Origin of the sequence: Rhodococcus sp. IEGM 1302 (genome assembly GCF_030056935.1) — a bacterium.
In the GTDB taxonomy this organism is placed as follows: domain Bacteria; phylum Actinomycetota; class Actinomycetes; order Mycobacteriales; family Mycobacteriaceae; genus Rhodococcus_F; species Rhodococcus_F qingshengii.
The window spans coordinates 114,274-171,065 of sequence record NZ_JASHKY010000008.1; the positions used below are offsets into that span (position 1 = coordinate 114,274).

Sequence of the window (56,792 nt, forward strand, 5' to 3'; positions counted from 1 at the left end):
CTACCGAGAACTCGGTCGCGCGATTCGTCGACCCCGGGCGAAGGAAGTGGGTGTGGACGGAACTGATCGCTTTGCCGTCGGTAACCGTGTGCCCGGCTGCGAGAATCGACTGGGCTACCAGTTGGCCGCCGAACAGCTGAGGCAGCCGAACACCGTCGTTCGACCCTTGCCACCGGTCCGGGCCGGTCGATTCCAGATCGAAGACGTCGGCGAGACCACTCGTGGGGGCGCTCACGACGCGTGGTTTCGTGCCGGACGGGGTGGACGAGGTAAGAATCCGCTGGTCCGGGCGACGTAGTCGTCGTAGGCCTGCCCCTTGCTCTTGCGCATGCCGCGTTCGAGAAGGGCCTTACCGCTGTAGCTCACCAGCAGTTTGATCATGACGATCGGAGAGACGATCGTGATCAGCGCCAATGGATCACCAAGCGCGAGGATGAACAGTCCGACCCAGACGCATGCATCACCGAAGTAGTTGGGATGGCGGGTCCAGGCCCAGAGCCCACGGTCCATCACCTTCCCGGCATTGGCCGGATCAGCTTTGAAGCGGGAAAGTTGGTAGTCTCCAACCGATTCGAAGACGAAGCCGACGGTCCAGACCGCGATGCCGATCGCGCCGAGGACTCCGAGGGCGCGAAACTCGTACATCGCGAACTGGACGGGCAGCGACACCACGAGAATGAGAACGCCCTGGAGGCCGTAGATTTTGCGAATCAGGAACGGAACCAGCGGTCCCTGTTGATGTTTGAGCAGGGCAGTGTAGCGCTTGTCCTGCCCGTGCCCACGGTTTCGGAAGCCGATGTAGAGGCCGAGTCGCATTCCCCACACCACGGTCAGAGCCAGCACGACGAGGCGACGCAGATCGTTGCCGTCCGACCCGATGGACGTCAGGTACGAGACGACGGCGACGACGGCAAAGCCAGGCCCCCAGCAGATGTCGATGATCGAGTGATTGTTCATCCGGATGGCGACGGCCATCACGACTGCGATGAAGACGAGGACGGCGAGTGCGCTCACACCGAAGTTCAGTGCAAGGTCGCCCAGTGGGATGTCGGTCATGCGCGCGCTTTCCGATTGTGGTGGTCGAGCAGTTCGGAAGCGAAGTCCGCGAAGGCTTCCTGTGCGCTCGGATAGGTGTGAGGAGCGCCGAGTCGGCTGGTCACGAGTAGCGCGTCGAGCGCTTTGGCATCGAGTTCTGTGGTGGTGGGCAAGAACTCGGTCGAGCCCTCGACGGCGTCGGCCGAACGCACCCCGTTACCTGCCGTGACGATCACCTGCCCGTTGGTCGTGGACTCGGGATCGACGAGGGCGGTGACCACCGGGGCTACCAGGTCGGCACCCATGATGTCGATGAATCGTGGATCCATTCCGGACTCGGTCATCTGCGTAGTGGCATAGGGCAGTACGACATTGGTGAAGACGTTGCGACTCGCACCTTCGCCGGCTGCGGTACGTCCCAATGCGATGACTGCTCCCTTGCTGGCGGCGTAGGCGGACACGGTGGGTTCTCCGTGCAGTCCTGCGGTCGAGGAAATCATCACGATGCGCCCGAATCCGGCTTCGCGCATCACTCGGGAGGCTTCGGCGGCGACCAGTGCGGTTCCGACGACGTTTGTCGTGATGACGGTGCTGAGGTTCTCGGCGGTGGTGCGATGAAGCATCTGCGGTGCGCTGACCGCGGCGCTGGTGATGCAGAAATCGAGTCGTCCGAACCGAGTGAGAGCGTCGTCCACCAACTTTCGGCCGACGTCGGGGTCGGTGACGTCGTCGTGGTTGGCGACGGCCTGTCCACCGGTTTCGAGGATTTCGTCGACAACCTGATCTGCAGGGCCCCGGCCGCTCGCGTCGACGGTGCGATTTCGATTGTTGACGATCACCGTGACCCCTCGGCTCGCGAGATGCAATGCGACGGCACGGCCGAGGCCCTTACCCCCTCCCGTGACGACGGCAACGCGGCCCGAGAGTGAACTGACGGTCATGAGGCGACCCGTTCGACGAGCACCGCGACTCCGACACCGGCGGCGCCGCTGACCGCGGCCACACCGTAGCGTCCGTCGCTCCGTACCAGTTCGTCGACACATGCGCCGACGAGAATTGCTCCGGTGGCGCCGAATGCATGGCCCATCGCCATCGTGCCTCCGTTGGGGTTCATGCGGTCCGGCCCGGCGTCAAGATCGCGGCGGAACCGTAGGCAGAGTGCGGAGAACGCCTCTGCGAACTCGAACACGTCGATGTCCTGTGGACGAAGCCCGGCTCGCGCGATGACTGCCTCCACGGCGCTCTGGCCCGCAGTGAGCATGAGGACCGGATTCACCGAAGTCGAGGCGGATCCGATGATCCGTGCGCGAGGGGTCAAGCCGGCGCTCGCCGCGGCTTTCTCGGATCCGAGGAGTAGGAGCGCTGCGCCGTCGGCCATGGCGGGAGAGGATCCGACGGTGTGCAGGTGTTCGATCTTGCCGACCTCAGGGTAGGCGGCGAGCGCGAGTGCATCCTGACCGGCGGCGCCGAGCCCTTCGAAGGCCGGAGGCAGCGCTGCGAGTCCCTCTGCCGTCGTCTCTGCCCTGACCAGTTCGTCGTGCGCGATTCCGGCTTCACCATTTCTGCCGGGGACAGGCACAACGGACCGCTCGAATGCGCCGTTGCGCCAGGCCTCGGCAGCCTTGTGCTGGGTTTCGACGCCGTACGCATCCAACTCGTCGCGGGAGTACCCCTCGATCGTGGCATTCAAGTCGGCGGCAACACCCATATGGATGGAACCGATCTGCGCGATAGTTGCCGGATCGGTCCACAGCGGTCCTCGATCACTGAACATCGGAGTCCGGGAGACGCTTTCGACGCCACCGGCCACGACGAGGGACACGTCGTCGCCGCGAATGCGGGCCGCGCTCTGGCCGACTGCGTCGACGCCGGATGCGCAGAATCGGTTGAGGGTTGCGCCGGGGACGGAGTCGCCCCAACCGGCAAGGAGTGCGGCAGTTCTCGCGATGTTCGCGCCCTGCTCGTCCACCTGCGATGCGCAACCGAGAACGACGTCGTCGATCTGTTCTGCGGCGAGGTTCGTTCGACCCTGCAAAGCCTTGGCCAGGTGGACGACAAGATCGACTGGGCTGTGTTCGTGGAGGGCGCCTCGCGCCGATGCTCGACCGCGCGGCGTTCGCACGTAGTCGAGGACAAAAGCATCAGTCATTTTCAACCCTTCAATTAGTAGAGTTACTCTGCTAGTTGTAGTACGGTTGCGGTGAAATTACAACCGCCGTTGCGCGGGTATCTCGGTGACGTCACCGAGGCCGGATCGGCAAGGGGAGAGGTCATGACTGTTTCGAACATTTGGATTCTCGGCGGGTACCAATCCGACTTCGCACGGAACTTCACCCGTGAGGAACTCGATTTCGCGAACCTTGCCGAAGAGGTGGTGAACCACACCCTGGACGCGGCGAAGGTTCCTGCCACCGACATAGAGGTGATCCACGTCGGTAATGCCTTCGGGCAATTGTTTGCCGGCCAAGGTCAGCTGGGCGCGATGCCCGCCACCGTGCATCCAGACCTGTGGGGTGTGCCCTCGTCTCGGCACGAGGCGGCGTGCGCATCGGGCAGTATCGCTGTACTTGCAGCGATGGCAGACCTGCGCGCCGGCAACTACGACGTGGCTCTGGTGATGGGTATCGAACTGGAGAAGACGGTTCCGGGTGATGACGCGGCTGGCCATCTGGGCGCTGCAGCCTGGGTCGGACACGAAGGTCAGGAAGCAAAATTCATGTGGCCGTACATGTTCGACCGTGTGTCGAAGGAGTACGGGCGGCGTTACGGGATCGACGAATCTCACCTTCGCGCGATCTCGCAGATCAACTTCGCAAACGCGAAGAACAACCCCAACGCGCAGACACGCGGTTGGGCGGTGCCCGATCTACTCGGAAATGCGGGTGGTGACGACACCACCAATCCCGTTGTGGAAGGTGGTGTTCGACGATTCGATTGCAGTCAGGTGACCGACGGTGGCGCCGGGGTTGTGCTGGTGACGGACAAGTACCTCCGAGAGCATCCTGATGCCGCGGCGACTCCGCTGGCCCAGATCGCGGGCTGGGGTCACCGGACAGTTGGTTTAGGTCTCGAGCAGAAGCTGGCCCGCGACGCCGATAATCCCTACGTGATGCCACACGTTCGGGATGCGGTGATGGGTGCCTTCTCCCGGGCCGGAGTCGACCTGGCCGGGATAGACGGGATCGAAACACATGATTGTTTCACGGCGAGTGAGTATCTCGCGATCGACCACATCGGTCTGACCGCGCCCGGCGAGTCGTGGAAAGCCATCGAGAGTGGTGACATCGCCATGGGCGGCAAGCTACCGATCAACCCCAGCGGCGGTCTGATCGGCGGTGGTCATCCGGTGGGTGCCAGTGGTGTTCGAATGCTTCTCGACGCGGCCCATCAGGTGACGGGAACGGCCGGCGGTTTCCAAGTCGAGGGTGCGAGCCGCTTTGCGACGCTCAACTTCGGTGGAAGTACGGCCACCACCGTCAGTTTTGTTGTCGACGCAGTTTCCTGAAAGTGCAGCCCAACCCAGCCTTTCCCCATCAGTCGAAAAGAGAATTCCATGGACGTCGAAATCGTAGGCAAGTTGTTGTCCACCCTTCCCGCCGATGACGATCACCCGTATCGCACCGGCCCGTGGCAACCCCAGACCACCGAGTTCAAAGCGGACAACCTCGAAGTCGTATTCGGTGAGGTTCCGAAAGACCTCGACGGTGTCTACCTGCGTAACACCGAGAATCCGCTCCATCCCTCGATGAAGGCGTATCACCCCTTCGACGGTGACGGCATGATTCACATCGTGGGCTTTCGCGACGGAGAGTCGTTCTACCGCAACCGATTCGTACGTACCGACGGCTTGGCGGCCGAGCAGGATGCCGGCGCTGCGTTGTGGGCCGGGCTTGCCGAGTCTCCCAAACTCAGTCGCCCCGAGGGCGGCAAGGGTGCGCGCACCCGGATGAAGGACGCGTCCAGCACCGACGTCGTCGTTCACCGGGGGACTGCTCTCACCAGCTTCTACCAGTGCGGAGATCTGTATCGTCTCGATCCGATGTCGGCGGAGACACTCGGCAAGGAAAGCTGGAACGGCAAGTTCCCCTTCGAATGGGGTGTGTCCGCGCATCCGAAGGTGGACGACAAGACCGGAGAAATGCTGTTCTTCAACTACAGCAAGGAAGCGCCGTACATGCACTACGGCGTGGTGGACTCGGCCAACGAGTTGGTCCACTACGTCGACGTCCCACTTCCCGGTCCGCGCTTGCCGCACGACATGGCCTTCACGGAGAACTACGCGATCCTCAACGACTGCCCCTTGTTCTGGGATCCGGTTCTGCTGGAGAAGGGCGCGCACGTCGCGAATTTCCATCCCGATATCCCGCTGCGTCTCGGAGTCATCCCACGCCGCGGAAATACCTCTGACATCAAGTGGTTCGAAGCCGATTCGACCTATGTCCTGCACTTCGTGAACGCCTACGAAGAGGGGGACGAGATTGTTCTGGACGGTTTCTACCAGGGTGATCCGGAGCCGTCGGACAACGGTATGGGCAATCAGTGGGAGCGCGCCTTCCGTTTCCTCGCTCTCGATCGCATGCAGACCCGGCTTCACCGCTGGCGTTTGAACCTGGTCACCGGAGCCACGCGTGAAGAGCAACTCAGTGACTCGATCACCGAATTCGGCATGATGAACGGCAATTTCGCGGGTGAGAAGTACCGATACGCCTATGCGGCTTCTGGTAAGCCGTCGTGGTTCCTGTTCGACGGCTTGGTCAAACACGACCTGCTTACGGGGAACGAGGAACGATTCTCCTTCGGTGACGGCGTGTATGGAAGCGAGACCTCGATGGCACCACGCGTGGGTGGTACCGCCGAAGACGACGGCTATCTCATCACGTTGACCACCGACATGAACGAGGACGCGTCCTTCTGCCTGATCTTCGACGCTGCCCGCGTCGGAGACGGACCATTGTGCAAACTTCGCCTTCCCGAACGGATTTCGAGTGGCACCCACTCGACGTGGGCGCCGGGTGCCGAGCTCCGACGCTGGCAGAGTGCCGACACGGCAGCCGAAGCGGTCGGACTGTGACGGGCACGCACGACGCGGGCACGTGGGAGATCCTGCGGCAGGTGGTGATCGGTGCACGAGACCTGGACAAGACCGGTCAACAACTACGTGAAGCGTTGAATCTGGCACCAGGATTCACAGATCCACTGCTCGAAGACATCGGTTTGGCCGACGAGACCTTGGCCGTCGGGCCGCAGGCATTTCTCGAGATCGTCGCACCGCTCGACGAGACGGTCTCGCTGGCGAGATGGATCCGCAAGGGCGGAGGGGAGGGCGGCTATGCACTCTCGATCCAGGTTTCGAACATCGAGCCCTATCTGGAACGTGCAGCTGCGGCCGATGTTCGGACGGTGGCAGATCTCGAGGCCTACGGTCACCGGATCGTCCAACTTCATCCCGGTGATCTCGGACTGCTCGTGGAACTCGACGAGATTCCCGACGCCGACGAGTGGTTCTGGGATGAGACGGAGAAGGAAGTTTCCCTCGATCCCTGGGTCGACGACATCCTCGGCGTCGACGTGTCCTCGCCCGATCCGGCCAGGACGGCGACGCTGTGGGCCGAAGTGTTCGGAAAGGAACCGGTCTCGGCGCAACCACTCTCGATCAGGCTGGGATCACGCGTCGTGTCGTTCGTTCCGGGGGAGCGGTCGATGCTCACTGCAATCGATCTGGCGGCGTCGAGCGGCGCGTCTGCCGTCGAGCCCGGGCTGAGTGTCGGCGGCGTGGAGTTCCGGATTCACCCACGCTGAGCGTGCTTCACATCGAACGACAGAATTCGGGGCCGATCGCTCGAAGCGACCGGCCCCGAATTCGTGTCATGGACTCAAGCGAAGTCCTGTCGCAAACGAGTCTTGAGCAGCTTCCCGCTAGCGTTGCGTGGCAGCTCCTCGATGAACCGAACTGCACTGGGGCACTTGAAGTGAGCCAGTCGCTCGCGTGACCACTCGATGATCTCCGCTTCGGTTGCATCCGAATCAGCAGCTCGAACGACCACGGCAAGGGGAGTCTCACCCCACCGATCGGAGTGAACGCCGACTACCGCGACCTCGCGGATGCCGGGGTGCCCGGAGAGAACACTCTCCACCTCGGCCGGATAGACGTTCTCACCGCCGGAGACGATCATGTCCTTGAGGCGGTCGTGGAGGTAGAGATAGCCGTCCTCGTCGAACGATCCGCCGTCTCCGGTGCGAAGCCAGTCACCGTCCAACATGGTGGCCGCAGTGGCTGCTTCGTTACGCCAGTAACGCTTCATGACGTGAGCGCCGCCGATGACGACCTCGCCGCGGTTACCGACCGGGACGTCTTCGAGCGTCACGGGATCGACTATGCGGATGGGCACTCCGAACATCGGCTGCCCGACGGACTTCAACCGATGCGCGGTCGACTCGTCGGTCGCCCGATGATCTTCCGGGGTCAGCATGGTGACGCCGCCGGTCGACTCGGTGAGTCCGTATGCCTGCAGGAAACTACACCCGAAGACCTCGGTCGCGTCTTGCAACAGGGGCAGTGGCATCGGCGCGGCTCCGTAGACCAGGAACTGCAGGGCACTCCAATCTGCCTCGCGCACAGCCGGAAGGGAGGTCAGGACGCTGATCACCGCGGGAACGGCGACCGCATGCGTGACTTTGTACTCCTGCATCAGCGCGACGAGTTCGAGAGGTCCGGCGATGGTCTCGAGCAGTAGAGCGCCACCGCCGAGCGTCGTGACCAGGGCGAGACCCAGTCCGGCCACATGGAAGAACGGAACCGGGCACATAGCCACGGAGTCGGTGTCGAGATCGAGCAGGTGATACATGGTGGCGAGGGCGCGGCCGAGGTTGGCGCCGGTGAGTTCGATTCCCTTGGGGTGACCGGTGGTTCCCGACGAGTAGAAGATCAGCGCTGTGTCGTCGGGGCGGCGCGACGACCCCGGATCGTCGTCGCCGACACCGGAAAGCCAGTCGTTCCACGAGATCGAGTTTCCGGAACCGTCCACCGTGACGACGGTACGGACGCTACCGACCGCCGCGGCGACGTCGGAGAGGCCCTCATCGCCTGCTCCGAGTACGACGACGGTCGGCTCGCTGTTGCTCAGGATGTAGTCGACCTCGCCCGGTGCCAGCCGATTGTTGACGGCCGTCAGAATCGAGCCCATCTTCGAAGATCCGTACAGGACGGAGAGGAAAGACGGTGCATTGGCCCCGATGTACGCCACCCGGTCGCCGGGTCGAACACCATCGCGCAGAAGTGCATTCGCGACACGATTTGTTTCGATGTCGAGTTCGCGGAAACTGGTACGCCCGTCATCGGAGATGACGGCGGTGCTCTCCGGACTGGCAATCGCCCGGCTGCGCAGCAAGTCTTCCAGATTCTGCACGGGGCGACCGTCGGGCAGGAGCGCGTTCACGGAAGGTTCACGGACGGCAGGTTCACGGGTGGCAGGTTCACGGGCGGCAGTCGAACCTACGGCCGTCGGCTGAGTTGTCATGCTGAATGCTCCAATCTGAAGGGGGCAAAGACAGGGGGTTCGAAAATGCCGGCGGGAGCAGCGAGTACATGCTCGACGGCGCGTAGTGCCGGGCCTGCAGTGATGAACTGACCGGCTGTCGTGCGACTGTTCGGATCTTGTGGTTCGACCAGGTTGACGGTCATCACGATCTCGGGTTTGCCGAAGAGGTGGACTTCCCATTGGTCCCGTCCCGCGTATTCGTCGCGATCAGGTTCCATGGTCCAGATGATGGCGAGGGTGAGGAACTGCTTTCCGTCGACCATTGCGTGCCAGCGCCATTCGGTGGTTCCGACGGTTCCCGCGGCGATGCGTCCGGCGGCGACGTCGAGATCCGTACGTGCCGGAACGACCCTGTGATCGGACACGACCTCGTCGTAGGTGACGCCCAGGCGCTCGCACATGAACGCGATGGTCTCGAGGTACAGCGACGCGTACAGCGAGGGCAACGGCCCGGTTCCGTCCAGTTCCTCCGGGGGCGAACCCATTCCCATGACGGTGAACGCGAAGTCGGGGTCAGGCATGCCGCGAGCGTCGAGCACCTCGTCGATCGTAATTCGGTCGAGTTCGATCGATGTTCCCGTCAGCGCCAACGCCAATCGCTCGCCGATGACACCTGGGCTCACGCCGACCCCGAAGAGCGTCGAATCGCCTTCCTTGCATGCTTGGGCGAACATGTGCTCGCGTTCGGTGCCGTGTGCGCGGGGGAAGTGCTGCCCGGCCGTCGTGATCACGTTGATCCCGGCGCGAAGCAGACGGCACAGATCGTCGTCGTGGCGTTCGTACGGAATCTGCAACCGCGGACTGTGGATGAGAACCTGTGGGCGCGAGCGGATGATCTCGTCCACGTCGCGTGTAGCGATCACCCCCGTCGGTGCTCGTCTGGCGATGTCACCGGCGTCTCGACCCGCCTTGGCGTCGCTGTACACGTACAGGCCGACCAACTCCAGGTCGGGACGATCGATGATTCCGCGTAGCGCTGTCTTGCCGATGGCACCGGTCGCCCACTGGGCAACACGAATCGGATCGCTCATGATCGAGTGGTCAGTTCGCCGGCGAAGAGGAGCTTGCCCAGACCGCGTTCGTACCGAATCGGGTCGCGTGCCAGACGCGCACGGGCATCGATTGCCATGAAATCTGTGTCGCACGTCCACTCACCGCGTTGCGTGGCGGCGAGTCCGGTCGCGGCGATGTCCAGAGGATTTTCCTTGTGGCCCTGAACATGTGACGCCATGCGGGTATCGACGCTGCCGACGATCAACGACGTGACGGTGATGCCGTGCGGTTCGAGTTCGGCGCGAGCGATGCCGCCGAGCGACAGAGCAGCCGCCTTGGCCGGTGAATAGCCACCCATGAAGGCGGTCGGAGCGATTGCGGCCACCGACAGGACGTTGACTATCGATCCTCCGCCGCGGGCGGCGAGTACCGGCGCGAAGGCGCGGATCATCGTCAGAGGCCCGAAGTAGTTGACCTCCATCTCGGCTCGCGCAGCCGCTTGGTCGTCGGCCTCGATCAACCGATTCCCGGTGAACAGTCCGGCATTGTTGACGACCACTGTGGTGTCACCGCACGCCCTGGCCGCTGCATCGACGAGTCCTGGATCGGTCACGTCGAGTTCGACGATGTGTGCTCCGGTGGATCGCAGCTCGGCGGGCGCCTCGTCGGGATTTCTCACCCCTGCATAAATTTTGGCGGCACCCATCGACTTCGCCTGTTGGACGAAGGCCAAGCCGAGCCCTCGATTGGCGCCGGTGACGAGGACAGTCGCGCCCTCTATCGGCGTTCCGCGAAACCTTGTCATGAGTGCTCCTGTGTCTGCCGTGTGTAGATGAGGTCGTCGGGAAATTTCTTGCTCTTCTTCAAAGACGTTTCAGGCGCGAGCATCCCGAAGATCCAGCCTTCGGCTGTGGCCATGTCGTGGTTCCAGTCCCACCGCAGTGCGCGGTGGCGGATTCCCCACCTGCCGTCCTCGTAGCCGAAGCGGTCGATCAGGCGCGCCGCGGTGAGTGTGTCGGCTATGCCGTCCGAGTGCTTGATTCGCGCGAAGGCAAGCACGTAGGACTCGACGTGTGCTGTGGCCCCGTCGAGTTCGATCAGGACGTTGGTCATTGCGTGGGTCGTCAGTGACCGTGGGTGAGTGATGGCCCCGGCGATGTGGTCGATGTAGTCGTCGGCGGTGCCGGTGAAGACACCCCCGTGGTCTTCGGTTGCGCCGGGTAGATAACACCACCTGGCGTCCTCGACGTCTCCGCGATCGGCAGCTCGGAGGAAACGAGCCAGAACCTCGTAGATTTCCTGCTTGGCGACGAGAGCGTCGACCCGGCTGTAGTCCCTGACGTCTGGGCCCCCGCCGCTGTCGACTGCGTGAATGTTGTTGGACCTCACGATGATGTCCCTTCTCGGCTCCGGATCGGGGGCCGCACGTTGACGGAGTGCCTCTGTTTACTGTAGTAATCTCTATCACACTGTTAATTGAAGTGTCACGAGGAGGTGAAACCAATGCTTGGAAACACACCACCCGCACAACCTGCGAATGGCCCGGTCGTACTCACGCTCTCCGATGTATCGATCGAATTCGGCGGAGTCACGGCTCTCGACGACGTCGGCTTCGACGTCCACGCCGGCCAGATCTGCGGACTCATCGGGCCGAACGGCGCTGGTAAGACCACGCTGTTCAACTGCATCACAAGGATTTACGAACCGAGTCGCGGTGTCATCACCTGGCAAGGAACCGACCTCTTGGGATTGCGGCCCTATGCATTGGCATCTGCAGGGATCGCTCGGACCTTCCAGAATCTCGCACTGTTCAGCGGCATGAGCGTCTTCGACAACACCATGGTCGGCGGATCGTCTCGGGGCCGCTTCGGACTGGCGAGCGGGCTTCTCGGCTGGCCTCCAGCGCGCGCCCGAGTCCGAGAACTGCGAGAGAAGGCCTGGTACCTGCTCGAACGCCTCGAACTCGTCGACGTCGCGAACGCGCCGGCAGCAGGCCTTCCGTTCGGAACACTCAAGCGCGTCGAACTGGCACGAGCATTGATGTCCGAGCCTTCGCTGCTTCTGCTCGACGAGCCCGCCGGCGGGCTCACACACAGCGAAGTCAAGGAGTTGGGAGAACTGATCGTCTCGCTCCGCGACGACTTCGGCTTCGGAGCGCTTCTGGTCGAACACCACATGGGATTGGTGCTGGGTATCTCCGATCACGTTGTCGCACTGAACTTCGGCCACAAGATCGCTGAAGGTACTCCGGCGGAGATCCAGCAGAACGACGCCGTGATCAATGCCTATCTGGGGCGAGCGGCATGAGCCTGCTGAGCGTCGACGATCTGCATGCCGGTTACGGGCGAGGCAATGTACTGCACGGGGTGTCGCTCGACGTGGAACCCGGCGGGGTCGCTGTTGTTCTCGGCGCGAACGGTGCCGGCAAGACCACCATGATGCGCGCGCTTGCCGGATTGATTCCGCACCAGGGAACGATCACCTTCAACGGTTCGCCGCTCGGATCCAAACCTGAACGCGCCGTGGCCGCCGGCGTCAGCCTTGTCCCACAGGGCCGTGGAACTCTCGGTCAACTGTCGGTACGTGACAACCTGCTCGTCGGCGCTGCGCTTCGCAACGACAAGGCGGAGATCGAGGCCGACATCGAGCGGTGGTGTGAGACATTTCCGGTGCTCGCGAGGAGGTCCACACAGTTGGCAGGTTCGCTGTCAGGCGGTGAACAGCAGATGCTCGCGGTCGCGCGGGCATTGATGAGCCGTCCCACCCTTCTTTTGTGCGACGAACCGAGCCTGGGTCTGGCGCCCATCGTCATCGCCGAATTGTTCGACACGCTCGGTGCGATCAACCGGAGCGACGGAACTGCACTGCTGATCGTGGAACAGAATGCCGATCTCGCGATGAAACTCGCGTCGAAGGTCTTCCTGCTCGACGTAGGCACCATCGTCGCTGCCGGCACGCCCGAGGAATTTCGTTCCGACGACGTCGTGCGCAGCGCCTATCTCGGGTACCAGGAGTAAACGGTGACACTCTTTCTCGAACGACTCATCTCCGGATTGACCAACGGATCGATCTACGCAATTCTCGCGCTGGCACTCGTGGTGGTGTTCCGTGCCACCGGCACGATCAACTTCGCTCAGGGCGAGTTGGCCCTGTTCACAACCTTCGTGGCGTGGTGGCTCACAACGATGTCCTGGCCGATCTGGGCCGCGATCGGAGCGGCTCTCGCTCTCGGCTTCCTGCTCGGGGCGTTGATGGAGCGTCTGCTCATCCGGCCGGTTCAACGTAGAAGTGACATGGCAGTGCTGATAGTGGCACTGGGATTGTTCACCGGGCTCAACTCGTTGGCCGGAATGTTGTGGGGGAGCGAAACGAAGATCATGCCGAGCCCGTTTCCCAACGGTCCCACCGACTACATCTCGGTGGGCGGCGCGCGCGTGTACGGCGACGCACTGGGCGTACTGGTTGCGCTCGTTGTCCTACTTGTGTTGATGTCCTTGCTCTTTCGCAAGACGAGAGTCGGTCTGCACATGCGTGCCGTCGCGGACAATGCCGAATCTGCCACTCTCGCCGGAGTTCCGACCAGCCGGATACTCGCAATCGGCTGGGGTGTTGCGGCAGCGATCGGCGCACTGGCCGGTGTCCTGGTCACTCCGCTCTCGCCGCAACAACTCGGCCTCACGACCATGTTCCCGATCTTCATCGCAGCATCTGCGGCAGCGCTGTTCGGCGGTCTGGACAGTCTTGTCGGCGCAGTTGTGGGTGGGTTGACGATCGGTGTTCTGGAATCGATGCTCAGCGGCTACATTTCGGTCATCGGCGGTTCGCTGCAGCAGACATCCGCGCTACTGATCATCGTGGTGATCCTCTTCGTCAGACCCAATGGACTGTTCGGTACCAAGAAACTGGAGCGGGTATGACGACGCTTGCCGAGAGAAATGAACCCGCGGTCGCCGAAAAGGCAGTCAGGCAGCCGCGCGTGGTGGTTGCCGGATCGACGTCGTACCGGATACTCCAACTGGTTCTGCTGGTGGCTGCCGTCTGTGCCCTGCTCCTCGTGTCGCAGAGCGCGCCGTTTCGCGTAGGGCAGTTCACGAGTGTCTTCATCATCGCGATTGCCATCGCCGGACTGAATATCGTCAGCGGGTACACCGGACTTCTGTCGATCGGCCATTCTGCCTTCTTCGGCCTCGGCGCGTACACGACCGGCGTTCTGATCGTCGATCGCGGATACTCGCCGTTGACCACAATCCCGATGGCAGTTGTATTGTGTTTCGTACTAGGACTTCTCGTCGGGCTTCCCTCCTTGCGGATCAAAGGGCTGTATCTGGCCCTCGTTACCCTCGCCGTCGCTGTGGCGTTTCCCGAAGTGATCCGCAAGACCGGGGATCTCACCGGTGGCGCGGCCGGCATGGTCGTTCGTGCGAATCTTCTGGTCCCGCCGAAATGGACGGGTTTGACCCGCGCGGACACCTATCTCTGGATCTTCTGGGTTTCGGTAGTGACGCTGGCAGTGGTCATGCTCCTGATCCGCAATCTCGTCAAGAGTCGATTCGGTCTGGCAATGGTTGCGGTGCGCGACAACGAGATTGCGGCGAGTGCAAACGGCATCAACGTCGCGCGGGTCAAGATTCTCGCTTTCGGACTTTCCGGCGCGATCACCGGTCTGGCAGGTTCGCTGTTCACGATGTACATCGGCGCGCTCTCACCCGAGTCCTTTTCGTTGATGAAGTCGATCGAGTTCATCACCGGACTGGTGTTGGGCGGAATCGCAACGCAATTCGGCCCGATCGTCGGGGCTACGGCAGTGGTGTTCCTGCCGTACTACACCGGAAGCGTCACCGACGGCCCCGTGTCGGGAGTGGTGTTCGGCGCGGTGCTGATCGCGATCGTGTTCTTGATGCCGGACGGAATCGTCGGCCGGATCAACAGCGTTCTCCGACGGTTTGTCCTCGTGGTTCCCGCAGATCATCCCAAGTATCGCGAAGGTGAACCCCGCACCTGAGCGCCGTCTCCCTCGCCCACTCTCGTTTCTCTCAACTCACAGCAAGGAACTGGACGATATGAAAAGGCAGACCACGATTCCCGCAGTCATCGCCGCTGCGGCACTACTCCTTTCGGCCTGCGGAGGTAACTCCGACGCAGAGAGCAACACGTCGACCTCGGCCGGAGCAGTATCGGTCGACGACTGCAGCGATCCCAGTGGTGCCGCGGCGCCGATCACCGACAAACTCACGGTGGGGTGGAGTGGGCCGACGTCCGGCCCGCTCGCCGACGCGGTCGGCAACGTGATCGAAGGAATGCGAGCACGGTTCGAGGTCGAGAACGCGGCCGGCGGCGTCGGCGGCGTCAAGCTCGACGTCGTGGTCAAGGACGATGCCTTCTCCCCGGAGCGCGCCAAAGCCAATGTCGGAGAGTTCATTCAGAAGGACAAGGTCGACGTTCTGGGCACGTTCGGAGCAGGCCAGTTGAACGCCATCGCGGACGACCAGACCACTGCCTGTGTTCCACTGCTCTTCGCGCAGGCAGGCATGCCCGAGTTCCGGGTGATCGAAGACTTTCCGTGGACCACGGAGTATCTACCGGATCCGGGCGTCGAGATGGAGGTAGTGGTCGAAAGCCTGAAGAAGAAGTATCCGAGCGGCGCCAAGGTTGCCTTGGCCACGAACCAGACCGAGTCCGGACAAGGGATCGCCAACGGCTTCAAGTCCGCGATCGAAGGAACGAACTTCGAGATCGCAGCCGAAGAGGCGCTGACCGACCCCAAGACGGCGGCATCGACCCTCAAAGCCAGTGGCGCCGAGGTATTGGTGGTGGCCGGTGTCACCACCGATTGCCTCGCGATCACCCAGGCGATCGGACGTGTCGGATGGAAGCCCGACACCGTGATTCAACCGTCGAACTGCGTCGACGGTGCGACGCTGTATGCGCCCGCAGGTGATGCTGCCGACGGGCAGCAGGTGATGGTGTGGCTCAAGGATCCCAACAACGCCCTCTACAAGGATGACGCGGCGGTACGTGACTACCTGGCCGGTGCGGCTGCTCACGGTGCCGATTCCCCGACCAACAGCTACACCGTGAACGGCTGGGCCATCGGTGACCTGTTGGTGGACAACTTCACTCGGGCCTCTGAGTCATCCGACGGACTCTCACGCGCCAGCATCATGAGTGCCGCACGAACGCAGGACTACCACCCGCCGATGTTCATCGACGGAATCAAATTCACGATGACCGCGGACCATGCATTGGGAATCCTGGCATTCCAGCCGTTCGAGTGGAACGCCGCTACCCAGGCGTTCGAGAAGCAAGGCGACGTGATCGACATTTCCGGCCGTTACGAGAACTGAAACGAGTACGCGAATGAACAAGGCACACAGGGGATTGCATCCTCGCGTCAAGGTGGACGAATACACCTCGAAAGGGTGGTGGTCCGACGAGACGATCGATCAGGTGTTCCGGGCGCAGGTGCGGGTACGCGGTGACGAACTTGCCGTGGTTGATCCGGCGAACCGGAGCGAGTTGTCCGGCGGAGATCCGCGACGCCTCAGTTGGAACCAACTGGAGAGCGAAGTCATCGCGCTCGCTGCCGGCTTCTCCGAGGTGGGTTTGGGCCGGGGAGATGTTCTGGGCGTGCAGATGCCCAATACCGTCGAATTGGTCGAGGTCTACCTTGCAGCGTGGTCTCTGGGGATCGTGGTCTCGCCATTGCCCATGCAGTACCGCGAACGTGAAGTGGAAGGAATGGCAAACCAGGCGGCGTTTGCAGCATTTGTCACCGTACCCAGTTTTGGTGACAGACTCCCTGCTACGGAGATCGCTGCAATCAGATCCCGGATTGCCTCTCTGAGATCGGTGTTCGCCTACGCTCCCGCATCCGAGCTTCCGGCCCAGTTGCCGGCCGGTGTCGTGGGGCTGAGTCCTCGGGCGGCCACCGAAACACAGCGCAGTGAATTGGATGTCCGAATCACCGAAGATCCCAACGACCCCAACGATGCGATGACGATCTGTTGGACCTCCGGGACCGAAAGCGAACCGAAGGGGGTCCCACGTTCGCACTACGAGTGGCTGGCCATCTGCTGGGCCACGATCGACGCTCCCGACATCGGCGTCGGCGACGTCTTGCTGAACCCGTTCCCGATGGTCAACATGGCCGGAATCAACGGAATGTTCCTGCCGTGGCTCCGCACGGGATGTGTACTGGTACAGCACCACCCGTTCGATCTTCGAGTTTTCCTCGGGCAGATCGAGGCCGAGCGCGTGACGTACACGGTAGCGCCGCCTGCGCTGTTGTGGATGCTGCTCGCCGACGAGTCGATGCTCGCGGCGGTCGACCTGTCGAGCTTGACTCGGATCGGTTCGGGTTCGGTGCCACTGCAACCTCCGATGGTCCGGGGATGGCAGGAGCGATACGGAATCGGAGTCATCAACTTCTTCGGATCCAACGAAGGCATCAGTCTGCTCTCCTCGCCTGCGGACATGCCGGATCCGGACGACCGCGCACGGTACTTCCCCCGCTTCGGTGTCGAGAACTTTCGCTGGAGCACCAGAATCTCCGACTGGATGGACGTGCGCTTGGTCGACGTGGTCACCGGTGAGGACATCACCGAAGTCGGGCACCCGGGTGAGTTGCGAATCAGCGGACCGACGGTCTTTGCCGGCTATCTCGGCGATCGGCCGTCTCCGTTCGACGAACGCGGATTCCTCTGCACCGGAGACATCTTCGAGATTGCCGGTGATCACGGGCAGTTTCTCCGCTACCTGGACCGGGGGAAGGACCTCGTGATCCGCGGCGGAATGAACATCGCCCCAGCCGAACTGGAGGGATTGATCGCCGAGCATCCGGCCGTTGCGGATGTGGCCGTCATCGGCGACCCCGACGAAGTACTCGGTGAGCGCGTCGCAGCAGTGGTCACGCTGCGGCCCGAGACGGAACTCGAGCTGGACGCTCTGGTCGCGTTCCTGAAGGACAAGCGCATTGCGTCGTACAAACTTCCCGAGCGGCTGGAGATTCGGAAAGAACTGCCGCGCAATTCGACCGGAAAGATCCTCAAGCGTGAGCTTCGACAGAAGAGTGTGGCATGAGTGTGATGAACGACAGTGACAAGCTTGCGTTGGCGCGTGAGATGTTCCAGGCGTGGGACGTCATGGACTGGACACGCGTCGTCGACTTGTTCGCCGAGGACGGTGTGCTCCACAGCGTCATGCAGGAACCTCTTGTCGGCAAGGAGGCCGTTGCGGGCCGAATTGCGTTACTGGCAAGCAAGTGTGAACGGATCACCCTGAAGATCGAGTCTCTCGGCGTGATCGACGGAAGGGTATTTGTACAGCGAGTGGACGACTTCCACTTCGACGGTACCCATGGCGTCGTTCCTGTTGTCGGAATCCTCAGCATGGCAGACGGACGGATCACCGAGTGGCTCGAGTACTACGACCGTCCGACACTGTTGGAGGGAATGGGTCTTGTCTCCGACTTCGAGTAGAGGTTTGCCGACCATCGACATCTCCCTGGGGTTGTGGCAGGACCGTCCGCCGCGGGAGGTGACCACTACCGCGCGCCTCGCCGACAAACTGGGGTTCGGCCGAGTGTGGGTGGGGGAGATGGCGACGTACGACGCCTTTGCGCTGGCGACGTCGGTCGGCGTCGGCTTCGAGTACTCCGAACTGGTGGTCGGCCCACTCGCGGTGACGGTTCGTGATCCGGCGATGATCGCGATCGGGGCGGCGTCGGTGGCCGATCTCACCGGGCGCCACGTGTCGATCGCCTTGGGTACGTCCAGCACTGTCGTGGTCGAAAAATGGCATGGACGAAGCAGGTCCGGGGCAGCTCGGGCGCTCGCGGAGTCCGCCCGCGGTGTACGAGCGCTGATGGACGGTGAACGGGGCGAAGTCGCCGGAACGGTGATGCGGACCAGCGGATATCGGCTGCGACTTCAGCCGCCAGGTGGGCGGCTGATCGTTGCGGCATTCGGGGACAAGGCGCTTCGGGCCGCGGTGGAGTTGGGCGACGAACTGGTGCTCAATCTGGTCAGCCCGGAGCAAGCGGGGCGCCTGATCACACGGTGCAAGGAAATCGCTGCCGAGTTGGAAACCGGCATGCCTTTCGTGTCGGTGTGGGCACCGGCTGCCGTCGCCGAGAATGGACCGTCACAGGTGTCGATCGATCAACTTCGACGCGGGCTCGTACCGTATCTGGCTGCTCCGGGGTACTCGGACATGTTCGTCCGCGCGGGCTTCGCTGATGTGATCGAGGCAGCCAGGGCCGGGGCCGCGCCGCGCGAGCTCTTGAGCCAGGTCTCGGACGCGATGGTGGCAACGGTGGGAATCGTCGGGACTCCGGCCGATGCCCGCGAGCAACTCGAGGCGTACCGAGCGGCGGGAGTGGACTCCGTCGTGGCCGTGCCTTCATCCACTGATTCGGATCCTGCCGGCAAAGTGACCATGGAACTTCTTGCGGAGATGGCATGACGGACCCCCGACGAACTTACTCTCAGGTAAGTTCGTCGGGGGTATGTCTAACCGAAGGAGTAGCCGTGAGTGATCGCGTTCGTGTCGAGGTAGTGCAGTCGGTGGCGTACGTGACGCTCAGCCGACCGGAGAAACTCAACGGTCTCGATCTGGACATGCTCGACGCCCTGGTGGACGCCGCTCGAACTATCGAAGCTGATCGTTCGATCCGGGGCGTGATTCTTCAAGGCGCGGGTGACGCGTTCTCGGCCGGGTTGGACTTCGCCTCTGCGGGTAAGCAACCGAGGCGCATGGCGAAGGCCTTCGCGAAATTTCCCGGTCAGAAGACCAACCTCTTTCAACGCGCGTGCTGGGTGTGGCGCGAATTGCCCGTGCCGGTCATCGCGGTCGTTCACGGGCACTGCTTCGGTGGGGGACTGCAATTGGCGCTCGCCGCAGACTTTCGATTCACCACCCCCGATTGCACGTTCTCGGTGATGGAGGCGAAGTGGGGATTGATCCCCGACATGACCGGAACGGTCACGATGCGCGAACTCGCGGCAATGGACGTCGTGAAACGCCTCGCCATGACTGCTGAACTGTTCGACGGAAATCAGGCTCTCGAGTGGGGGTTCGTGAGCGGAGTCAGCGACAATCCGATCAAGCCGGCGCAGGAACTGCTGTCGCAGATCGCGGTTCGCTCGCCGGACGCCGTCGCAGCGACGAAGACGTTGCTGCACAAGACCTGGAACCGCTCGCCTCGCGGCGCGTTCTGGATCGAATCGCGGATCCAACTGGCGCTGATGCGAGGCAAGAACCACAAGATCGTGCGCACAGCGAATGCTGCGAAGAAGTTGCCGGAGTTCGCCTTTCGAAAGTTCGGCTGACAAACTCCGGCATCGCGACGCCGTTGGGCGTCCACATTCAGGTCGATTACACCATCAGGTCTCGTCCTGATCGATCCTTGATGAGCATCGTGGCGACGAACGAGACCGCGGCCAGCAGGGCGAGGTATATCGAGATGGCAAGGGTGCCACCGGTCTTGCCGAGGAGCCACTGTGCGACGGTGGGAGCAAAGGCGCCGCCGAAGATGGTGCCTACCGCGTAGGAGATCGACGCACCGCTGTAACGGATCGAAGCCGGGAACAGTTCGGCGAACAACGCGGGTTGAGGTCCGTACGACAGCCCGAGTCCGACCGAGAACAGGATCATCGCCACGTAGATCCAGCCGAGATTCCCGGTGTCGATGAGGAGGAAGAACGGCACCGCGAAGAGGACCATTGCGAGGTTGCCCACGTTCATCACCGTGGTGCGGCCGCGTCGATCCGACCAGTAGGCGCCGATCATGGTGAAAACGCCCCACGTGACGGCACTTGCGAGCGTGGCAATCAGTAGTTCGGTCTTACCCAGGCCATAGGTCTTGGTTGCGTACGCGACGATGAATCCGCCGATCACCATGTAGCCGTTGCCGTTTGTGCCGATGAAGGACAGCGCCGCGAGTACGACCTGCTTCGGGTGTTTCTTGAACAGAGTTCGGATAGGCGTGTTGCTCTCGGTGCGGCGTTCCTTGAGTTCGGCGAATACGGGTGACTCGCTGACCTTGCTTCGAATGTAGAAGCCGACGCCGATCAACACGACGCTGAGCAGGAACGGCACTCGCCATCCCCAGGTGGTGAACTGTTCGTCCGTGAGGGTGAACGTGCACAGTGCCAAAACGCCGGTGGCGAGCAACATTCCGAGCGGTACTCCCATCTGTACGAACGCTCCGAAGAATCCTCGACGCCTGGTGGGTGCGTGTTCGACGGCAAGAAGAGCGGCCCCGCCCCATTCGCCGCCCGTCGAGAATCCTTGGACGACGCGAAGCAGGATCAACAGGATCGGTGCCCAGATTCCGATCGATGCATACGTCGGCAGCACGCCGATGAGAACCGTCGCGGCACCCATCATCGCCAACGTCGCGACCAGGACACGTTTGCGGCCGAGTCTGTCGCCGAGATAGCCGGCCACGATGGCACCGAGAGGACGGAAGACAAAGCTGATGCCGACCGTGACGTAGGAGACGATCTGGCCTGCCGAGCCCATCGGCTTGAAGAACAGGTCGGCAAAGATCAGGGCTGCAGCTTGGGCGTAGATGAAGAAGTCGTACCACTCGACGGTGGTGCCGACCATCGACGCCATCGCGGCGCGGTCGTATTCCTTCGCGGCGGGCTTGGTGCCAGTTCTGGTTGTGGTCATCGAGCTACTTTCTGCCAGTCACGTGGTTCACCGACACGGTGAAACTGCGAAGTCGGAACAGGGGAGAAACGCTGTTCGATCTGCGACGTTGCCGGTGTGCTCGGTGCATGCTTTTGGCTGACTCGGAGCGTTCCTGCGCGATCTCATCGTCGATATCGACAACCGAATGATCGGTAGGTAATGAATTATGCAGAAGTGTGAGCGTCAACACAAGCGATGCCGGAAAAGTCTGATTGTTTGATGCGGAGCGTGCGAGAAGTCAGCGACTCACGTGTGGAGTGACGCCGCGATCCGCAGATCGATTTCCCTGGCGCTGAGCAGATGGTCGAGGACGAGAACCGCACAACCGAGGATGCCGGATTGTGCGCCGTGGCTGACCGAAGCGATCTGAAGCTTTCGGGTGGCAAGCGCCGTTGCGTTGCCGTAGACGGACTCCCGAAGCCCGGCGAGGAAGAGTTCGTCCGCCTCGGCCATGTCGCCGCCGATGATCAGGACCTCGGGATTGAGGAGATTGACCGCGCCGGAAATGACGTCGCCGATCAGTCGGCCGCTGCTTCTGATGAGCCGGCGGGCTTCGCTGTCGCCGTCCAGGGCGAGGCGGACGACATCACGCACGTGACCGACGCTTCGGCCCTGATCTCGGAGGGCGTGCACGAGAGCCCAACCGCTGGCGACAGTTTCGACGCAGCCGACGTCGCCGCAGCGACACTTCATGCCCCGCGCTGCAGCGGTTTTGGTATGCCCGATCTCGCCGGACGCTCCGAGTGAACCGCGTTGGAGGACTCCGCCCATGACGATTCCTGCGCCGAGGCCGGTTGACGCCTTGATCATCAGGAGGTTGGGCGCACTCTCGCGTCGCTCGCTCAATTCGGCCAGAGCCATCACGTTGGCATCGTTGTCCGCGAACAGCGGAGCCGTGGTCACCGATGCCAGATAGGGGGCAAGCGCGACTCCGTCCCATCCCGCCATCATCGGAGAGTCGAGGCTTGCTCCCGCGGCGACGTCGACCGTTCCGGGAATGCTCAGTCCGATTCCGATGACCTCGGTAGACGCGCGGTGGACCTGGGCCAGTAGTGACGAAAGATGCTCGGCAATTTCGGGCATCAGTTCGTCGGGGCCGACCCCGACCGACTTGTCGATGTCTTCTGCCGCGAGGATCGTGCCCGCCAGGTCGGTGACGGCAAGTTGTGCCCGCGATCGACCGATGGCCACGACGAGAACCACGCCGGACGAGTTCGCGAAGGTGAGAGTGGACGGCGGCCGGCCGCCCGTCGACGGGCCCTCGTCGTCATCGGCGATCAAACCAAGCGATTGAAGTGCTGCAACCCTGGCCGATACCGCCGTCCTGGACAGGCCGGTGAGCTTCCCGATCTCGCTGCGCGTGGTCGCGGAACCGCTGCGTATCAGCGTGAATACCTCTCCCGCGGTAGCCGGAGTCGTGGACGGTCGGGTCATTGTCCTATTCAAGCATTCCTCGTCGGTAACTTCAGCGTGCGAAAGTTCGCATACTTTGTCCACAAAAAGACGTAAGTAGGTCTTGTGAAAAAGCAGAAGTAGGCATAGTCTGTGTCTTGACTCACTGCCACGGGCGTCCGAGGAGACGAGTCGCAGTTTCTGTGAAGCAGGGCGCACAAACAGGGGAGAACCTGATGAGCCGCACCGATACACAAGAGATCGTCGAGTTCGCACGTAAGTGGCAGCAGTTCGACGGTGGACCTGACGAAGAGATCTTTGTAACCTTCGGTCTCGCCCCGGACGAGTATTTCCGCAGGCTGCAGGCAATTCTCGACGACGGCGTCGTAGCGCTGACTCCGCCGGTCACCGGCGAACTCGCAACGGTCTGTGCACATCGACTCGGCCAATCGGTCAGGCGTCGATAAGTCCGACCCGGCGTCAGCCCAGAGTCACCCGAATCCGTGTCACCCGAGTAAGGAATTGAGGTCGCCATCATGCACAAGCACCTTCCGATGCCGTACCCGACCGCCGAAGTGTGGGACTGGCAGCTGCAGGGAGCGTGCCGCGGGCACGATTCCGCGGTGTACTTCCATCCGGACGGCGAGCGTGGACACGCCCGCGAGAACCGTGAACGCAACGCCAAGAAGGTCTGCGCGACGTGCCCTGTACTCCAGCAGTGCCGCGAACACGCACTCTCCGTCCACGAGCCGTACGGCATCTGGGGTGGAATGACGGAGACCGAGCGCGCAGAATATGTGCGATCGCTGCGTAAGCGCAGCAACCGGATGCCCGCGGTCGCCAACGCGAGCTGACGGTCCTTCGGAAAGGACGCCAGTGTGGCCCTCGTAGCCGGTATCGATTCGTCTACCCAGTCGTGCAAAGTCATTGTCCGTGATGCCGATTCGGGAGAGCTGGTACGAGAAGGGCGGGCGGCGCATCCCGTCGGTACCGAGATAGATCCGGCATGCTGGCTCGAGGCGATGGACAGTGCAATCGCCGCAGCGGGTGGGCTCGGCGACGTCGCAGCCGTATCGGTCGGAGCTCAACAGCACGGCATGGTGTGTCTGGACAGTGGCGGCGAGGTCGTCAGACCGGCGTTGCTGTGGAACGACACTCGCTCGGCGAAGGCTGCGACCGATCTGGTCGAAGAGCTCGGCGGACCCAAGGCGTGGGCCGACGCAGTTGGTGTAGTTCCGGTCGCCGCGGTCACGGCAAGCAAGCTTCGATGGCTCGCAGATCACGAACCCGGCAACGCCGATCGCACTGCCGCGGTGTGTCTTCCGCATGACTGGTTGTCCTGGAAGTTGGGTGGGTCCGGCTCAATCGAGGAGCTTGCCACCGACGCGGGCGACGCCAGTGGAACCGGCTATTATGCTGCCTCGACGCGCGAATATCGTAAAGATTTGCTGGCGTTGGCATTTCGCGGTCGAACCCCGCATGTTCCCCGAGTTGCATCGCCGAACGAAAAGATCGGAAGTACACGTTCCGGAGGTATTGTCGGGCCTGGCACCGGTGACAATGCCGCAGCCGCACTGGGTTTGGGGGCAGTTCCCGGTGACGTGATCATCTCGATCGGAACATCCGGCGTCGTCTCGGCTGTATCGGCCACCCCCACGCATGATCCCGGCGGGAACGTGGCAGGATTCGCGGACGCAACCGGCCTGCACTTGCCGCTGGTGTGCACTCTCAACGGCGCGCGCATTCTTGATGCGACGGCGTCCATTCTCGGTGTCGATCACGCCGAACTGTCGCGGTTGGCGTCGACGGCGCCCCTCGGAAACGACGGGCTGGTCATGATTCCGTACTTCGAGGGTGAACGGACGCCCAACCGCCCTGACGCCACGGGGGCCATGCACGGATTCCGGCTGCAGAACTCGACGCCTGCGCACTTTGCACGAGCCGCAATCGAAGGGCTCCTGTGCGGCTTGGCCGACGGCGTCGACGACCTGGTTCGTCAAGGCGTCGAGGTGAAGCGAGTTCTCCTCGTGGGAGGCGGAGCGAAGTCGCTTGCTCTCTGTGAGATCGCGCCGGCAATTCTCGGAGTGCCGGTCGTGATCCCTGCTCCGGGTGAGTACGTCGCCGAAGGGGCATGCAGGCAAGCAGCATGGGCACTGTCCGGGGACACGCAGCCGCCGGTGTGGCCGAAACCGGAAGAGCGACGATTCGACGCCGAACCAGCTCCCCACGTGCGCGAGCGCTACGCGTCGTTGCGCGAACTCACCGAAGGTGTCTGAGCGCTCCCTACAGAAGCCCGAACTTCCGCACTGCGTCGAGTAGCGCGTGCGGGCGTTCGGTCGTCGGCAGGGGATCGACGAGTGCGAACTGGCAACCGACGTCACGGGCAGCGCCGTCGGCGATGTCGCTGTCACCGACCATCAGAGTCTGCGCCGCATCCACATCGAGTTGTGCGAGGGCGTACTCGAAGATCGCCGGTTCGGGCTTGACTGCACCCACCTCGAACGAGAGAACGAACTCGTCGACCCAGACGTCCCAGCCGCGGTCGGCGAACGCCGGACGGATGTCGAAGGCGATGTTGCTCAAGACGGCAGTGCGTATGCCCTTCTCCGACAGTGACTTCAGGACCTCGCCGGTATCCGGGTACGGCGACCACTGATCCGGATCGACCAGCAGGGCGTAGAAAGCTTCGGCCCGAACCGGATCGGGCACCCCGGACTTACTCAACACGTCGAGGTAAGCCTGACGATGCAACTTCGGATCCCGGTCGCGGTTCTCCCACGCGTAGATCCCCGCTTCGTCCATCTCCACGGTTCTGCCCACCGGCGCGGTCATCCGACGCATCAGCTCGGCTTGAGCGTGCACGTCGAGCGGATCGCCTTGGTGATCGACGAGGTGCTCGGTCCAATCGTCGCTCTCCTCCAAACGGAAGAGGGTTCCGGAGAAATCGAACAGCGTCGCGGCGATATGTCCGTCTTGATGGGCCGTGCTGTCAGTGTTCACCTCGACAGGTTATCGGCGTCCGCTTTCCGATGCGTGATGTGAGCCAGTGCACGCGTACTTTGAGAGAGCACATTTTCCGAGGTTCCCCCGACGGGCACGATTTCGATGCCCCGGATGAACCGTATGACGAGGGGGATCCTCCGTGTCCGACCACGCGAATACACCAGACCTGACGAAGCCGTCCCGCGAAGACCCCCACCTCTCACGTCAGCTGTCCAACCGGCATATCCAGCTGATCGCCATCGGTGGTGCCATCGGCACCGGACTGTTCATGGGATCGGGCAAGACGATCTCGCTCGCCGGGCCCTCCGTGATCTTCGTGTACATGATCATCGGATTCATGCTCTTCTTCGTCATGCGGGCGATGGGGGAGCTGCTGCTCTCGAACATGGCGTACAAGTCGTTCTCCGACTTCGCCGCGGATCTGCTGGGCCCCTGGGCGGGATTCTTCACCGGCTGGACCTACTGGTTCTGCTGGATCGTCACCGGCATCGCGGACGTCATCGCGATTTCCGGGTACTTCAAGTACTGGTGGCCAGGGCTCGCGGCGTGGATTCCTGCTTTGCTGACGATCGCGGCGCTGTTGCTCCTCAATCTCCCGACCGTTCGCGCTTTCGGTGAAACCGAGTTCTGGTTCGCGCTGATCAAGATCATCGCCATCGTCAGCCTGATCGTCGTCGGTATCGTCATGGTCGTCTCCGGGTTCACGGCGCCGAACGGTGCCACCTCGGGTATCGACAACCTCTGGAACGACGGCGGGATGTTCCCGACCGGATTCATGGGCTTCGTCGCCGGCTTCCAGATCGCCGTGTTCGCCTTCGTGGGTATCGAGCTCGTCGGTACGACGGCAGCCGAGGCCAAGGACCCGGAGAAGAATCTGCCGAAGGCCATCAACTCCATCCCCATTCGTGTCCTGCTGTTCTACGTCGTTGCACTGACCGTGATCATCGCGGTGACTCCGTGGCGTGAAATCAGCGCAGACAAGAGTCCGTTCGTCGCCATGTTCACACTCGCCGGCCTCGGCATCGCTGCTTCTGTCATCAACTTCGTCGTGCTGACCTCCGCTGCATCTTCGGCCAACTCGGGTATCTACTCCACCTCGCGCATGGTGTTCGGCCTTGCGCAGGAGGGCGACGCACCGAGGGCCCTCGGCAAGCTGAACTCACGCAAGGTCCCCGCGAACGCCCTGATGTTCTCGTGCATCTTCCTGCTGGCGTCGTTGATCCTGCTGTTCTCGGGCGATTCCGTGATCGAGGCCTTCACCGTCGTCACGACCATTTCGGCGCTGCTGTTCATGTTCGTATGGACGATCATCCTGGCGAGCTACATGGTGTACCGGAAGCGTCGTCCGCACCTGCACGAGGCGTCGAAGTTCAAGATGCCCGGCGGCATCGTGATGTGCTGGGTCGTGCTCGCGTTCTTCGTCTTCATTCTCTGGGCACTGACAACCAAGGACGACACCCTGCAGGCACTTCTCGTCACGCCGATCTGGTTCGTGGTTCTGGGCATCGCGTGGGCGATCATCCGGCGTCGACCCGCTCACCGGGCACGATACGACGCATTCAAGTCAGAACTGGACGCCAGCCGACAGAACGGCGACAAATAGTTTTGGTCAAGATCGGGTAACGGTGGCGGCCGCCTTGATCAAACTGTTACATTCTTCGGCAGACAGAGGAGCGGGCTTCATCAGAAGGACGCTGCACGCCGACGACTGACGGAGTACACACTGTGGGAAACCACCACCGCACGGGCAATGACGATGTTGTCTTCGAGATCGATCCCGAGGCAGCAAGCGGCCGCCACCGCACCCCGTCGGCTGGCCCTGGTGCCGGTGTCAAGGCAGGTGTCGTAGCTGCGGCTACCGGTGCACTCCTCGTCGGTGCAGGCCAGATGGGCGCAGGAACCGCTGCTGCGGCGCCGGCAACACAGACCATCGCCGGAATCGAAATCCCGCAGGGTCTGCTCCCCGAGGGCGTTGTCGTTCCGGCTGAATTGGCGGCACTTCCGGCTCTCGACATCCCCGAGCTTCCCGATTTTGCTGCCGACCTCAACACGCAGGCACAGCAGTTCCTCGCTGGGATCAACCCCGGCACCTCAGCTCGTACCGTGCAGCCGGTGTCCGGAACGCTGACCTCAACCTTCGGTTCGCGCTGGGGAGCACACCACGGCGGCCTCGACATCGCGGCTCCGATCGGTACGCCGATTCTGGCTGCAGCCGACGGCCAGGTCATCGACGCCGGCCCGGCGTCAGGTTTCGGCCTCTGGGTCCGCGTCCAGCACGACGACGGCACGGTCACCACGTACGGCCACGTCAACGACTACCAGGTCAACGTCGGCCAGCGCGTCAACGCCGGCCAGCAGATCGCCACCGTGGGTAACCGTGGCCAGTCCACCGGCCCGCACCTGCACTTCGAGGTTGCCGAGAACGGCGCAAAGGTCGATCCCGCAGCGTGGCTGCAGGCTCGCGGCGTAGCTGTCACCTGGGTCGACAACTCGTAGAAGAAACTTTCGGAGAACTGCGGTGGCGTCGGGAAATTCTTCCCGGTGCCACCGCAGTTCTCGTTTGTCGGTGACACCTGACGGATAGCCTTCAGTGACGTTGATCGTCGAAGGGGGAATGCGCAATGGGTGCAGAGGTCACGGCGCGAGAATTCACCAGAGCCGACCGTAGGCTCTTTCGTAAGAAGGTGCGCTCGTGCGTCGACGCCATGAAGCAGATGCTCGACGGTGGTGACTTCCGAGACGCCGTCGACAAGCCCGCTCCGCTGTTGGGCATGGAGATCGAGTTCAACCTCGTGACCGGCGACATGACGCCCGCGATGTCCAACCGTGAAGTGCTCGAATCCATCGACGACTCTGCGGTTTTCCAAACCGAGCTCGGACAGTTCAACGTCGAGATGAACGTCGAGCCCGGCCCACTCACCGGTGATGCGACTTTCGAATTGGAGAAGAAACTGCGGGCGTCCCTCGACGTCGCAGACGCGCGAATCCACGCGCACGACGCCGAGATGGTGATGATCGGGATGCTGCCGACACTGCAGCTCGAGCATCTCGATCGTGAGTGGATCACCGCCAACCCGCGCTACGAATTGCTCAACGAGCAAATTTTTGCCGCGCGAGGAGAGGACATCGAACTCGACGTCGAAGGTGTCGCGCTACCCGGTGGCGACGTGGAAATCCTTCGGGCCGACACCAATTCGGTGGTGCCGGAGGCGGCTTGTACGTCCATGCAGTTGCACCTGCGCGTCGCGCCGGAAGAATTCGCAGCGCACTGGAATGCCGCGCAGTGTCTGGCCGGAGTACAGGTGGCGCTTGCGGCCAATTCCCCTTTCCTGGCAGGGAAGGCGCTTTGGCACGAATCACGCATTCCGATCTTCGAACAGGCAACGGACACCCGAACTTTCGAGCTCAAGAACCAAGGTGTGCGACCGCGAGTGTGGTTCGGTGAGCGGTGGATCCATTCGGTTCTCGACCTGTTCGAGGAGAATTCACGGTACTTCCCGGCGCTGCTCCCTGATGTCTCGGACACCGATCCACTGGAAGTGCTCGCGGCGGGCGGGGTTCCGGAGTTGAGCGAGCTTCAGATGCACAACGGCACGGTCTATCGCTGGAATCGGCCTGTCTACGACTGCTCGGATGGCAAGCCGCACTTGCGTATCGAGAATCGGGTGCTGCCGGCCGGGCCGACCGTCGTCGACATCATGGCCAATGCGGCCTTCTACTACGGAACCGTTCGCGCATTGGTGAACGCGGAGCGGCCACTGTGGTCGCACATGTCGTTCCATGCGGCCGAAGAGAACCTGCACATCGGCGCCAAGTACGGACTCGACGCCACCCTGTACTGGCCGGAGATCGGTTGGGTCGGTGCCGACGAGTTGGTCCTGCGAAGGCTGCTGCCGTTGGCGGACGAGGGTTTGGCCGACTTCGGATTGTCCGCCGCGGCCCGCGATCGGTACCTCGGCGTGATCGAAGGGCGGTGCATGAATCGGCAGACCGGTGCCGCCTGGCAACGCGAGCAAGTGGCGCACGCGGAGGCCTCGGGCGCGGACCGCTCGACTGCGCTCACCGGAATGCTCCGCGGTTACGTGGAGAACATGCGGACGGGAGATCCTGTTCACACCTGGTCCTGATTGCTCTGCTAATTCTCCTATCCGTCAACAGTTTCGGGGACCTAAGTCCCCGAAATGAAGAGGGGGCGACCCCAAAAAAGCCGGACAAGTGGGATGGTTAGAGTGAAAGTGGCTCGGTTACTTCTTCAGGAAGGTGGGCACATGAGTTCACGCGAACATAACAGTGTTGTTGTCGGAGTCGAGGGTTCGGACACTGCGTCCACAGCGCTCCGCGAGGCCGCGAAAATCGCCGCCCAGCGCGAATTGCGACTCGACATCATCCACGCTCTCGACTTCGCGCCTTACGGTTTCGGCGGACCGTACGTCGACGCGGGTGGGGTGTACGAATGGGTCGAAGAGGCCGGAAAAGCGATCTTGGCAGAGGCGGAACAATTCGCCCGTGAGATCGATCCGAAACTCGAAGTTCACACCGAAATCGCCATCGGCAGCGCAACTCAGTGGCTGATCGAGAGTTCGGCACAGGCCAGGCGGGTCGTTGTCGGAGCGTCGGCGTCAGGCAAGGCGGCGACAGCAGTCCTCGGCAATACCGCGGTCGGTGTGGCCAGTCACGGCAAGTGTCCGGTCATCGTCGTCCGAGACCGCGATGGTGCGGTGCCCTCGGAAGGACCCGTAGTGGTCGGCGTCGACGGCAGCGCGTTGAGCGCCCAGGCCGTCGGTGCGGCTTTCGAGGAAGCGTCGTTCCGCGGAGTCGAGTTGGTGGCGTTGCACGTGTGGAGTGACCTCGGCAGTGCGGCATTCGAAGACCCGAGGGCCGCTGCGCTTGCCCCGCAGTCTCTCGAAGAGGAAGAGCATGCGGTACTCAGCGAGAGCTTGGCCGGATGGTCCGAGCAATACCCGGACGTGAAGGTCCGGCGCGAGGTATACCTCGACAACCCACGCGGACGGCTGCTGGACTGGTCGGCAAAAGCGCAGCTCGTCGTAGTCGGAAGCCGTGGTCGCGGTGGATTCCGCGGCATGTTGCTCGGCTCGACCAGCAACACCCTGATCGCTTCGGCCAAGTGCCCCGTCATGGTGGTTCGCCCCGAAGAATCCTGACCCTCGACAGGCTCTCCCACTACCCCGTTCATTTCGGTCATCGAATATGAACGGGGTAGTCACATGAATGCGGACTCAGGTTCCGTAGTGTTCGATGTGAGTAAGTGTTCGATGGGAGTACCACTGCTCGTGTGCGCGTCGCACACGGCAGCAATCGTCAGGATTGGGGTTACAACGTGCGTATCGGTATGGGTTTGAACTACAGCGGCGGGTTCGCCGAAACCGTCGAAGAGGTCGGTGACCTGGAGAAGGCGGGCCTCGACATCGCCTTCGTCCCGGAGGCGTATTCCTTCGACGCCGTCAGCCAGCTCGGTTACCTGGCGGCCAAGACGTCGACCATCGAACTCGCTTCGGGAATCTTTCAGATCTACACCCGTACGCCCTCGTTGACCGCCATGACGGCGGCGGGCCTGGACTTCGTCTCCAACGGTCGCTTCGTGATGGGACTGGGCGCTTCCGGACCGCAGGTGATCGAGGGGTTCCACGGCGTCAAGTACGACGCTCCGCTGGGACGCACACGTGAGGTCGTCGAGATCTGCCGTCAGGTTTGGCGCCGCGAGAAGGTCGAGTACCAGGGCAAGTACTACCAGGTTCCCCTCCCCGCCGAGAAGGGCACCGGACTCGGAAAGCCGCTCAAGCTGATCAATCATCCTGTGCGTGAGCGCATCCCGATCCTGATCGCTTCGCTCGGGCCCAAGAACGTCGAGCTGACGGCGGAGATCGCCGAAGGCTGGGAACCTATCTTCTTCCATCCGGAGAAGGCAGCAAGCGTGTGGGGTGAGCCGATCGCCAAGGGCAAGGCCAAGCGCGATCCGAGCCTCGGCGAGCTTCAGGTGTACGCGTCGCCGGCACTGGCCATCGGTGACGACGTCGACCACATGCTCGACTGGGTACGCCCGAGCCTTGCGCTCTACATCGGCGGCATGGGCGCCAAGGGCAAGAACTTCTACAACGATCTCGCGGTGCGCTACGGCTACGAAGAGGCCGCCGAGAAGATCCAGGATCTCTACCTCGCGGGCAAGAAGGACGAAGCCGCAGCAGCAGTGCCGGACGAACTGGTTCGCGCAGTGTCGTTGATCGGTCCCGAGAGCTACGTCAAGGAACGCGTCGCAGCCTTCGCCGAAGCCGGTGTCACGACGCTCAACGTCACGCCGTTGGCGGCCGACCGCAACGGCCGAGTGCAGCTGATCGAGAAGTTCCGCAAGATTTGTGACTGACCCTGCTGTGCGCCTTTATTAACCGCCGGCGGTTAATAAAGGCGCACAGCAGAGCAGGTGGTTCAGGATCTCCTGCGTACGAAACCCGATTTTGGGCGCTTGTTGACAGGACTTTTTTCACTTCTGACCGGTCGGGTTCTTCACCTAACGTGGATCGAGTAGCCAGGGTTTGCGTGCGAATCCGGCACCGGTGGCCTCGTTGACGCCCGAAAGGGATGTTGGCGGGGCCGTTGCCGCAGTCCACCCGAACACCCAATGTCCGATTCGGGACTCGCGTCGGCTGATGAATCCTTTTTGCCGTCATTGGGCAATAGTGTGAGGGCGAAGAGATTCTGTGGTCGATTGTGGAGGGACGAACATGAGTGCAACCAAACCCGTCGTCGTAGCGGTAGACGGTTCGGAATCGGCGTCGTCGGCTGTCGTCTGGGCGGCGAGGACCGCGGTGGCGCTCGGTCGACCGCTCCACATCGCGACGGTGGTGCACATCCCAGCCTTCTACTACTCCGAGCCTTACCTCGCCGAGAGCTTCAAGGACGAACTGCGGCGCACTGCCACCGCTCGTCTGGACAGCGCACAGATTCTCGCGCGGCAAAGCATCGACGACGACCTCGAGATCGTCACCGAACTACTCGACGGCAGCGTCTCCGATCGCCTGATCGAATTGTCCAAGGGCGCGTACATCATTGCGCTCGGCCCTCGCGGGCACGGCGAATTCACCGGATTGGTCGTCGGTTCTGCGACGGTCTCGGTTGTCTCGCACGGCGAATCTCCGGTTGCAGTTGTCCGAGGACGGACGCTCGACGGTCGGCCGCCGACCGAGGGCCCCGTCGTCGTCGGTGTCGATGGATCCGAAAGCAGCATCGAGGCAGTCGAGCACGCTTTCGAGCAGGCCTCCGCGCGGGGCGCCACCTTGATTGCCGTCAACGTGTGGAGCGACGTGAGTGTGCAGCCCTCGTTGGGCGCCACCCCCGACGACCCCCTGTGGAGCAGCATCCAGACGGGTGAGGAAGTTGTCCTCGCCGAGCAATTGGCCGGATTCACCGAGCGTTACCCGGACGTCGTCGTCGAAAGAGTCGTCGCGCGTGACCGTCCGGTTCGAGTCCTGAGCGAATACGCGGAGACGGCGCAGTTGATAGTCGTCGGCAGTCGCGGGCGCGGCGGATTCGCAGGAATGCTCCTCGGATCGACCAGTCGAGCGCTCCTGCACACCGCGGATTGCCCGGTTCTCATCGTCCGGCACGTCAACAAGTGAAGAGAATGCATTCCATGAGTTCTGAGTCCACCGTCTCCGGTACCGTTCGACGTGAGATGTCTTTTGGAGGGGTTCGATGACAACGCGGATATTCCTGGTGGACGATCACGAGATCGTCAGACGCGGATTGTTCGACCTACTCGGTGGGGTCGAGGACTTCGTGGTGGTGGGCGAGGCGGCGTCCGTGGGGGAAGCGCTGGCCGCGGTACCGCAGAGCAACGCCGACGTCGCTGTTCTGGACGTACGCCTGCCTGACGGCAACGGCGTCGAACTGTGCCGAGAACTCCGCTCGATGCTTCCCGACCTCCGCTGCCTGATGCTCACGTCGTACGCCGACGACGAGGCGTTGCTCGACGCGATCATGGCGGGCGCCTCGGGATTCGTCCTCAAGCAGATTCTCGGAACCGATCTGGTCGCTGCAGTCCGCACAGTCGGGCGCGGCGGTTCACTGCTCGACAGTCGTGCAACCGAGGCGCTGATGCAGCGGATCCGCAGCGACCGTACAGCTGATCCGTTGGCCGAACTTTCCGATCAGGAGCGAGCAGTCTTCGACCTCATCGGAGAGGGGCTCACCAACCGGGAGATCGGCGCGCGATTGTTCCTCGCGGAGAAGACGGTCAAGAACTACGTGACGCGTCTGCTCTCGAAGCTGGGCATGCAGCGTCGTACTCAGGCTGCGGTGCTGGCGACCGAAATCCGTAGCGGCAGTCGCTAGGATCTAACGACCGGATTTCGGTCGATTCGAGTTGGTGCGACCGAGCGGTACTCGCCAGAGCAGGCGTGCACCGCTCGGATCGTGATTGACGATCGTGCACGTACCGCCGCAATGTTCGGCGCGGCGCTCCAGATTGTGCAGTCCACTCTTGTGGAAGTCGGAGGGGAGTCCGACGCCGTCGTCCTCGATCGTGATCGCAAATTCGACGTCCGCGGTGACAGCGATGGTGATGTGGCGTGCGTGTGCATGCCGAAGGACGTTGCTCAACCCCTCACGCAGCACGGCTTCGGCGTGCTGGTGGATCCCGGGATTCACCAGAGTGTCGATGGCGCCGGAGAATTGGACGCTCGGGGTCACAGCGGACTGTGCGGTGGCGTCGCCGATGACATCGAGGAGGCGTCGGCGCAGGCTCGACGAATCGGTGGCTGTGGGAGTCTGCAGATCGAAGATGGTTGTCCGAATCTCGCGGACTGTCTTGTCGAGCTGTTCGAGAGATCGTTTGACAATCGCGCGCGCCGACTCCGGGAGGGTCTCGTCCGGAAGCGTGCTCTGCAGGCTCATTCCGCTCGCGAACAGTCGCTGGATGACGTTGTCGTGCAGGTCTCGTGCGATGCGGTCGCGGTCGGCGAGAACGGACAACAGGCGTTGCGCCTTTTGTTTCTCGTCGAACTCGATTGCAACGGAGCCGAGTTCGGCCATCGACTCGATCCGGGTCAGTTCGTCGTGATCCCAGTGTGTGTTGGTGGAATTCGACGCCACGATGACCGCGCCGACTACACCCGAGGCGACGCACATCGGTGCCACGACCGCACTCCCAGCCGACGGCACCAGTTCGGTGAGTGCGCCTAAAGTGGTGAGTACCTGTAGCTTTCGAGTGCTCCGCACCACGTCGAACGGATAAGTGGTCGCCGGGATTCTGACTCCACGTGACGTGGTCCGGGCGCTGGCCGCGGCGTGAACCTGTGCGTAGCCGTTCTCGCAGATCACCACGATCACGTCGTCGACGCCGGTCAGGTCCCGAACGCGACTGGCAAGAAGTTGCAGGCCGTCCTCGAGCGAGTCACCGGCCAGCAACCGCGAGCGGATGGCAGATGTTGCGGTGAGCCATCTTTCACGAGTTCGTGACTGCTCGAACAGTCGGGCGTTTTCCACAGCGATACCGGCTGCGATGGCGAGGGCTTCGAGAATGACCTCGTCTTCTTGGGTGAACTCGGCCTGTCCCCGTTTCTCGGTCAGGTAGATGCTTCCGAACACCTTTCCCCGCATCATGATCGGCGCTCCGAGGAAGCTCTCCATCGGTGGATGATTTGCGGGGAATCCCACCGATTCGGGATGGTCGCCGAGATGGGCCACACGCAAAGTCTGCGGGTGATTCATCAGAACACCCAGCACGCCATGACCTTCGGGGAAATGTCCCATGGTCGCGCGTTGGGACCCGGAGATTCCCTCGTACACGAATTCCGAGAGCCCGCCCCCCGGCGCCGCGACCCCCAGGGCGCCGTAGCGGCAATCCAGAACCGTTGTCGCAGAGGTGATGATCCGTTGAAGCGTCAGGTCGAGGTCCAGGCCGGAGCCGACCACCAGGACCGCCTCGAGCAGGCGGTGGAGTGTCGGTATGTCGGCATTGGAATCGCCCAGGCGGTCGAGCAACTCGCCGAACGTACGTGCCGGACTGTGACCCGAAGCTTCGACCATGGTCGAAGCATATCGCCTCACCGAACGTCAGCTCTCCTGGCGGCGACCTTCCCACCACGACGACCAGTGATGCTTGATCTCGTCGAACTCGTCATCGCTCAGGTCGTAGGTGGTCAGCAGGATGGACATGCCTCCGTCGGGCCGCTGCGCCGTCACCGACTGGGTGGCGACAGACAGCAGGCCAGGGCCGAGATCCTCGACTGTCAACCCGAATTGGTGGTCGGTGACGTAGTCGACGACGCCTTCGAAATAGTCGCCGGGAGCGATTGTCACCGCGTACCGACTTCCCGCTTCCAATTCGATTTCGGTGAGCCCGAGGACGCTTGCCACGTTCTCACCGGGGAGCAGAAGGCCGTCGAGATAAATGGTTTTACGCTCGGCCAGTCCGTGGTGCTCCACTGCGAATCTGAGCAGCTGGAGGAATGTCGTCCAGCCCTCGGTGATGTCGTCGTACCAGTCGTCGTCGGCAGATTTGGCCGGCCGATCGATGCGGACGACCGTCTTGCCGTCCTGTTCGCGAAGTGAGAAACGGTCACCGTTTCCGAGTTTCAGCGTCAACGCTTCGGGGTCGGCCTCAGCGGTGGAGTAGATCTGGTTGATTTCGTCGTCGAGTCCGTCGTACTCCCAGCCGAACCAACGTCGAATCAGCGACGGGTCGCGCAGCGCGGGCCAGAGTACGGACGGGGCTGCGACGACGGACACTTCGATCACGGTTTCGCTCACGCGGAAGACGCTACCGATTTCAGCCCTTCATGGCGACGGTCAGTAGAAATGCAACGTCTTCGAGCGCTTCGACGCTGTGCCGGTCGGCCGGGACGGTCAGGAAATCACCCGTGGATCCTTTCCACTGGTCGCTCCCACACACAAGATTCAGCTTCCCGCTCAGGACCAACAATGTGGCTTCGCCCGGACTGTCGTGTTCGGCGAGGCTCTTGCCGGCGCTCAGCGCGATCACCGTTTGTCGCAGGCTGCGCTGGTGGCCACCGTAGACGGTTTGTGAACTGCGACCGCTGGTCGCCGAGCCCGCCAGTTTCAACTGTTGGCGAGCGAGAGCGGTCAGTGACTTCTTGTCCATCGAAGACCTCTCGGAAGCGGTGAATGTCCTTCTTGGAGTATGACCGACTCACTCGCGAGGTGCCTCGTTATCGGCGGAAGTCGGTCAGCGCGTGTACTCCAACCAGCGGAAGCGCAGGCCGCTCTTCTCCGAGGTCTGCCAGGGCTCGTCGGATTTCAGGTTCCATTCGGGGCCGATCTCGGGAGCAAAAGCATCACCGGCGATGTCGAGGTCGATCTCGGTCACCAGTAGATGCGTTGCGAATGGCAGTGCAGCCGAATAAATTTGCCCGCCGCCGACGACGAAGACGTCACCGTCCGGCAACGCCAGGGCGTCGTCCAGCCTGTGGACTACCTCGGCGCCTTCGGCGTGCCATTGCGGATCGCGTGTGACGACGATGTTCCGACGCCCGCTGAACGGACGGAACTTCGATGGAATGGAGTCCCAGGTGCGCCGCCCCATGATTACCGGATGGCCCATGGTGACGCGCTTGAAGTAAGCCATGTCCTCGGGCACGCGCCACGGGATCGAGTTGTCGGCGCCGATGACGCCGCCGAGGGCCTGCGCCCAGATGAGGGTGACTGTGCGATCGGTCATCGTCAGACCGCTACCGGGGCTTTGATCGCGGGGTGGTGCTGGTAGTCGACGATCTCCACGTCCTCGAAGGTGTAGTCGAAGATGGAGTCGCGCTTGTTCAGCTTCAGGGTCGGCAACGGCAGCGGTTCGCGGCCGAGCTGCTCGGTCACCTGGTCGACGTGATTATCGTAGATGTGGCAGTCGCCGCCGGTCCAGACGAACTCGCCGACGTCGAGTCCGGCCTGCTGGGCCATCATGTGGGTGAGCAGCGCGTAGCTGGCGATGTTGAACGGAACGCCGAGGAACATGTCGGCGCTGCGCTGGTACAGCTGGCAGGAGAGCTTGCCGTCGGCGACGTAGAACTGGAAGAAAGCGTGGCACGGCGCCAGGGCCATCTGCGGAATGTCGGCGACGTTCCACGCCGAAACGATGATCCGCCGCGAATCGGGGTTGGAGCGCAGAGTCTCGACGGTCTGCGTGATCTGGTCGATGTGCTCGCCCGAAGGGGTGGGCCAGCTACGCCACTGGACGCCGTAGACGGGGCCGAGTTCGCCGTTCTCGTCGGCCCACTCGTCCCAGATGGAGACGCCGTGCTCGTGCAGCCACGCCACGTTGGAGTCGCCGCGCAGGAACCACAGGAGTTCGTTGACTATCGACTTGAGGTGGACCTTCTTGGTGGTGACGAGCGGAAAGCCGTCGGCAAGATCGAAACGCATCTGGTGACCGAAGATGCTGCGGGTGCCGGTTCCGGTTCGATCGGATTTGGCGGTACCCGTCTCCATGACGAGCCGGAGGAGGTCTTCGTAAGCAGTGGAGACAGTCACGGGAATCAGTCTAGGGCCTGCCCTGCTGTGCGCCTTTATTAACCTCCGGCGGTTAATAAAGGCGCACGGCAATATAGCCTCGGCACATGCGCGAACTCTTGGTGATCGGTATCGGTGCTGGTGATCCCGACCAGGTGACGGTTCAGGCGATCAAGGCCATGAACAGGGCCGATACCTTCTTCATCATCGGAAAGGGTGACGAGAAGCAGGCCCTGGTCGACTTGCGCACCGGCATTCTCGACGAGCACGTTCACCTCGACTACAAGGTGGTCGAGATCACGGACCCGCCGCGGGACCGAACCCCGACCGACTACGAGGGCGTCGTCGAGGACTGGCACGAGCGTCGGGCCGCGAAATTCGAAGCGGAATTCGCGGCCGAACCTGGCGTCGGCGCGATTCTCGTCTGGGGTGACCCTTCCCTCTACGACAGCACTCTGCGGATCGTCGAGCGCGTGCTCGCTCGCGGGAGAGTTTCGTTCGACTACTCCGTCATCCCGGGAATCACCAGCGTGCAGTCGCTGGCTGCACAACACCGAATCGTCCTCAACCGAATCGGCGAACCCATCCACATCACGACCGGCCGCAAACTGGCCGAGGGATTGCCCGACGGCGTGGACAATGCCATCGTGATGCTCGACGCGCATTGCACCTTCACTCAGGTAAGCGAAAACGACGCCGAGATCTGGTGGGGCGCGTACCTCGGGACCCCGGACGAGGAGTTGATTTCCGGCAAACTGCGTGACGTCGAAGATCGGATCGTCGCTCGCCGGGCGGAGTTGCGTGAGAAGCACGGTTGGATCATGGATACGTACCTCGTTCGGCGCTGACAACCGACCCTGAATTTGCCGCCTCGATCCTGCACTCTTGATCCCGAACGACGGTCTGCGCACCTATGATCTGCGCATGACATCGTTCGGGCAGGACCGACTGCAGTCGATTCTGCCCGCGCCGCGTGGCCGTGAAAAATCAGCTGTGAAGTCGGCTTTCGACCTTCTGGTTCAGTGGTATCGGCGTCCTGATCAATTCGACAGTTTCAATCGATACCTCGCCACGAAGGGCCTGGAGCTAGCTGTCCGATTGCTGGTCATCGGCTCGCTGACGACGGTCATCATTGCGATGACTCTGCTGCGCTTCAGCGACGCGGGCGTGCACAACCACGTCACCAGCGTCGTCAACGCCGTTATCATCGCCGTCACGATTGCGGTGATCGTGCTCTTCTGCCTTCTGCCCGAAATCACGCGTCGGTGGTCGTACTTCTTTGTCGCCTACTGCGAGGTCGGCGTATTCGTCGGTGTGTTCTTGAACAACGACCCTTTCATCGGGTTGATCCAGTGTGTGCTCTTCGTACTGATCGGTGGTTACATCGCGTACTTTCACAACGCGAGACTCCAGGCGGTTCACATCGCGCTGTCCATCGTGGTTCTGGCAGTGGTCGGCCGAAAGGTTGCGGTCTACGCGGATCCTGCGTTGGCCACCGCACTGTGTCTGATCATCGCCACCGGGATCGTGGTCATCCCGTTCGCCTGCCAGTTCGTCCTCTCACTTCTCGGCTCCGACGCGGACAGTTCGGACGTGGATCCGTTGACAGGGCTTCTGAATCGGCGCGGGCTGCAGCGAGCTGTTGTCGAAATGGGGGCGACGGGGCATGCGTCGAGCAAGTCGTCGTATGTCGTCGCGATTGTCGATGTCGATTCGTTCAAGAGCGTCAACGACTCACAGGGGCACGAAGAAGGCGATCTCGTACTTCGCCAGATTGCTGATCGACTGCGGTGGTGCGGCGGCGAGAAGGCGCTCTTCGCCAGATTCGGTGGGGACGAGTTCGTGTTGGTAGACACGATAGACGTCGGCGCAGCGCCTGCGTTCGAAGACAATCTGCGAAGGCACTTGCGAATCGACGATCGTGATCCGGTAGTGACCACCAGCGTCGGAGTCGCGATCACCTCTGCCGAATGGTCGTCGATTATTTCCGACGAGGAGTTGACGGAACTGTTTCGAGTAGCCGATGCCTCGATGTACCGCGCGAAGGCCGCCGGCGGCGATCAGGTTGTGATGTGGGACGGCAAACAGTGAAAATTGTCTGATTGCGGGGAGTTGACTGGATTACCCTGACCCTATGGAATCTGCCGAGAGTGTTGAGCGTTCGGACGCCGTGGCGTCTCGACGACCGCTCTCGGGTCCCGCGTTCCGGCTGATCTCTTCTCAACTTGTCGATTGGTATCGGCGTCCGGACCAATTCGACACCTTCAATCGCTATCTCGCGGACAAAGGGTTGACCGTCGCCTCGCGGTTTCTCGTCGTCTGCTCGTTGGTGCTGGTCACCGTGATCATGTTCCTCACTCGCTTCAGTCCACAGGGACCGACCACTTCGCACGCGCGCACCGCGAACGCAGTCATCATGGTCATAACCGTGATGATGGCCGTCGCCCTCTCGACGAGGCGCAATCTCTCCCGTTCCTGGTCTTACGCCTTTGTGCTCTACTCGGAAGTGGGAATAGCGGCCGCAATGCTGCTGTACTCCAATCCACTTGCAGCACTGGCACACGCCGTGATGTTCTCGGTGATCGGCGGATACATCGCGTTCTTCCACAATGCTCGAATACAGAGCCTTCACATGTTGTGGGTACTCGTCGTGGTCATCGGCATCGTGACACGTACGGCGGTGGTCGAAAACGATGTGGATGCTCCGGTTCTGGTCGCGTTGGTAGTACTGGTCGGCGCGGCAATCTACGTGATTCCCTTTGCCTGTCAGTTCATTTTCTCCATCCTCGGCACCGACGCGTTGAACTCGCAATTGGACCCACTGACCGGACTGCTCAACAGGAGGGGACTGGCCGACGAAGTGCGACTGTTGCTGGAGCGGTCGTACACGCACTCGGCGCTCTTGGTAGTCGCCGCCGTCGACATCAATCGATTCAAGGCCATCAACGACGAGTACGGACATACCGTCGGTGACGCCGTGATCGAAAAAGTCGGATCGAGACTGGTCGAATGCGCCGGCCCGGCGGCCTTGATCGCACGGATAGGCGGCGACGAGTTCGTCATCGTCGATTCGGTCGATCAACGCTCGTTCCATCGACTCGAACATGAGCTACTCCGTTCGACGATCACCTCGCCCGATCATCCCGAGGTGGCGATGAGCGTCGGAATCGCGAAGATCGCAGGGCCTTTCGAATCAGCGGATGATGCGCTGGTCACCTACCCGACTCTGCTGCGGCGAGCGGATCGGGCGATGTACTCCGCGAAGGCACGCGGTGGGCATTCGGTGGTGCTGCAGACGGAAACGGACTGAGCGCGCTGTGAGTGTCCGTGGTCGGCGTTAGTCTGTTGCCATGCCTGAACTACCCGAGGTGGAAGCGCTGGCAGGGTTCCTTCGTCAGCACGCGGTCGGCGCAGTGGTGGGACGCGTCGACATCGCTGCATTGAGTGTGCTCAAGACCTTCGATCCGCCGATCACTGCTCTGCAGGGGCGTGACGTCACGGGCGCCGCCCGCTTCGGGAAGCATCTGGCTCTGGATTGCGACGGGTTGTGGTTGGTCACGCATCTCTCCCGTGCCGGCTGGATGCGCTGGCTGGACAATCCATCGGCGACGCCGCCGAAGCCGGGGAAGGGGCCGTTGGCGCTGCGCGTTCATTTCTTCACACCCGAAGGGTTGACGCCGGCATTCGATCTCACCGAAGCCGGCACCAGGAAACGCCTCGCCGTCTGGGTCGTGAACGATCCGCAGGAGGTTCCGGGCATCGCCCGGTTGGGGCCGGACGCGATGGCCGTGACCGAAGCCGAGTTCGCACAGATTCTGGGCGGAACGTCGGCGCGGATCAAGAACTCGATAGTCGAGCAGTCGTTGATCGCCGGTATCGGGAACGCCTACTCGGACGAGATCCTCCACACCGCGAAACTCTCGCCTTTCGCGACCTCGTCGCGGCTGACGCGGGATCAGATTTCGACGTTGTATGCCGTGATGCGATCTACGCTGGCCGACGCGATCGAGCGTTCGGAAGGTCAGGACGCGGCCCGGCTCAAAGGTGAGAAACGCTCGGGGATGCGAGTGCATGCTCGTACCGGACTTCCGTGCCCGGTGTGCGGTGACGTCGTACGCGAAGTGTCGTTCGCGGAGCGCTCTTTTCAATACTGCGCGACGTGCCAGACCGGCGGTAAACCGTTGGCGGACAGGCGAATGTCGAAACTGCTCAAGTAGCGAACTGCGCTGCGAGTAGTTCGACGAACTCGCGGGCGAGCGCCGACGAATGGGTGGGTTCGGTGATTGCGTGGACGATCCGATGCGGCGCATCGGTGATCGGAATACAGACCAATTCGGGGTGCAGGGCGCTCATGGACTGGGGGAGCAAACCTACGCCCAGGCCGTTGGCGGTCAGTGAACAGATCAGGTCTACCGAGTTGGCTTCAAGTGTTTTTCCCCGAGGGACCTGTGATTCGGCGAAGGCTTGGTCGGTTTGGACACGGGCCTCGCTGCCGGAGGCGAAGTCCACGAGAGTGTGATCGCGTAGGTCTTCGAGCCTGATCGACGAAGCCTGGGCGAAGGGATGGTCAGGAGCAACGAACGCTGCGGTGGGTTCACTCCACAGCGGTGCGGCGGCAAAGCTCTTGGGTAGGCGACCTGCGGCCAATCCGACAATGCCGACGTCGATTGCACCGGACCGGACTCCCTCGATAACTACTTCACTGCCGTACGGTCGCGCGGTGATGTTGATTGCAGGGTGGCGCCGTGTCAGATCTGCCAGCGCGCGTCCGACGTCGACGCGCCCCGCCGAGGTGATGGTGCCGACCGTCAACCGCACTTGCTCGTTGCTCCGTGCCGAGACATCACTGACGAGTCTCGACACGGCGCCGAGTACCTCGCGGGAGCGGGCGACAAAAACCTCGCCTGCAGCAGTCAGGCCGACGTTTCGGCTGTTCCGGTTGAACAATTCGACTCCCAGTTCCTTTTCGAGGTCTCTGATCTGGGCACTCAAGGCGGACTGGGAAACGTGCAACCGCGACGCTGCTCGGCTGAAGTGTCTGTCTTCCGCGACTGCCAGGGCGTAGCGGATGTGACGTAGTTCCATTGCACCAATCTATCGTTTCTGGAGATAGATCATGCATATCTATCTATTGGACGCGCGTCGGTGTAGGCGGTCATGCTTGACGACATGATTTCAAGCGACGCGCGTCCGAGGCTCGGACTACCGATAGTGCTGCTGATGGCTGCGGCGACGGGCCTGTGCGCGGGCGGTAACTATTTCAACCAGCCACTCCTCGATTCCATCGCAGATCACCTGAATGTGTCGGCCTCCGCAGCGGCCGCGACGGTGACCATCGCGCAGGTCGCGTATGCACTCGGATTGATACTCCTGGTTCCGGTGGGCGACATGGTGGACCGACGCAAGCTGACGGTAGGGCTCATGCTGCTGGCGGCGACCGGTCAAGCGGTCAGCGGATTTGCGCCCAACTTTGCCACGCTGGCAGTGGGAATCGCTGTCGCTGGAGTCTTTTCGGTCGCCGCCCAGGTGCTCATTCCGTTTGCCGCCTCACTGGCCGAACCTGAGAGGTCCGGTCAGGTGGTCGGCACGATCATGAGCGGACTGCTGATCGGAATCCTGCTGGCGCGCAGCGTTGCCGGCGTCCTCTCCGGACTGGGAGGTTGGTCGACGGTATACAAGGTTGCGGCGGTGCTGATGGTGGTGATGGCCGTGGCATTGTGGCGATCTCTGCCTTCCGATTCCGCAGATCGCCCGAAGGCAAGCTACCGCGCAACGCTCGCTTCGGTAGGGAAGTTGGCTGCGACCTTGCCGCGCCTGAGAACCCGATCGGCCATGGGCGGACTGGCTTTTGCTGCTGTCAGCACCGTCTTCACGACGATGGCCTTTCTTCTGTCCGGCGAATTCGGCTACAGCGACACTCAAATCGGCTTGGTCGGACTACTCGGTGTGGCGGGAGCTTTGATGGCGACGGTGGCGGGCAGACTGGCCGATCGGGGATTGGGTCAGCTGGCGACCGGCGGCGCCATCGCGATTCTCTTGGTGTCGTGGCTTCCCTTTGTCGCCGGTGCCACCCACGTGGTGTGGTTTCTCGTTGCCATCGTCCTTGCCGACCTCGCGCTGCAGGGAGTGCACGTCAGCAACCAGAACGTGATCTACGCCCTTGTCCCCGAAGCGCGTTCGCGTGTGAATTCCGTGTACATGACCACCTACTTCGTCGGTGCTGCCGTGGGCTCGGCGGTGGGGTCAGTGGTGTGGAAGTCGTACGGCTGGAACGGAGTATGCATCGCCGGGTTGGTCTTCTCCGTTGCAACGGCGATGGTGTGGGTGCATGATCGCCGACTGGAGACGGCTGAACTGCGAATCCCGGAATCCCCTGTTGCAGTGGGGTAGGCACCCACACCTTCTCGGCTCCAGCACCTTTCAGATTTCGGCACCGTCCACCAGGATCTTGCCGACGCGTTCGGGATAGAACGACACGTGGTCGTCGATCCCGGACGCTTCGGCGGTAGTGAACGGATAGAACCACGCCAGATCCTCGATCGGAGCGAGTTCGGTTGTGCCGGTGAACGACAGATACGACGCAGTGCCCTTGTAGGGGCAGGCCGTGGTGGTCGGGGACGGCGCAAAGTACTCGCTGTGAACGTCGATTCTCGGAATGTAGTACCGCGTGGGCAGTCCGGTTTCGAAGAGCAGTCTGGGTCGTCTCGTCTCGGCGACCAGTACGTCGCCGACAAAAACCCGGACGTGGCGGGACGAGGGGAGTGCGTCGATACGTACGTATGGATCGCGGGCGTGGACAAAGACCTGTTGATCCTCCTCGTACCAGGCGTCCATGCGATCCCAATAGAATGCGACGTACTCACTCAGATCCAGGGAACCGTCGAACTGTTCAGGGTAGGTCCAGACGGCGTCCTCGGCCCGGCGATCCCCGATCTCGATCGTCCAGTAGGTGGCGTCACCTTTCCATGGGCAATGGGTGGTCGTCGACGTCGGGACGAGGAATTCGGTACGAACGTCCGCGAGGGGGATGTAGTACATCGGCAGGCGGCCGCGTTCGAAAAGGTATACCGAACGAGTGGTGTCTGCGACGGCGTGACCAGCGAAGAAGGCTCGAATTCGGCGGGGGTTCGGCTCCAGTGCGATCCGCCCGTTGGAAGCTGTGATCTGTGTGTCTTCTGCGTGAGTCAGTGCTGTGGACATTCGCGAATGCTCCTGAGATCGGCAGGGTGGTCCTTCCCATCCTGCGCCCGGCAGCAGTTATTTGACAGGTTGGAGTCGAAATACGCGGATCTGGCGCCCGAATGCTCGATCGGCGTAGGTTTCGTACGGCGGCCACGTGGTGGTCGCGAGCTCCCACAGCTTCTTACGCGTGGCGCCCTCCGCCAGACTCGCACCGACCGGTATTTCGACGCCCTTCACTGTCACGATTGCGGTGGGGTTTGCCATCAAATTGAGTGTCCATGCTGGATGCGTATCCTGCCCCCAGTTCGAACCGACGACGACAAACGCATCGCCGTCGGGTGCGTACAGGAGTGGCGTGGTTCGAGAACGGCCGGTCTTACGGCCCGTCGTGGTGAGCAGTAGCTGAGTCACGGTGTTCTCTCCGACCAGCGAGAGCTTGCCTCCCGACACTCTCTGCACTGCTCGATCGAGCGGAACCAGATCCTTGCCGAGATCCGAGAACCATTGTGTATGGCCGACATTGCGCATCAATGACCGGTAGATATTGCGCATCGGACCCCTCGCATTCTCGGCACTGTTTCGAGGCTGGTGCACCTCGACTCGAAAGAGTCTGCCACGTCTGGTCACAGATACCTGAGTCCCAAGGTCCCGAAAGGAATGAAGCGGTCAGCCGAATTCGGTTTTGGTGGAGTAGAATTGGGGCATACCGCCGAAACCGTTCGTTTGTGCGCGTTGGACGGTCGTTGGAAGATCAACCCTCCGAGGTCAAGACATCAGGCTCTAGCCACTCGACGCCGAGCAGTTCGGACAGCGACCGCAGACCGGATCGATCACCACCTTTCAGACCTGTGACCGAATTGAGATTGCGCAACATGACCGTGGCGACGTCCTCTTCCTTGGTGCCCACGCCGAAGGGTATGACCCACGGGCACGTCTGGTAGTCGCGATGCGACCGACCGAACGTCTGTTCTGCCGCGATCCCTGAGTATCGCGGTTGATGAAAGATTCCCGTCCGTGGCAACGGGGACGCGTGAGTGCCGTCCGGGAGTGCTTCGTTGGCATGGAGCGAGATCGAGGTCGTGACATTGAAGACGATGACCGGTGCGTCCCCGCGTTGAAACCGCAGACGTTGACCCTCCTTGTCCGGCACCGCGCCGAACAGTTTTGCCACCGAGATCCCGGCGTCTTCGATCATCTCGACCAGTGGATCACCTGCCGTGGAGACGAATTCGACGGCCACCAACACCTGCTTGCCTGCCTTGACCTGCGCCTGCGCCCACTGGGCCGTCGACTCGGCGCGGATCATGCCCGCTTTCTGTCGGTAGCGCAGAACCAGCGCACGGCCGCGCGCGATGTTGCGACTCTTGCGGGCCAATCCCATTTCGTAGGCGTACTCGGCCCACTCCGTCTCGTACTCGGCGCGCTGGGCATGGGTGAGGTCGATCGGCATACCGTCGAGCGGAACAGGTCCCCACGGAGTCGGTCGATGAATCATCAAGGGCGGTTTGCTGTTCGACATCCACCCACGCACGGTCTCGAGCGCGCGAGATTGCAGCGTAGGTGATTCCTTCGCCTCTGCGCTCCACGTCCACTTCCCGTAGGACTTGTCCAGCGGAAGGCCGGACTCGACCAGCCTGGCGCCCAGGTCGGACCAGTACTCCGAAGGTTCTGAATGCAGCTGCGCGAAAAGCGGTGCCAGGTAACGCTGGTCGGCCGGCGTGTGTCCCGGTGTTGCCGTCACGGACAGGACGAACGGCGCTTGCTCGTGAGCATTCGAAAAGCGCGCGACCTTCTCGAATGCCGCCGTGCGCTGTGTGTCGTTGCTGTACAGCTGGGCCTCGTCGGCAATCACCACACCGAACGTGTACTTGGGGCGGCCGTTTCGCGCGATCAGCTTCTTCAATTGGTCAGGCGACATGATCAACCAGCGGAATCCACCGTCGCCCACCGAGGCGATGGAATAGCGCCAATGCGGAATGGTGATCTGTGCGGGTCGATCGACGAGGACGAGGATGTTGGTTTCGCCGCGCTCCTCGGCAATCGTCTTGGCAGACATCACTGCGATCAGCGTCTTACCCAGGCCTGCATTGTCTGCCAACAGAAATCCGCGTTTGCCGGCGCGAGCGGCATCGACGACGGCTGCAGCCCCCGAAACCTGCTCGGGCCGAGGAATTTTGGGTGCAGCAACGGGACGTTCACCGGTGCTGTCATTGATGTCGTCCTCTACCCACTGCTGATAAGAGAAGGGGAGTGCCTTGAATGGAGCGAGTTCTACGGGCAACTCCGTACCGACCCACGCGTAGCTCTTCCATTTCTTGACGAACTGCGCACCAGGCGCCGGCGTCCGAAAGGGAACGTCGAGGAGCCAGACTCTCTCACCAGGGCCGGCAGTCGGCACATCCGGCATCGTCGCGCGTGAGCTCTTCTTTGCGACAGTCTTCTTCGGGGCGGTCTTTCTGGTCGTGTTCCTCTTGGGTGCAGCCTTCTTCGGTGCAGCCTTCTTTGCGGCAGCCTTGCGTGCCGTGGTTGCTTTGCGTGGTGGCATCAGGCGGTTTCTGCTGTGAGGAATTCACGCAGCGTGAGCGCAGGCCGGCCGACAAGGTCCTCCACGGTGCCCGTGATCAGCGCCAATTCACCCTGCGCGATTGCGGTGTACGTCGACACCCATGCGTCGAGTTCCCAAGCGGGTGCGATGTACGACGCCCGCGATTCGTAAGCTTCCTCGAGCGTTTCCTCGACGTACGTGGTTCGCTTGCCGGTGACTTCGGTGATGATGCTCGCGGCCTCGGAGAGCGTCAGTGCCTCCCGTCCGGTCAGGCTGTACATCTGTCCGACATGAGAATCCAGATCCTGCAGAACCGACACAGCGACGGCAGCAATGTCGGAGCGCGCTACCGCGCCGACGAGACCGTCCCCTGCGGGTCCGCGGATCACACCGTCTTCACCGGCGAGAGCGGGTAGGAAATCGAGGTAGAAGCTGTCGCGCAGGAAGGTGAATGCGAGCCCGGAAGCGCGGATATGTTCTTCGGTGACCCAGTGATCGCGAGCGAGCGTGAACGTCGCGTCCGGAGCAGCGCCGAGGAAAGACGTGTACACGATGTGCCTGACCCCGGCCTCCGCTGCGGCGTCGATGAAGGTGCGGTGCTGATCCAGACGATCTGCGCTTTCGGCCGCCGAGACCATGAAGAGGGTGTCGATTCCGGCCAGAGCCGCGAGAGCGCGCTTCTGATCCCCGTACGTGGTCTCGGCCGAATCGGCACCGGGGAGCTGCGATAATCGGTTGACCGACCGTGCGATCAGCCGCTGCGGGACACCGGCGTCGCCCAACGACCGGGCCACCAGTCCGCCGATATGACCGGTCGCGCCGGTGACGGCGATCCTCGCAGACCGTGAATCTACGGACATGGTGCCCCTCCTTCGGTCGGTGTGCATCCCATCTTGCCGGAACCCACTCCCACGTCAGGTCACGACGCGACGATTACACCGCGAGCCACCGACAGAGCGTCGGACAAAGCTGTCCTGGTGTTGTCGTCGAGGGACAGCAGGGGCCGGCGGGGAAGGCCGGCGTCGATGCCGAGAGATTCCAACCCGGCTTTGACCGTCGACGGCAGTCCGCGACTGACGAGGACCTTCAGTAGCGGCTCGATCTGTTCGAACACAGCGGCGGCACCCGACCGATCACCGGATTCGAGTAGACGCCAGAAGTGCACCACCTGTTCGGGGGCCAGACACGGGGCTGCCGTGCACCATCCGCTTGCACCGGCAGAGAAAGATTGCAGTGCAAGAGGATTGCTGCCGTTGAAGAAGGGGATCGTGCCACCGCTCAGTTCGTTGATGCGGTTCATCCGGGTGATGTCGCCGGTGGATTCCTTGATCATCGTGACGCCGTCGACGGTGGAGACGAGATCGACGAGAAATTCCGGCGACATGTCGATCCCGGTGGTGGCCGGATTGTTGTAGATCATCGTGGGAATGTCGACGGAATCGGCCACCGCGGTGACGTGTTCACGAATCTCCTGCTCACCCAGATGCCAGTACGACGTGGGGAGGATCATCATTGCGTCGGCTCCGGCGTCTGCCGCGATCGATGCTCGGCGGAGTGCTCCCGCCGTCGTCAGATCCGACACTCCGACGACGGTGGGGACTCGGCGGTCGACGTAGTCGACAGTCTCCCGAGCGACCGTCTCCCACTCTGCATCGTCGAGATAGGCGCTCTCGCCGGTACTGCCGAGTGGGGCTATCGCGTCGACACCACTGCTGATCATGCTGTCGAGGAGCGTGTGTAGCGGCTTGGGGTCGAATGCTCCGGTGTCCCGGTCGAACGGGGTGATGGGATAGGCGACGATTCCCTTGATGGTGCTGCTCATGAGGCTCTCAGTTCTGTTGGTGGGAAACAAAAGTCAGTTGGTCAGTGTGTCGGGATGATTGCGGAGAGCGCGACGGGCGTAGTAAGCGAAGTTCGCCTCGCTGCGCCGAGGAGTCAGTGTCCAATCGTGTGCCTCCTTCGCCAGGCGAGGCGGTAGCGGCTTGATGTCTCCGGCAGCCATCGCCAGCAACTGCAGTCTGGCCGCTCGCTCGATCAGATGCCCGAGAGAGCATGCCTCTTCGACCGTGTTGCCGACGACGAGTTGGCCGTGGTGGGCGAGCAGAATTGCCCGCTTGTCGCCGAGTGCAGCCGAAATGATCTCGCCCTCCTCGTTTCCCACGGGAACCCCGGGCCAGTCGGCGAGAAATGCGCAGTCGTCGTAGAGCGGCGCGATGTCCATTTGGGAGACGACGAGGGGAATCTCGAGCATCGACAGCGCCGTCGCATGTAGTGGGTGTGTGTGGACGATGCAGTTGACGTCGGGTCGTGCGCGGTAGATCCAACTGTGGAACCTGTTGGCGGGGTTCGGCATGCCCTCCCCGTCGAGGACTTCGAGATCCTCGTTGACGAGCAGGAGGTTGTCCTCGGTGATCTCGTCGAACCCGAGGCCGAGTCGCTGTGTGACAAACGTTCCTGGCTGCCCACCGCGGGCGGAGATCTGTCCGGCAAGGCCGGAGTCGTGGCCGGCGTCCGACAGTGCCCGGCAGGTCAGTGCGATCTTCTGTCGAAGAGTCCAACTACCTGTCGTTACTTCGGTGAGCATCTTCGTCTCGGCGGTGGCCATGAGTTCCTGCTTGCTCGCACGCATCGTGTCGGTCATGGGGTGTGCCTTTCTCGGGACCCGGAAATCAATGACATTCAGTCACCTATAAGACACAAAGTGTCATATAGGACGGAAATGCGCAACCCTCGATTCCTGCATCGCTGATCGCCGCAGGTCAATGTATTGGTAGAGTGATGACACAAAGCCGCGTGAGGGGAACCGAATGGCAGCGTTTTTGCGAACACATCGGCGTCGCGCCGGTCTGACGCTCGAGGGCCTGGCCGAGCAGACCGGTCTGACGAAGAGCTATCTCTCCAAGGTCGAGCGGGGTATCAGTACCCCGTCGATCGCGGTGGCACTCAAGATTGCGCGTGTGCTCGACGCCGATGTGGGGCAACTGTTCTCGGACAGTATGGAGGGAAATGCCATGACGATCGTGCGCGCGAAGGACCGCGTGATCGACCCGGCCAACTCCGTGCAGTCTTCCGTCTACGATCCGATCGCGCCCTCACTGGTCGGAAAGGCCATGCAGCCGTTCGTGGTTCATCCGGCCTCGGTGATGGGTCCCAAGTTCATGGACCACACGGGAGAGGAGTTCGTGTTCGTGCACTCCGGATCCGTAGAATTCGAAATCCCCGGGCAGACGATGCACCTCGACGCCGGCGACAGCTTGTACTTCGACGCGAATACGCCGCACCGGATGCGGTCGGTGTCGGCGGATCGTGCGGTGGTGCTGGTTGTCGTCTACGACAAGCCTTCGGCTGGATCACCCAGCGGTGACTCGCTGGAAACGCACTGCGGGGTGGGCAGATGACGCTGGGGATCGACACGACACTGACGCTTCTCGCGGCCGGTCTGAACTTCCTTCTCTCCCTGTGCCTGGGAATCTGGAAATACCGACAGATGGCCACTTCGGACAATCACCTCGCCCATCCGTATGTCGACATCGCACACCGCGCTGCCCTGATGTACTCGTTTGCGACGCTGCTGATCGCGGTGTTCGTCGAACTCAGTGCGTGGCCGACGTGGATCAACCTGACCAGTGCCGCAGTGGTCGTGTTCTTCTTTCTCGCAGCGATATTCAGCTACATCGCTCACGGTGCGATGAAGGACACCGACAATCAGTTCGAGTCCGCCGGTCCGCCCCTGCACCTCGGGATGTTTCTGCTGATCCTCGGTGAGGTGGGCGGATTTGCCGTCCTACTCGCAGGTTTCGTGAAAGGTCAGTTCTTCTGATCGGGCTTCAGCGCCTGTGCTCGTAGCCGATCCAAGCCCGTCGACGCTCACCCATCGGGTCGTTCTCCACTCGGGACGTCTCGTCGAAGATCATTGTTGGCCGCTCCGGTACGGAGTAGGCGGGCCAATCCCGGTCCGGCACTCCGTGGCGGGCGAAATGGATCCAGTGGCGCTGCATGGTGGAGGTCACCGCAGTCAGTCCGCGGCGCCCACCGACCGCGGTCAAGGCCGCGGTGAGTGCATCCGAACGCCCGAAGACCGCAAGCAATTCGGTGGCGTGGGTAGCGCCCATGCCGACGAGTCTGAGCAGGCGAGGCGCAAAATCGTAGCGGTAACTGTAGGTAGGAGCTACCTGGCAATGACCCTGTGCGCAGAGTATCGCGGGCTCCCAGAACGTGATGTCGCCGCCGAGATCTGCGGCAGCAAACCGGTGCGGATACGTGGGATACGCCGCGAGCGCACGTGCTTTCACTTCAGGGGTGGTGTGGGAGAACATCTTCTCGATCCGAACCGGGTCGGTAGGCAAGATGTCGAGAACGCGCGGGAAGATTCTTCCCTCGTGGAGATTCGAACCGACGAGCAGCGGAACGGGGTGGGCGCGTCCGGCGGCGAACACGTCGAGCGGGTGTTCGGGAAGGACGTCGTCACCCACCACGGGGGCAAATGCCCGCGTTCCGGGTTCTTCGTCCGCGCCGCGGCGCGCAAGTTCTTCGCCGGCAGCGACCAGGTCCTTCACCGAAGCGGAGCGCAGCCACGATCCCGGATCGGTATCCGGAGCCTGTGCGATCTCGAGGAACTCGCGTGCCCAACGGTGCGCTCGCTCTTTTCCGTATGCCGAAGCAGCCGGCGGACTTTGAGCGATGGCCCGGGCGAACAGCCCTCGTGCCGCCGGCGTTGCCATCAGAGTGGTGACCGCGTTGGCGCCGGACGATTCACCGAAGACGGTGACGGCGTTCGGGTCGCCGCCGAAAGCGGCGATGTTGCGTTGGACCCACGTCATCGCGGCGATCTGATCGCGCAATCCGAGGTTCGTCTCGAATGATCTTTCCGCAGTGGAATATTCACTGAAATCGAGGTAGCCCAACGCGCCGAGACGATATTGGATCGAGACGTAGACGATGTCGCCACGTTCGACCAGGCTCGTTCCGCGGTACATGGGCGTCGACGGATTCCCGCCGTTGTACGCGCCGCCGTGAATGAAAACCATGACCGGTCGCAACGAATCCGACGGTACCTGCGGGGCCACGACATTGACGAAGAGTGAGTTCTCGTCGAAATTGCTCTTGCGCTGCGGAGACGGAGAGCCGAATGCTTCCGCCGGGCGGACACCATTCCAAGCCTCGACCGGCTGCGGTGCGCGAAATCTCCGAGGACCGGTCGGGGCCGCCGCGTAGGGGATTGCTCGCCAGGTGCGCAGTCCTCGATCGAGGCGCCCGCGTACGACCCCGGAATCGAGAGTGATCTCGAGGGGGCTCGTCACGGTAGGGAGATGTCGGTGCCGTGGCTACGGTAACCGCTGTATCCCGCCCAGGCCAAGCGTTGTTCACGTCTGGGATCGTTCTCGACGCGGACGATCTCGTCGAAGATCATGGTCCGACGCTCCTGCCCCTCGTAGCGCGGCCACGATCCGCGCGGCGAGCCGTGCTCGGCGAAGTGAAGCCAGTGTCCCTGAACAGATTCGGTGACTGCGCGTAGTCCGCGTCGACCGCCGGGAAGGGTGAGGCCGCGCCCGACAAGGGTGTCACCGATGCCGAAGACTGCAAACATCTCGAATCCGTGTGTGGCGTCGAGGCCGAGCCAGCGCATCATCGTCGGCGCGAAGTCGAATCGGTAGGCGTACGTCGGCGCCGATTGTGCGTGCGCTTGCATCAACTCCACGGACGGGTGCCAGAACGTGACGTCTCCGCCGACGTCGATCGCGGACTGCTCGTCCGGGTAGCCGGGATAGGTCGCGAGGATGCGCTTCCCGGCCTCGGGATCGGTGAGGGCAAACATGGTGTCGATGCGCGACGGGTTGGTCGGAAGTGCGTCGAGCACCTTCGGGAACAGCGTCCCCTCCCGTCTGTTGGTGCCGATGATCATCGGCACCTGGTGTGCCGATCCTTCTTTGAATGCGTCCAAGGGGGAGCGGGGGAGGAAGTCGCCGTCGACGACCGGTCCGAAGGGATGTAGTCCAGGTGTGTTCGCGAGTACCTCGGCGCCCAGTCTGCTTCCGGCTCTGCCCAATTCGACGGCTGTCGCCGAGGTCAGGGCCTTCGCGGGTGGTAGGCCGGAATTGAGGATCTCGACGAAACGCGCGCCCCAGGCATGCGATCGCTGCGTGCTCGAGACCAGATCCGGAGCCGAACTCTCGGCGATAGCGCCGGCGAAGAGTCCCTTGGCGGCCGGAGTCGCCATCAGGGTAGTGACGGCGGTGGCTCCGGCGGATTCACCGAAAATCGTGACTTTTTCAGGATCCCCACCGAAGGCGGCGATGTTGCGTTGCACCCACTGCAGGGCCGCGACCTGATCGCGCAGTCCGAGGTTGGAGTCGAATACGCGCTCGGATGTTGAGAACGGGGTGAAATCGAGGTAGCCCAGAGCGCCGAGCCGGTAGTTGATCGAGACGTAGACGACGTCGCCGCGTTCGACGAGGGACACGCCCGAGTACAAGCCGGTGGCCGAGGTCCCGATGGTGTTTGCCCCACCGTGGATGAAAACCATGACGGGACGCGGAGTATTGCCGGTGTTCGCGGGGGCGAGCACGTTGAGCGTCAGGCAGTCCTCGCTGCTCGGCTGGTACTTCCCGGGCGCGAGCAACAGCCCCTTCTTGTGTTGGACAGACGCGTCGCCGAACCTGATCGCGTCGCGTTCTCCGGTCCACGGCGTGACCGGCTGTGGTCGCGTCAGACGCAGTGTTCCGACCGGCGGCCGGGCGTAGGGAATTCCGCGCCAGGCACGAAGTTTTCCCACCCGGCGGCCGCGCAGGGTGCCGTCGGCCGTGGTCACAAGTATGTCGGACGCCATGTCGCGACTATACGTACTTCGGGAGCGCGTCAGCGGCGAGCCTCCAGCAATCGAAGCCAGACTTCACTGACCGTCGGATACGAGGGCACCGCATGCCAGAGAGTTTCCAGTGGTACGGCGCCGACGACCGCGATTGTCGCCGCATGCACCAGCTCGGATACTTCGGGCCCGGCGAAGGTAGCGCCGAGGATCACGTCGGTGGCCTTGTCGATCACCAACTTCGCGCGCCCCGAGTAGTCGTCGCGCAGCAGCGAAGATCCCGCGACTGCGAGTTCGATCTCCACGACTTCGACGTCGTAGCCGTCGTCGCGAGCTTTCTTCTCGGTGCGTCCCACCCAGGCGATTTCGGGTGAGGTGAACACCACCTGGGGGACCTGTCCATTGTCCGCCGACGCCGTGTACCGAGGTCCCCTGAGTCCGCGGCTCTCGGCCCGCGCGGCGATGACGTCTCCGCAGACTCTCGCCTGATACTTGCCCATGTGGGTGAGGGGAGAACGACCGTTGATGTCGCCGACGGCGTAGAGCCACTCACCTTGGGCACAGAGGTGATCGTCAGTGGTGACGTACTTGCCGTCCTCGAGGCCGATGACGGACAAGCCGAGATCGGCAGATGTCGGCCCGCGGCCCGCCGCGACGATGACCTCGTCGACTTCGATCACGCCGGACGATGTCTCGATGCTGACGGGTCCACCGTGGATGTGACCTTCGCCGGTGTCCTTGGCATCGGGGCGTGAGACCGAGTTGACGGCAGTGCTCAGTCGAACGTCCACACCGCGGGCACCGAGTGCTTCGGCCACCATCGTTCCGGCAAACGGTTCTGCTGATTTCAACAGAGCATCGCCCCTCACGAGCAACGTCACGTGAGCGCCGAACGACGACAACCACGTTGCGCACTCAGTTGCGACCACTCCGCCGCCGATGACCGCCACTCGCGACGGAACCTCGTGCAGGTTGGTGGCGTCGCGCGAGGTCCACGGGAGTGCCTCGCGCAATCCCGGTGTCTTCGGGACGGTGGCGGTCGTTCCCGTGGCGAGTACGACGGCACGGCGGGCACGGAGCTTACGGGTCCCGTCGACGGTCACTGCTCGCTCGCCGTCGATGACCCCGTGGCCTTTGATCACGGTGATGCCCGCGGAGGTTGCCCAGTCGACCTGGGACGAGTCGTCGTGGTTGTGGGTGAACGAGTCGCGCCGTTTCAGAACGGCATCGACGTCCAGCGGTCCGGCCGGGATCCCGGGCAAGGCGTCGGCCGCCTCGAGGACCTGCCCCGGGCGCAGTAGTGCCTTGCTGGGCATACAGGCCCAATACGAGCATTCACCGCCGACCAGTTCGTGTTCCACGATTGCGGCGGTGCGATTACTTCCGGCGATGGCGTATGCGGCGGCGTTCTCGCCGGCGGGTCCACCGCCGATCACGATGACATCGAATTCGTCGGTCATTGCTCCACGGTATGTCGGATCGGTCCGAGTTCGCTCGGTTACCGCCGGGTACGAGAACTCGATGATGGTTACAGTTGCACCCATGACGCGGCAGAAGATTTTGATCACCGGTGCCAGTTCGGGTCTGGGTGAGGAGATGGCCAGGAGATTCGCCGCGGCCGGTCGCGACCTCGCGTTGTGTGCCCGGCGGACGGATCGTCTCGACACGCTGCGTGGGGAGCTGGTGGCGCAGTACCCGTCGATCAGCGTCGCAGTGCGCGAACTCGATGTGACCGAACACGATTCCGTCGTCCGGGTTTTCGGTGAGCTGCGCGACGAGTTGGGTGGCCTGGACCGGGTGATCGTGAACGCCGGGCTCGGCAAGGGCGCCAAGATCGGAACCGGAAAAGCGCACGCGAATCTTGCAACAGCGCAGACGAATTTTGTCGGCGCGCTGTCGCAGTGTGAAGCTGCGCTCGAGATCTTCCGCGCGCAGGACTCCGGACACCTGGTTCTCGTGTCCTCGATAAGCGCGGATCGGGGGCTACCCGGGCCAAAAGCGGCCTATTCGGCGAGCAAGGCGGGAGTAGCGGCGCTGGGTGAGGCGCTCAGTATCGAGTTGGCGCGCACACCTATTCGGGTCACCACGCTGCTGCCGGGCTTCATCAAGACCGACATGTCCGCCGGCG

56 protein-coding genes (2 of these 56 only partly in view) are annotated in these 56,792 nt (G+C 62.5%); 30 read left to right on the forward strand and 26 right to left on the reverse strand.

Annotation, left to right across the window (positions count from 1 at the left end):
* The 4 genes in view from QM609_RS14850 to QM609_RS14865 are tightly spaced (each overlapping or abutting the next) and all read right to left on the reverse strand, a layout consistent with a single transcriptional unit that may run on beyond the window.
* Positions 1 to 235 carry the start of an acyl-CoA thioesterase gene (locus QM609_RS14850; RefSeq protein WP_050654676.1) on the reverse strand. Its footprint begins 632 nt before the window's first position, so 235 of the gene's 867 nt are visible here — the first part of the coding sequence; its start codon is at positions 233 to 235; the stop codon falls past the left edge of the window.
* Positions 232 to 1,056, reverse strand: coding sequence for a DUF1295 domain-containing protein (locus tag QM609_RS14855; RefSeq protein ID WP_042451087.1), 825 nt, complete (start codon positions 1,054 to 1,056; stop codon positions 232 to 234). Before QM609_RS14855 ends, QM609_RS14850 begins: the two co-directional genes overlap by 4 nt.
* Positions 1,053 to 1,976 carry an SDR family NAD(P)-dependent oxidoreductase gene (locus QM609_RS14860; protein WP_050654675.1) on the reverse strand — a complete coding sequence of 308 codons (924 nt, stop codon included), beginning with the start codon at positions 1,974 to 1,976 and terminating at the stop codon, positions 1,053 to 1,055. The genes QM609_RS14855 and QM609_RS14860 overlap by 4 nt, the downstream gene beginning before the upstream one ends.
* Positions 1,973 to 3,184: an acetyl-CoA C-acyltransferase gene (locus QM609_RS14865; protein WP_050654674.1), complete on the reverse strand. Its 1,212-nt coding sequence runs from the start codon at positions 3,182 to 3,184 to the stop codon at positions 1,973 to 1,975. Before QM609_RS14865 ends, QM609_RS14860 begins: the two co-directional genes overlap by 4 nt.
* Positions 3,185 to 3,307: 123 nt before the next feature.
* Here QM609_RS14865 and QM609_RS14870 point away from each other — a divergent pair, with 123 nt between their 5' ends.
* The 3 genes from QM609_RS14870 to QM609_RS14880 are packed head-to-tail and all read left to right on the forward strand — an operon-like array spanning position 3,308 to position 6,834.
* The gene (locus tag QM609_RS14870; protein WP_030534916.1) at positions 3,308 to 4,540 is read left to right on the forward strand and encodes an acetyl-CoA acetyltransferase; all 1,233 of its coding nucleotides are present in this window, start codon (positions 3,308 to 3,310) and stop codon (positions 4,538 to 4,540) included.
* 48 nt (positions 4,541 to 4,588) lie between these two features.
* A complete protein-coding gene (locus QM609_RS14875) occupies positions 4,589 to 6,106 on the forward strand; it encodes a carotenoid oxygenase family protein (RefSeq protein WP_003940450.1) in 1,518 nt (505 codons plus the stop codon).
* Complete coding sequence (locus QM609_RS14880) at positions 6,103 to 6,834, forward strand: VOC family protein (RefSeq protein WP_050654673.1); 732 nt, start codon at positions 6,103 to 6,105, stop codon at positions 6,832 to 6,834. The genes QM609_RS14875 and QM609_RS14880 overlap by 4 nt, the downstream gene beginning before the upstream one ends.
* A gap of 74 nt (positions 6,835 to 6,908) precedes the next feature.
* On the opposite strand, the gene QM609_RS14885 is transcribed toward QM609_RS14880, so the two are convergent.
* From QM609_RS14885 to QM609_RS14900, 4 genes are read right to left on the reverse strand one after another with little or no spacing between them, the layout of a single operon-like run.
* Positions 6,909 to 8,552 (reverse strand): long-chain-fatty-acid--CoA ligase, encoded by a 1,644-nt coding sequence (locus tag QM609_RS14885; protein ID WP_083744997.1) that lies wholly within the window; start codon positions 8,550 to 8,552, stop codon positions 6,909 to 6,911.
* Positions 8,549 to 9,604 carry an NAD(P)H-dependent amine dehydrogenase family protein gene (locus QM609_RS14890; RefSeq protein ID WP_050654671.1) on the reverse strand — a complete coding sequence of 352 codons (1,056 nt, stop codon included), beginning with the start codon at positions 9,602 to 9,604 and terminating at the stop codon, positions 8,549 to 8,551. The genes QM609_RS14885 and QM609_RS14890 overlap by 4 nt, the downstream gene beginning before the upstream one ends.
* Entirely contained in the window at positions 9,601 to 10,371 is a 771-nt protein-coding gene (locus QM609_RS14895) for an SDR family oxidoreductase (protein WP_042451076.1), read from the reverse strand. The genes QM609_RS14890 and QM609_RS14895 overlap by 4 nt, the downstream gene beginning before the upstream one ends.
* A complete protein-coding gene (locus tag QM609_RS14900) occupies positions 10,368 to 10,955 on the reverse strand; it encodes a nuclear transport factor 2 family protein (RefSeq protein ID WP_050654670.1) in 588 nt (195 codons plus the stop codon). The genes QM609_RS14895 and QM609_RS14900 overlap by 4 nt, the downstream gene beginning before the upstream one ends.
* Before the next feature lie 114 nt (positions 10,956 to 11,069).
* Here QM609_RS14900 and QM609_RS14905 point away from each other — a divergent pair, with 114 nt between their 5' ends.
* The 9 genes from QM609_RS14905 (at position 11,070) to QM609_RS14945 (ending at position 19,894) form a co-directional block, all read left to right on the forward strand.
* Complete coding sequence (locus QM609_RS14905) at positions 11,070 to 11,873, forward strand: ABC transporter ATP-binding protein (protein WP_076948407.1); 804 nt, start codon at positions 11,070 to 11,072, stop codon at positions 11,871 to 11,873.
* Positions 11,870 to 12,583, forward strand: a complete 714-nt coding sequence (locus QM609_RS14910) for an ABC transporter ATP-binding protein (RefSeq protein WP_003939931.1) — start codon at positions 11,870 to 11,872, stop codon at positions 12,581 to 12,583. The genes QM609_RS14905 and QM609_RS14910 overlap by 4 nt, the downstream gene beginning before the upstream one ends.
* A gap of 3 nt (positions 12,584 to 12,586) precedes the next feature.
* Entirely contained in the window at positions 12,587 to 13,483 is an 897-nt protein-coding gene (locus QM609_RS14915) for a branched-chain amino acid ABC transporter permease (RefSeq protein ID WP_003940241.1), read from the forward strand.
* A complete protein-coding gene (locus tag QM609_RS14920) occupies positions 13,480 to 14,568 on the forward strand; it encodes a branched-chain amino acid ABC transporter permease (protein WP_030534909.1) in 1,089 nt (362 codons plus the stop codon). The genes QM609_RS14915 and QM609_RS14920 overlap by 4 nt, the downstream gene beginning before the upstream one ends.
* 58 nt (positions 14,569 to 14,626) lie before the next feature.
* On the forward strand, positions 14,627 to 15,910 hold the full coding sequence (locus QM609_RS14925; RefSeq protein WP_003939841.1) for an ABC transporter substrate-binding protein: 1,284 nt from the start codon (positions 14,627 to 14,629) through the stop codon (positions 15,908 to 15,910).
* 13 nt (positions 15,911 to 15,923) lie between these two features.
* A complete protein-coding gene (locus QM609_RS14930; RefSeq protein ID WP_050654668.1) occupies positions 15,924 to 17,645 on the forward strand; it encodes a class I adenylate-forming enzyme family protein in 1,722 nt (573 codons plus the stop codon).
* Positions 17,642 to 18,043, forward strand: coding sequence for a nuclear transport factor 2 family protein (locus tag QM609_RS14935; RefSeq protein WP_021345212.1), 402 nt, complete (start codon positions 17,642 to 17,644; stop codon positions 18,041 to 18,043). Before QM609_RS14930 ends, QM609_RS14935 begins: the two co-directional genes overlap by 4 nt.
* A 4-nt stretch (positions 18,044 to 18,047) precedes the next feature.
* Positions 18,048 to 19,028, forward strand: a complete 981-nt coding sequence (locus QM609_RS14940; RefSeq protein ID WP_232319115.1) for an LLM class F420-dependent oxidoreductase — start codon at positions 18,048 to 18,050, stop codon at positions 19,026 to 19,028.
* A gap of 65 nt (positions 19,029 to 19,093) precedes the next feature.
* The gene (locus QM609_RS14945; RefSeq protein ID WP_042451070.1) at positions 19,094 to 19,894 is read left to right on the forward strand and encodes a crotonase/enoyl-CoA hydratase family protein; all 801 of its coding nucleotides are present in this window, start codon (positions 19,094 to 19,096) and stop codon (positions 19,892 to 19,894) included.
* Between the two features lie 46 nt (positions 19,895 to 19,940).
* On the opposite strand, the gene QM609_RS14950 is transcribed toward QM609_RS14945, so the two are convergent.
* On the reverse strand, positions 19,941 to 21,242 hold the full coding sequence (locus tag QM609_RS14950) for an MFS transporter (protein WP_050654667.1): 1,302 nt from the start codon (positions 21,240 to 21,242) through the stop codon (positions 19,941 to 19,943).
* Between the two features lie 267 nt (positions 21,243 to 21,509).
* On the reverse strand, positions 21,510 to 22,697 hold the full coding sequence (locus QM609_RS14955) for an ROK family transcriptional regulator (protein WP_003946405.1): 1,188 nt from the start codon (positions 22,695 to 22,697) through the stop codon (positions 21,510 to 21,512).
* 194 nt (positions 22,698 to 22,891) lie between these two features.
* Here QM609_RS14955 and QM609_RS14960 point away from each other — a divergent pair, with 194 nt between their 5' ends.
* The 3 genes from QM609_RS14960 to xylB all read left to right on the forward strand — a co-directional run bounded on the left by QM609_RS14960 (position 22,892) and on the right by xylB (position 24,931).
* On the forward strand, positions 22,892 to 23,122 hold the full coding sequence (locus tag QM609_RS14960; RefSeq protein WP_030534904.1) for a DUF3263 domain-containing protein: 231 nt from the start codon (positions 22,892 to 22,894) through the stop codon (positions 23,120 to 23,122).
* Between the two features lie 69 nt (positions 23,123 to 23,191).
* Entirely contained in the window at positions 23,192 to 23,509 is a 318-nt protein-coding gene (locus QM609_RS14965) for a WhiB family transcriptional regulator (protein ID WP_003946343.1), read from the forward strand.
* 24 nt (positions 23,510 to 23,533) lie between these two features.
* Complete coding sequence (gene xylB, locus QM609_RS14970; protein ID WP_050654666.1) at positions 23,534 to 24,931, forward strand: xylulokinase; 1,398 nt, start codon at positions 23,534 to 23,536, stop codon at positions 24,929 to 24,931.
* Between the two features lie 7 nt (positions 24,932 to 24,938).
* Here xylB and QM609_RS14975 read toward each other — a convergent pair whose 3' ends face one another.
* Entirely contained in the window at positions 24,939 to 25,655 is a 717-nt protein-coding gene (locus tag QM609_RS14975; RefSeq protein WP_007727677.1) for an HAD family hydrolase, read from the reverse strand.
* Between the two features lie 142 nt (positions 25,656 to 25,797).
* Between QM609_RS14975 and cycA the strand changes: the two genes are divergently transcribed.
* The 7 genes from cycA (at position 25,798) to QM609_RS15010 (ending at position 34,004) form a co-directional block, all read left to right on the forward strand.
* Positions 25,798 to 27,261, forward strand: coding sequence for a D-serine/D-alanine/glycine transporter (gene cycA, locus QM609_RS14980; RefSeq protein ID WP_050654665.1), 1,464 nt, complete (start codon positions 25,798 to 25,800; stop codon positions 27,259 to 27,261).
* A gap of 122 nt (positions 27,262 to 27,383) precedes the next feature.
* A complete protein-coding gene (locus QM609_RS14985) occupies positions 27,384 to 28,154 on the forward strand; it encodes a M23 family metallopeptidase (protein ID WP_003946431.1) in 771 nt (256 codons plus the stop codon).
* Between the two features lie 125 nt (positions 28,155 to 28,279).
* Positions 28,280 to 29,785, forward strand: coding sequence for a glutamate-cysteine ligase family protein (locus QM609_RS14990; protein ID WP_050654664.1), 1,506 nt, complete (start codon positions 28,280 to 28,282; stop codon positions 29,783 to 29,785).
* 141 nt (positions 29,786 to 29,926) lie between these two features.
* Positions 29,927 to 30,820 carry a universal stress protein gene (locus tag QM609_RS14995; RefSeq protein WP_007727672.1) on the forward strand — a complete coding sequence of 298 codons (894 nt, stop codon included), beginning with the start codon at positions 29,927 to 29,929 and terminating at the stop codon, positions 30,818 to 30,820.
* A gap of 176 nt (positions 30,821 to 30,996) precedes the next feature.
* Positions 30,997 to 32,037, forward strand: coding sequence for an LLM class F420-dependent oxidoreductase (locus tag QM609_RS15000; RefSeq protein WP_007727670.1), 1,041 nt, complete (start codon positions 30,997 to 30,999; stop codon positions 32,035 to 32,037).
* Positions 32,038 to 32,395: 358 nt separating this feature from the next.
* Positions 32,396 to 33,289, forward strand: a complete 894-nt coding sequence (locus QM609_RS15005) for a universal stress protein (protein WP_003946389.1) — start codon at positions 32,396 to 32,398, stop codon at positions 33,287 to 33,289.
* A 76-nt stretch (positions 33,290 to 33,365) separates the two neighbouring features.
* Complete coding sequence (locus tag QM609_RS15010; RefSeq protein WP_003946380.1) at positions 33,366 to 34,004, forward strand: response regulator; 639 nt, start codon at positions 33,366 to 33,368, stop codon at positions 34,002 to 34,004.
* A 3-nt stretch (positions 34,005 to 34,007) separates the two neighbouring features.
* Here QM609_RS15010 and QM609_RS15015 read toward each other — a convergent pair whose 3' ends face one another.
* The 5 genes from QM609_RS15015 to QM609_RS15035 all read right to left on the reverse strand — a co-directional run bounded on the left by QM609_RS15015 (position 34,008) and on the right by QM609_RS15035 (position 38,153).
* The gene (locus tag QM609_RS15015) at positions 34,008 to 35,699 is read right to left on the reverse strand and encodes a sensor histidine kinase (RefSeq protein ID WP_042921348.1); all 1,692 of its coding nucleotides are present in this window, start codon (positions 35,697 to 35,699) and stop codon (positions 34,008 to 34,010) included.
* A gap of 27 nt (positions 35,700 to 35,726) precedes the next feature.
* Complete coding sequence (locus tag QM609_RS15020; protein WP_030534897.1) at positions 35,727 to 36,422, reverse strand: hypothetical protein; 696 nt, start codon at positions 36,420 to 36,422, stop codon at positions 35,727 to 35,729.
* A 19-nt stretch (positions 36,423 to 36,441) separates the two neighbouring features.
* Entirely contained in the window at positions 36,442 to 36,774 is a 333-nt protein-coding gene (locus QM609_RS15025) for a cupin domain-containing protein (RefSeq protein ID WP_003946336.1), read from the reverse strand.
* Positions 36,775 to 36,858: 84 nt separating this feature from the next.
* Positions 36,859 to 37,350, reverse strand: a complete 492-nt coding sequence (locus QM609_RS15030) for a dihydrofolate reductase (protein WP_050655569.1) — start codon at positions 37,348 to 37,350, stop codon at positions 36,859 to 36,861.
* A gap of 2 nt (positions 37,351 to 37,352) precedes the next feature.
* Positions 37,353 to 38,153: a thymidylate synthase gene (locus tag QM609_RS15035; protein WP_003946427.1), complete on the reverse strand. Its 801-nt coding sequence runs from the start codon at positions 38,151 to 38,153 to the stop codon at positions 37,353 to 37,355.
* A gap of 86 nt (positions 38,154 to 38,239) precedes the next feature.
* Here QM609_RS15035 and cobF point away from each other — a divergent pair, with 86 nt between their 5' ends.
* The 4 genes from cobF to QM609_RS15055 all read left to right on the forward strand — a co-directional run bounded on the left by cobF (position 38,240) and on the right by QM609_RS15055 (position 42,349).
* Entirely contained in the window at positions 38,240 to 38,980 is a 741-nt protein-coding gene (gene cobF / locus QM609_RS15040) for a precorrin-6A synthase (deacetylating) (RefSeq protein WP_050655570.1), read from the forward strand.
* Positions 38,981 to 39,056: 76 nt separating this feature from the next.
* The gene (locus QM609_RS15045) at positions 39,057 to 40,223 is read left to right on the forward strand and encodes a GGDEF domain-containing protein (RefSeq protein WP_223304416.1); all 1,167 of its coding nucleotides are present in this window, start codon (positions 39,057 to 39,059) and stop codon (positions 40,221 to 40,223) included.
* 43 nt (positions 40,224 to 40,266) lie between these two features.
* A complete protein-coding gene (locus tag QM609_RS15050; protein ID WP_007727655.1) occupies positions 40,267 to 41,442 on the forward strand; it encodes a GGDEF domain-containing protein in 1,176 nt (391 codons plus the stop codon).
* A gap of 40 nt (positions 41,443 to 41,482) precedes the next feature.
* Positions 41,483 to 42,349, forward strand: a complete 867-nt coding sequence (locus QM609_RS15055; RefSeq protein ID WP_283337301.1) for an Fpg/Nei family DNA glycosylase — start codon at positions 41,483 to 41,485, stop codon at positions 42,347 to 42,349.
* On the opposite strand, the gene QM609_RS15060 is transcribed toward QM609_RS15055, so the two are convergent.
* Complete coding sequence (locus QM609_RS15060; protein WP_007727651.1) at positions 42,342 to 43,217, reverse strand: LysR family transcriptional regulator; 876 nt, start codon at positions 43,215 to 43,217, stop codon at positions 42,342 to 42,344. The genes QM609_RS15055 and QM609_RS15060 overlap by 8 nt on opposite strands.
* A 72-nt stretch (positions 43,218 to 43,289) precedes the next feature.
* Between QM609_RS15060 and QM609_RS15065 the strand changes: the two genes are divergently transcribed.
* Entirely contained in the window at positions 43,290 to 44,522 is a 1,233-nt protein-coding gene (locus QM609_RS15065) for an MFS transporter (protein WP_042921334.1), read from the forward strand.
* 30 nt (positions 44,523 to 44,552) lie between these two features.
* Here QM609_RS15065 and QM609_RS15070 read toward each other — a convergent pair whose 3' ends face one another.
* The 6 genes from QM609_RS15070 to QM609_RS15095 form a co-directional block, all read right to left on the reverse strand.
* Positions 44,553 to 45,332 (reverse strand): DUF427 domain-containing protein, encoded by a 780-nt coding sequence (locus QM609_RS15070; RefSeq protein WP_050655572.1) that lies wholly within the window; start codon positions 45,330 to 45,332, stop codon positions 44,553 to 44,555.
* 57 nt (positions 45,333 to 45,389) lie between these two features.
* On the reverse strand, positions 45,390 to 45,866 hold the full coding sequence (locus QM609_RS15075; protein WP_003946395.1) for a nitroreductase/quinone reductase family protein: 477 nt from the start codon (positions 45,864 to 45,866) through the stop codon (positions 45,390 to 45,392).
* A gap of 199 nt (positions 45,867 to 46,065) precedes the next feature.
* Positions 46,066 to 47,859 (reverse strand): DEAD/DEAH box helicase family protein, encoded by a 1,794-nt coding sequence (locus QM609_RS15080; RefSeq protein ID WP_050655573.1) that lies wholly within the window; start codon positions 47,857 to 47,859, stop codon positions 46,066 to 46,068.
* A complete protein-coding gene (locus QM609_RS15085) occupies positions 47,859 to 48,719 on the reverse strand; it encodes an SDR family oxidoreductase (protein ID WP_283337302.1) in 861 nt (286 codons plus the stop codon). The genes QM609_RS15080 and QM609_RS15085 overlap by 1 nt, the downstream gene beginning before the upstream one ends.
* Before the next feature lie 59 nt (positions 48,720 to 48,778).
* Entirely contained in the window at positions 48,779 to 49,681 is a 903-nt protein-coding gene (locus QM609_RS15090) for a dihydrodipicolinate synthase family protein (protein ID WP_007727643.1), read from the reverse strand.
* A 33-nt stretch (positions 49,682 to 49,714) separates the two neighbouring features.
* Complete coding sequence (locus tag QM609_RS15095; RefSeq protein WP_007727641.1) at positions 49,715 to 50,500, reverse strand: aldolase; 786 nt, start codon at positions 50,498 to 50,500, stop codon at positions 49,715 to 49,717.
* Positions 50,501 to 50,666: 166 nt separating this feature from the next.
* Here QM609_RS15095 and QM609_RS15100 point away from each other — a divergent pair, with 166 nt between their 5' ends.
* Both QM609_RS15100 and QM609_RS15105 read left to right on the forward strand, forming a co-directional pair.
* Positions 50,667 to 51,257 (forward strand): helix-turn-helix domain-containing protein, encoded by a 591-nt coding sequence (locus QM609_RS15100; RefSeq protein ID WP_003946400.1) that lies wholly within the window; start codon positions 50,667 to 50,669, stop codon positions 51,255 to 51,257.
* A complete protein-coding gene (locus QM609_RS15105) occupies positions 51,254 to 51,679 on the forward strand; it encodes a hypothetical protein (protein ID WP_047272576.1) in 426 nt (141 codons plus the stop codon). The genes QM609_RS15100 and QM609_RS15105 overlap by 4 nt, the downstream gene beginning before the upstream one ends.
* A 7-nt stretch (positions 51,680 to 51,686) precedes the next feature.
* Here QM609_RS15105 and QM609_RS15110 read toward each other — a convergent pair whose 3' ends face one another.
* Genes QM609_RS15110 through QM609_RS15120 form a run of 3 tightly spaced genes read right to left on the reverse strand, consistent with a single transcriptional unit; the run spans position 51,687 to position 56,124 of the window.
* Positions 51,687 to 53,159: a carboxylesterase/lipase family protein gene (locus tag QM609_RS15110; RefSeq protein ID WP_047272575.1), complete on the reverse strand. Its 1,473-nt coding sequence runs from the start codon at positions 53,157 to 53,159 to the stop codon at positions 51,687 to 51,689.
* Positions 53,156 to 54,685 (reverse strand): carboxylesterase/lipase family protein, encoded by a 1,530-nt coding sequence (locus QM609_RS15115; RefSeq protein WP_050655575.1) that lies wholly within the window; start codon positions 54,683 to 54,685, stop codon positions 53,156 to 53,158. Before QM609_RS15115 ends, QM609_RS15110 begins: the two co-directional genes overlap by 4 nt.
* A 29-nt stretch (positions 54,686 to 54,714) precedes the next feature.
* Positions 54,715 to 56,124 (reverse strand): dihydrolipoyl dehydrogenase family protein, encoded by a 1,410-nt coding sequence (locus tag QM609_RS15120; protein ID WP_030534884.1) that lies wholly within the window; start codon positions 56,122 to 56,124, stop codon positions 54,715 to 54,717.
* 82 nt (positions 56,125 to 56,206) lie between these two features.
* Here QM609_RS15120 and QM609_RS15125 point away from each other — a divergent pair, with 82 nt between their 5' ends.
* Positions 56,207 to 56,792, forward strand: partial view of an SDR family oxidoreductase gene (locus tag QM609_RS15125; protein WP_007727631.1) — the 5' portion only. It continues 167 nt past the right edge of the window; the window shows 586 of its 753 coding nt (coding positions 1–586); the start codon lies at positions 56,207 to 56,209; its stop codon lies beyond the right edge, outside the window.

Coding starts and splice junctions, on each gene's coding strand:
- QM609_RS14855 (WP_042451087.1), bottom strand. CDS start 1,056: ATGACCGACATCCCACTGGGCGACCTTGCACTGAACTTCGGTGTGAGC.
- QM609_RS14860 (WP_050654675.1), bottom strand. CDS start 1,976: ATGACCGTCAGTTCACTCTCGGGCCGCGTTGCCGTCGTCACGGGAGGG.
- QM609_RS14865 (WP_050654674.1), bottom strand. CDS start 3,184: ATGACTGATGCTTTTGTCCTCGACTACGTGCGAACGCCGCGCGGTCGA.
- QM609_RS14870 (WP_030534916.1), top strand. CDS start 3,308: ATGACTGTTTCGAACATTTGGATTCTCGGCGGGTACCAATCCGACTTC.
- QM609_RS14875 (WP_003940450.1), top strand. CDS start 4,589: ATGGACGTCGAAATCGTAGGCAAGTTGTTGTCCACCCTTCCCGCCGAT.
- QM609_RS14885 (WP_083744997.1), bottom strand. CDS start 8,552: ATGACAACTCAGCCGACGGCCGTAGGTTCGACTGCCGCCCGTGAACCT.
- QM609_RS14890 (WP_050654671.1), bottom strand. CDS start 9,604: ATGAGCGATCCGATTCGTGTTGCCCAGTGGGCGACCGGTGCCATCGGC.
- QM609_RS14895 (WP_042451076.1), bottom strand. CDS start 10,371: ATGACAAGGTTTCGCGGAACGCCGATAGAGGGCGCGACTGTCCTCGTC.
- QM609_RS14905 (WP_076948407.1), top strand. CDS start 11,070: ATGCTTGGAAACACACCACCCGCACAACCTGCGAATGGCCCGGTCGTA.
- QM609_RS14910 (WP_003939931.1), top strand. CDS start 11,870: ATGAGCCTGCTGAGCGTCGACGATCTGCATGCCGGTTACGGGCGAGGC.
- QM609_RS14920 (WP_030534909.1), top strand. CDS start 13,480: ATGACGACGCTTGCCGAGAGAAATGAACCCGCGGTCGCCGAAAAGGCA.
- QM609_RS14925 (WP_003939841.1), top strand. CDS start 14,627: ATGAAAAGGCAGACCACGATTCCCGCAGTCATCGCCGCTGCGGCACTA.
- QM609_RS14930 (WP_050654668.1), top strand. CDS start 15,924: ATGAACAAGGCACACAGGGGATTGCATCCTCGCGTCAAGGTGGACGAA.
- QM609_RS14935 (WP_021345212.1), top strand. CDS start 17,642: ATGAGTGTGATGAACGACAGTGACAAGCTTGCGTTGGCGCGTGAGATG.
- QM609_RS14950 (WP_050654667.1), bottom strand. CDS start 21,242: ATGACCACAACCAGAACTGGCACCAAGCCCGCCGCGAAGGAATACGAC.
- QM609_RS14955 (WP_003946405.1), bottom strand. CDS start 22,697: ATGACCCGACCGTCCACGACTCCGGCTACCGCGGGAGAGGTATTCACG.
- QM609_RS14960 (WP_030534904.1), top strand. CDS start 22,892: ATGAGCCGCACCGATACACAAGAGATCGTCGAGTTCGCACGTAAGTGG.
- QM609_RS14965 (WP_003946343.1), top strand. CDS start 23,192: ATGCACAAGCACCTTCCGATGCCGTACCCGACCGCCGAAGTGTGGGAC.
- QM609_RS14990 (WP_050654664.1), top strand. CDS start 28,280: ATGGGTGCAGAGGTCACGGCGCGAGAATTCACCAGAGCCGACCGTAGG.
- QM609_RS14995 (WP_007727672.1), top strand. CDS start 29,927: ATGAGTTCACGCGAACATAACAGTGTTGTTGTCGGAGTCGAGGGTTCG.
- QM609_RS15005 (WP_003946389.1), top strand. CDS start 32,396: ATGAGTGCAACCAAACCCGTCGTCGTAGCGGTAGACGGTTCGGAATCG.
- QM609_RS15010 (WP_003946380.1), top strand. CDS start 33,366: ATGACAACGCGGATATTCCTGGTGGACGATCACGAGATCGTCAGACGC.
- QM609_RS15015 (WP_042921348.1), bottom strand. CDS start 35,699: ATGGTCGAAGCTTCGGGTCACAGTCCGGCACGTACGTTCGGCGAGTTG.
- QM609_RS15025 (WP_003946336.1), bottom strand. CDS start 36,774: ATGGACAAGAAGTCACTGACCGCTCTCGCTCGCCAACAGTTGAAACTG.
- QM609_RS15030 (WP_050655569.1), bottom strand. CDS start 37,350: ATGACCGATCGCACAGTCACCCTCATCTGGGCGCAGGCCCTCGGCGGC.
- cobF (WP_050655570.1), top strand. CDS start 38,240: ATGCGCGAACTCTTGGTGATCGGTATCGGTGCTGGTGATCCCGACCAG.
- QM609_RS15045 (WP_223304416.1), top strand. CDS start 39,057: ATGACATCGTTCGGGCAGGACCGACTGCAGTCGATTCTGCCCGCGCCG.
- QM609_RS15050 (WP_007727655.1), top strand. CDS start 40,267: ATGGAATCTGCCGAGAGTGTTGAGCGTTCGGACGCCGTGGCGTCTCGA.
- QM609_RS15055 (WP_283337301.1), top strand. CDS start 41,483: ATGCCTGAACTACCCGAGGTGGAAGCGCTGGCAGGGTTCCTTCGTCAG.
- QM609_RS15060 (WP_007727651.1), bottom strand. CDS start 43,217: ATGGAACTACGTCACATCCGCTACGCCCTGGCAGTCGCGGAAGACAGA.
- QM609_RS15065 (WP_042921334.1), top strand. CDS start 43,290: ATGCTTGACGACATGATTTCAAGCGACGCGCGTCCGAGGCTCGGACTA.
- QM609_RS15070 (WP_050655572.1), bottom strand. CDS start 45,332: ATGTCCACAGCACTGACTCACGCAGAAGACACACAGATCACAGCTTCC.
- QM609_RS15075 (WP_003946395.1), bottom strand. CDS start 45,866: ATGCGCAATATCTACCGGTCATTGATGCGCAATGTCGGCCATACACAA.
- QM609_RS15080 (WP_050655573.1), bottom strand. CDS start 47,859: ATGCCACCACGCAAAGCAACCACGGCACGCAAGGCTGCCGCAAAGAAG.
- QM609_RS15085 (WP_283337302.1), bottom strand. CDS start 48,719: ATGTCCGTAGATTCACGGTCTGCGAGGATCGCCGTCACCGGCGCGACC.
- QM609_RS15090 (WP_007727643.1), bottom strand. CDS start 49,681: ATGAGCAGCACCATCAAGGGAATCGTCGCCTATCCCATCACCCCGTTC.
- QM609_RS15095 (WP_007727641.1), bottom strand. CDS start 50,500: ATGACCGACACGATGCGTGCGAGCAAGCAGGAACTCATGGCCACCGCC.
- QM609_RS15100 (WP_003946400.1), top strand. CDS start 50,667: ATGGCAGCGTTTTTGCGAACACATCGGCGTCGCGCCGGTCTGACGCTC.
- QM609_RS15105 (WP_047272576.1), top strand. CDS start 51,254: ATGACGCTGGGGATCGACACGACACTGACGCTTCTCGCGGCCGGTCTG.
- QM609_RS15115 (WP_050655575.1), bottom strand. CDS start 54,685: ATGGCGTCCGACATACTTGTGACCACGGCCGACGGCACCCTGCGCGGC.
- QM609_RS15120 (WP_030534884.1), bottom strand. CDS start 56,124: ATGACCGACGAATTCGATGTCATCGTGATCGGCGGTGGACCCGCCGGC.